This is a genomic window from Globicatella sulfidifaciens DSM 15739, from assembly GCF_900167405.1.
GTDB classification, from domain to species: Bacteria; Bacillota; Bacilli; order Lactobacillales; family Aerococcaceae; genus Globicatella; species Globicatella sulfidifaciens.
The window spans coordinates 115,343-158,709 of the sequence record NZ_FUWO01000004.1 but is presented as its reverse complement, the minus strand read 5'-3'; the positions used below and the strand labels follow the sequence as shown (position 1 = coordinate 158,709).

Annotated in this window: 43 protein-coding genes (1 of these 43 cut by a window edge); 5 read left to right on the top strand and 38 right to left on the bottom strand. The window is 36.1% G+C overall.

Features of this window, described 5'->3' with window-relative positions; all coding sequences use genetic code 11:
* Positions 1-286 precede the first annotated feature (286 nt).
* The 5 genes from B5D12_RS03725 to B5D12_RS03705 form a co-directional block, all read right to left on the bottom strand.
* Entirely contained in the window at positions 287-1,120 is an 834-nt protein-coding gene (locus tag B5D12_RS03725) for an MBL fold metallo-hydrolase (RefSeq protein WP_078755543.1), read from the bottom strand.
* A 2-nt stretch (positions 1,121-1,122) separates the two neighbouring features.
* Positions 1,123-3,012 carry a DUF2207 domain-containing protein gene (locus B5D12_RS03720; RefSeq protein WP_159443851.1) on the bottom strand — a complete coding sequence of 630 codons (1,890 nt, stop codon included), beginning with the start codon at positions 3,010-3,012 and terminating at the stop codon, positions 1,123-1,125.
* 21 nt (positions 3,013-3,033) lie between these two features.
* Entirely contained in the window at positions 3,034-3,117 is an 84-nt protein-coding gene (locus tag B5D12_RS10610; RefSeq protein ID WP_407645206.1) for an ATP-binding protein, read from the bottom strand.
* 37 nt (positions 3,118-3,154) lie between these two features.
* Entirely contained in the window at positions 3,155-3,844 is a 690-nt protein-coding gene (locus tag B5D12_RS03710) for a GHKL domain-containing protein (protein WP_159443850.1), read from the bottom strand.
* A gap of 221 nt (positions 3,845-4,065) precedes the next feature.
* Positions 4,066-4,275: a hypothetical protein gene (locus B5D12_RS03705; RefSeq protein ID WP_078755540.1), complete on the bottom strand. Its 210-nt coding sequence runs from the start codon at positions 4,273-4,275 to the stop codon at positions 4,066-4,068.
* Positions 4,276-4,612: 337 nt separating this feature from the next.
* On the opposite strand from B5D12_RS03705, the gene B5D12_RS03700 reads away from it, so the two are divergent.
* Positions 4,613-5,041: a PPC domain-containing DNA-binding protein gene (locus tag B5D12_RS03700; protein WP_078755539.1), complete on the top strand. Its 429-nt coding sequence runs from the start codon at positions 4,613-4,615 to the stop codon at positions 5,039-5,041.
* 507 nt (positions 5,042-5,548) lie between these two features.
* Here B5D12_RS03700 and B5D12_RS03695 read toward each other — a convergent pair.
* Together B5D12_RS03695 and manA are read right to left on the bottom strand one after the other, a co-directional pair.
* On the bottom strand, positions 5,549-6,157 hold the full coding sequence (locus B5D12_RS03695; protein ID WP_078755538.1) for a class I SAM-dependent methyltransferase: 609 nt from the start codon (positions 6,155-6,157) through the stop codon (positions 5,549-5,551).
* A gap of 12 nt (positions 6,158-6,169) precedes the next feature.
* Positions 6,170-7,123 (bottom strand): mannose-6-phosphate isomerase, class I, encoded by a 954-nt coding sequence (gene manA / locus B5D12_RS03690; protein WP_078755537.1) that lies wholly within the window; start codon positions 7,121-7,123, stop codon positions 6,170-6,172.
* A gap of 119 nt (positions 7,124-7,242) precedes the next feature.
* Between manA and B5D12_RS03685 the strand changes: the two genes are divergently transcribed.
* Together B5D12_RS03685 and B5D12_RS03680 are read left to right on the top strand one after the other, a co-directional pair.
* On the top strand, positions 7,243-8,091 hold the full coding sequence (locus B5D12_RS03685; RefSeq protein WP_159443849.1) for a Cof-type HAD-IIB family hydrolase: 849 nt from the start codon (positions 7,243-7,245) through the stop codon (positions 8,089-8,091).
* Positions 8,092-8,273: 182 nt separating this feature from the next.
* Positions 8,274-8,849: a helix-turn-helix transcriptional regulator gene (locus tag B5D12_RS03680; RefSeq protein WP_078755535.1), complete on the top strand. Its 576-nt coding sequence runs from the start codon at positions 8,274-8,276 to the stop codon at positions 8,847-8,849.
* 248 nt (positions 8,850-9,097) lie between these two features.
* On the opposite strand, the gene B5D12_RS03675 is transcribed toward B5D12_RS03680, so the two are convergent.
* Entirely contained in the window at positions 9,098-10,144 is a 1,047-nt protein-coding gene (locus B5D12_RS03675) for an aldose epimerase family protein (RefSeq protein WP_159443848.1), read from the bottom strand.
* Between the two features lie 36 nt (positions 10,145-10,180).
* Positions 10,181-11,344: a galactokinase gene (locus B5D12_RS03670; RefSeq protein ID WP_078755533.1), complete on the bottom strand. Its 1,164-nt coding sequence runs from the start codon at positions 11,342-11,344 to the stop codon at positions 10,181-10,183.
* A gap of 196 nt (positions 11,345-11,540) precedes the next feature.
* Between B5D12_RS03670 and B5D12_RS03665 the strand changes: the two genes are divergently transcribed.
* Both B5D12_RS03665 and cbpA read left to right on the top strand, forming a co-directional pair.
* A complete protein-coding gene (locus B5D12_RS03665; RefSeq protein ID WP_078755532.1) occupies positions 11,541-12,002 on the top strand; it encodes a low molecular weight protein-tyrosine-phosphatase in 462 nt (153 codons plus the stop codon).
* A gap of 199 nt (positions 12,003-12,201) precedes the next feature.
* Entirely contained in the window at positions 12,202-12,837 is a 636-nt protein-coding gene (cbpA, locus tag B5D12_RS03660) for a cyclic di-AMP binding protein CbpA (protein WP_078755531.1), read from the top strand.
* A gap of 49 nt (positions 12,838-12,886) precedes the next feature.
* Here cbpA and B5D12_RS03655 read toward each other — a convergent pair whose 3' ends face one another.
* The 29 genes from B5D12_RS03655 to B5D12_RS03515 all read right to left on the bottom strand — a co-directional run.
* Positions 12,887-13,522, bottom strand: coding sequence for an MBL fold metallo-hydrolase (locus B5D12_RS03655; protein WP_078755530.1), 636 nt, complete (start codon positions 13,520-13,522; stop codon positions 12,887-12,889).
* Between the two features lie 9 nt (positions 13,523-13,531).
* Positions 13,532-14,692 (bottom strand): alanine racemase, encoded by a 1,161-nt coding sequence (alr, locus tag B5D12_RS03650; RefSeq protein ID WP_078755529.1) that lies wholly within the window; start codon positions 14,690-14,692, stop codon positions 13,532-13,534.
* Between the two features lie 358 nt (positions 14,693-15,050).
* A complete protein-coding gene (gene acpS, locus B5D12_RS03645; protein ID WP_078755528.1) occupies positions 15,051-15,437 on the bottom strand; it encodes a holo-ACP synthase in 387 nt (128 codons plus the stop codon).
* 16 nt (positions 15,438-15,453) lie between these two features.
* Positions 15,454-17,070, bottom strand: coding sequence for a degradosome RNA helicase CshA (locus B5D12_RS03640; RefSeq protein WP_078755527.1), 1,617 nt, complete (start codon positions 17,068-17,070; stop codon positions 15,454-15,456).
* A 572-nt stretch (positions 17,071-17,642) separates the two neighbouring features.
* Positions 17,643-19,058 (bottom strand): UDP-N-acetylmuramoyl-tripeptide--D-alanyl-D-alanine ligase, encoded by a 1,416-nt coding sequence (locus B5D12_RS03635; protein WP_078755526.1) that lies wholly within the window; start codon positions 19,056-19,058, stop codon positions 17,643-17,645.
* A 12-nt stretch (positions 19,059-19,070) separates the two neighbouring features.
* Positions 19,071-20,159 (bottom strand): D-alanine--D-alanine ligase family protein, encoded by a 1,089-nt coding sequence (locus tag B5D12_RS03630; protein WP_078755525.1) that lies wholly within the window; start codon positions 20,157-20,159, stop codon positions 19,071-19,073.
* A 20-nt stretch (positions 20,160-20,179) separates the two neighbouring features.
* Positions 20,180-20,929, bottom strand: coding sequence for a hypothetical protein (locus B5D12_RS03625; RefSeq protein WP_078755524.1), 750 nt, complete (start codon positions 20,927-20,929; stop codon positions 20,180-20,182).
* A 245-nt stretch (positions 20,930-21,174) separates the two neighbouring features.
* Complete coding sequence (locus B5D12_RS03620; protein WP_071408057.1) at positions 21,175-21,729, bottom strand: LemA family protein; 555 nt, start codon at positions 21,727-21,729, stop codon at positions 21,175-21,177.
* Between the two features lie 95 nt (positions 21,730-21,824).
* Complete coding sequence (locus tag B5D12_RS03615; protein WP_078755523.1) at positions 21,825-22,736, bottom strand: ABC transporter ATP-binding protein; 912 nt, start codon at positions 22,734-22,736, stop codon at positions 21,825-21,827.
* Positions 22,729-23,787, bottom strand: a complete 1,059-nt coding sequence (locus B5D12_RS03610; RefSeq protein WP_078755522.1) for an ABC transporter ATP-binding protein — start codon at positions 23,785-23,787, stop codon at positions 22,729-22,731. Before B5D12_RS03610 ends, B5D12_RS03615 begins: the two co-directional genes overlap by 8 nt.
* Before the next feature lie 11 nt (positions 23,788-23,798).
* Entirely contained in the window at positions 23,799-24,722 is a 924-nt protein-coding gene (locus tag B5D12_RS03605; protein ID WP_078755521.1) for an ABC transporter permease, read from the bottom strand.
* A 2-nt stretch (positions 24,723-24,724) separates the two neighbouring features.
* Positions 24,725-25,651: an ABC transporter permease gene (locus B5D12_RS03600; protein ID WP_078755520.1), complete on the bottom strand. Its 927-nt coding sequence runs from the start codon at positions 25,649-25,651 to the stop codon at positions 24,725-24,727.
* Between the two features lie 254 nt (positions 25,652-25,905).
* The gene (locus tag B5D12_RS03595; RefSeq protein ID WP_078755519.1) at positions 25,906-27,519 is read right to left on the bottom strand and encodes a peptide ABC transporter substrate-binding protein; all 1,614 of its coding nucleotides are present in this window, start codon (positions 27,517-27,519) and stop codon (positions 25,906-25,908) included.
* A gap of 166 nt (positions 27,520-27,685) precedes the next feature.
* On the bottom strand, positions 27,686-28,696 hold the full coding sequence (tsaD, locus tag B5D12_RS03590; protein ID WP_078755518.1) for a tRNA (adenosine(37)-N6)-threonylcarbamoyltransferase complex transferase subunit TsaD: 1,011 nt from the start codon (positions 28,694-28,696) through the stop codon (positions 27,686-27,688).
* Positions 28,680-29,159: a ribosomal protein S18-alanine N-acetyltransferase gene (rimI, locus tag B5D12_RS03585; RefSeq protein ID WP_143412031.1), complete on the bottom strand. Its 480-nt coding sequence runs from the start codon at positions 29,157-29,159 to the stop codon at positions 28,680-28,682. The genes tsaD and rimI (B5D12_RS03585) overlap by 17 nt, the downstream gene beginning before the upstream one ends.
* Before the next feature lie 3 nt (positions 29,160-29,162).
* Positions 29,163-29,741: a ribosomal protein S18-alanine N-acetyltransferase gene (gene rimI, locus B5D12_RS03580; RefSeq protein WP_078755516.1), complete on the bottom strand. Its 579-nt coding sequence runs from the start codon at positions 29,739-29,741 to the stop codon at positions 29,163-29,165.
* The gene (gene tsaB, locus B5D12_RS03575; protein WP_078755515.1) at positions 29,710-30,459 is read right to left on the bottom strand and encodes a tRNA (adenosine(37)-N6)-threonylcarbamoyltransferase complex dimerization subunit type 1 TsaB; all 750 of its coding nucleotides are present in this window, start codon (positions 30,457-30,459) and stop codon (positions 29,710-29,712) included. The genes rimI (B5D12_RS03580) and tsaB overlap by 32 nt, the downstream gene beginning before the upstream one ends.
* Before the next feature lie 197 nt (positions 30,460-30,656).
* Positions 30,657-31,496, bottom strand: a complete 840-nt coding sequence (gene yycI / locus B5D12_RS03570) for a two-component system regulatory protein YycI (RefSeq protein ID WP_078755514.1) — start codon at positions 31,494-31,496, stop codon at positions 30,657-30,659.
* 10 nt (positions 31,497-31,506) lie between these two features.
* Positions 31,507-32,919, bottom strand: coding sequence for a hypothetical protein (locus B5D12_RS03565; RefSeq protein ID WP_078755513.1), 1,413 nt, complete (start codon positions 32,917-32,919; stop codon positions 31,507-31,509).
* Positions 32,916-34,772, bottom strand: a complete 1,857-nt coding sequence (gene walK / locus B5D12_RS03560) for a cell wall metabolism sensor histidine kinase WalK (protein WP_078755512.1) — start codon at positions 34,770-34,772, stop codon at positions 32,916-32,918. The genes B5D12_RS03565 and walK overlap by 4 nt, the downstream gene beginning before the upstream one ends.
* A 4-nt stretch (positions 34,773-34,776) precedes the next feature.
* The gene (yycF, locus tag B5D12_RS03555; protein ID WP_200802990.1) at positions 34,777-35,490 is read right to left on the bottom strand and encodes a response regulator YycF; all 714 of its coding nucleotides are present in this window, start codon (positions 35,488-35,490) and stop codon (positions 34,777-34,779) included.
* Between the two features lie 260 nt (positions 35,491-35,750).
* Entirely contained in the window at positions 35,751-37,133 is a 1,383-nt protein-coding gene (locus tag B5D12_RS03550; protein WP_078755510.1) for a L,D-transpeptidase family protein, read from the bottom strand.
* A 92-nt stretch (positions 37,134-37,225) separates the two neighbouring features.
* The gene (locus B5D12_RS03545; RefSeq protein ID WP_078755509.1) at positions 37,226-38,047 is read right to left on the bottom strand and encodes a Cof-type HAD-IIB family hydrolase; all 822 of its coding nucleotides are present in this window, start codon (positions 38,045-38,047) and stop codon (positions 37,226-37,228) included.
* Entirely contained in the window at positions 38,047-38,721 is a 675-nt protein-coding gene (locus B5D12_RS03540; RefSeq protein WP_078755508.1) for an O-methyltransferase, read from the bottom strand. The genes B5D12_RS03545 and B5D12_RS03540 overlap by 1 nt, the downstream gene beginning before the upstream one ends.
* Before the next feature lie 237 nt (positions 38,722-38,958).
* Positions 38,959-39,417, bottom strand: coding sequence for an aminoacyl-tRNA deacylase (locus B5D12_RS03535; RefSeq protein ID WP_078755507.1), 459 nt, complete (start codon positions 39,415-39,417; stop codon positions 38,959-38,961).
* 2 nt (positions 39,418-39,419) lie between these two features.
* Complete coding sequence (gene rho, locus B5D12_RS03530; RefSeq protein WP_078755552.1) at positions 39,420-40,688, bottom strand: transcription termination factor Rho; 1,269 nt, start codon at positions 40,686-40,688, stop codon at positions 39,420-39,422.
* Positions 40,689-40,734: 46 nt separating this feature from the next.
* Positions 40,735-41,991, bottom strand: a complete 1,257-nt coding sequence (locus tag B5D12_RS03525; protein WP_078755506.1) for a UDP-N-acetylglucosamine 1-carboxyvinyltransferase — start codon at positions 41,989-41,991, stop codon at positions 40,735-40,737.
* A gap of 16 nt (positions 41,992-42,007) precedes the next feature.
* The gene (locus B5D12_RS03520; protein ID WP_078755505.1) at positions 42,008-42,841 is read right to left on the bottom strand and encodes a hypothetical protein; all 834 of its coding nucleotides are present in this window, start codon (positions 42,839-42,841) and stop codon (positions 42,008-42,010) included.
* Between the two features lie 164 nt (positions 42,842-43,005).
* On the bottom strand, positions 43,006-43,367 hold the 3' portion of the coding sequence (locus tag B5D12_RS03515) for a metal ABC transporter permease (RefSeq protein ID WP_078755504.1). Its footprint extends 463 nt past the window's final position; the window shows 362 of its 825 coding nt (coding positions 464-825); its start codon lies beyond the right edge, outside the window; its stop codon occupies positions 43,006-43,008.

Genomic DNA, 43,367 nt, shown 5'->3' with positions numbered 1-43,367 from the left:
GCTTATTGATGGGGTGCCAGTCAACCATCCCTTAGTGTCTTTAAACGGTTGGAGATATGACATCGTTTGTACAACCACCATGTTTAGGACAAACTCTCTGTTTTAACAGAGAGTAGTTGATAATCTTACTAATATTATTAAAATAAGGCTGAGCTTAAACGATAATCGTTATTTACTCAACCTTTTAAACTTTAGCTTTTTGACTTACTTAAAAAATATGTTTTTAGCCACCTTCAAGGATAACACAAGTAAATCATTAGGTTTCCTAATCCTTAGTAGAGCTTTTTTATAAATACATTAATTTTGTTGATTGGACTGGATCGGTCATATGGAGAGTAAAATCTTCATTCACTCGCATATCTTTAGCTGACATCGAATTGAACATTGTGGACATCGCTAGTTCTTTAGTATTATTGTCACGGCTCAAATGACCCAAATAGATTTCTTTAGTTTGATCGCCAATCATTTCAATCATGGCATTAGTGCCCGCTTCATTACTTAAATGGCCTTTATCACTTAATATTCGTTGCTTTAATGACCAAGGGTATTGTCCATAGCGGAGCATCTCGATTTCATGATTACTTTCTATTAAATAAGCACTTGCATTGCGCAATTGACTTTTAAGTCGATTACTTACATACCCCGTATCCGTCAACATGACAAATTGTTTATCACCTTTTTGAAAGGCATAAAATTGCGGCTGAGCAGCATCGTGGCTGACATTGTAACTTAATACATCAATATCACCCATTGACATCATTTGTTCGGGTTCAATATATTTTCTATTCTCTAGTGCAATTGCACCAATTTGTTTTTCCATCGCCAACCATGTTTGACGGTTAGCATAAATAGGAATATTGTATTTTCGTGATAAAACGCCGACTCCATGGATATGGTCTTTGTGCTCATGGGTTACTAAAATAGCATCCACCTTGGATAAATCGCGATCAATTTGCTTAATTAACTCATGAATTTTCTTCCCACTGAGTCCTGCATCGATCAGAATTCTTTGGTTATCTGTTTCGACATATGTACAATTACCACTACTCCCACTCGCTAAAATAGCAAAGCGCAATCTTTCATCTTTTGTTTCTAACACTCTATCATCACTTTCTAACATCTTTAGAAGCCTCCAGCTCCTGATCCACCACCAGATCCACCAGAACTTCCACCACTAAATCCACCACCAAATCCACCGGTATTGGTGCCACTATATTTGGTTGTTCGTGGTTGAGCACTTCCTATTGTATTACTAATGGATTGATTCATCCCACGTGTTAAGATATATGGATTAGAATAGAATCCTCCTCCTACACGCATTTGTTCTAATTCAACTGGTTTAAACTCCATCTTCATGGCTTCAACTACTTTATCAGCGACACCTAAAGAAATAGCATAAACCAAAAACTCTTCCCAAAGCTCAAGCGAACCAATTTCTCGCATATTAAAATTACCAATATCATTCAACATATTTTTAAATCCAGTCCACTCTTTGATACGACGATCCTGGTCAGCTGTCCGGATTGGTTTAAACAATACAATTAACAATATAATTAATGTCGCAATCCAACTAGCTCCTCCAATGATCGCAATCCAAGGGATAAAATGTTGATACGCTGTATGATTAATCAGACTAATGGCAATTACCACAAAAATTGGGATAAAAACCAACCCCATGACGCCATTTGCCGACGCTATCTTCTGCTCTTTGTTATTGCCTTTTAGTTGCATCCCTCTTACTTGGGTGAAATTGATAAATCGGGTCCAAAGATTATAGTTTTTCTTAGCTAAGCTACGATCCTTTGAGGCAGATTCTTCTAACTCTTGTAGCGTCACCGGTTGCTTCGTTGGCATTACATACTTTAAAGCGTACTTTTCATGTTTTTGCAATTGGCTATCATCGCCATATTTTTCACCTGGTTCAATTAAAACGGTTGATTGGTCGCCTCTTGAAAACAGACCACGTCTTTCTTTGGTAACTTCAGTAAGAACTAAATATCCTTTTCTAGCTAAATCCACAATTGTAGCTGTAAAGTCTTCTGTGCCTGGTGTTCCTTTAAAGACGGATGTCGTCATTAATGCTGGTGTTATATCTTCAGGTAAAGTATAGATATGATCCGGCAGCTTTATCGGATTGGGATTGAGAGTTTTCTTTTTATTCAAATAATAAATTAACAACCCTATTGGTAAAGCCGGCATCAGAATCGATATTAACATTCCAAAAAGTCGAATCCAACCTAATTGAGTCGCATAAGATTCACGATCTCGTTCGACTTGATCGTTCTCTCGCTCGATAATTTCATCTTTTTTCGCGACTTCTCGTTTGTTTTGATTATTTGGTGTTAACGCAATCGGGAAAATAGAATTCACTTCCACAAATTGTTTCGGTGGGTTGTTTGGCACCGTCACTTTAATGGCACTTTTTCCTTCATATTCGACCAACTCTACCTCTCCTTGAGGTGCACCATGGCCCCAAGCTCTAAAATCTTCTTGGTTCGCTACCTTTCCAGGTAAAACAATCAAAGCTTCAACATCTAAATAATCATCAATGCCTCGACCCACAATTTTACGGTTAAATTCTGCCGTATCACTGAAATTGGTCACCAAATCGGTTAAAGTATATTCTAAAACAAAGGTTACTTTTTCATTTTGGGCAGGATAGTAAACTTTAAATTCATAAATATCACTGGCTTGTGATACTTGATAAGTTTCACTAGCACCGGTCGGTGTCTCTTCAAATATTTCATCCTCTTGTGTTTGATTATCTTTGACACCCACTTGATAATCTTTTAACTCATATCCTGTACGATCAATTTGAAACAACGCACCATTCATATAATCAACATCATAAACATACTCTTCTCTAAAACGCACACTGCCGTCTGAGCTAATCTGGGCATGTATTTTTTCGCTAATAATGTTAAAGTCTACCTCTTGCGCACTGACTAAACTAGGAAATATTACCAATAGCGCTAACCATAAAGTAATCCAAACTTTTGTTAAACGTTTCAAACAACTCACTCCTTTTGATTCCTAAACAATTGGGAACATTACACACAAACTAAACCAGTTGTCTTCTAACTCTAGCGTCATACTACCACCATATTTTTTAGCGATAAAATCAATATTCTTAAGACCATAACCATGATTTTCCTTATCCTTTTTTTGAGGTCTCGGGTATAACCATTAAGTTCAATTGGTCATCGATACAATAATTGTTTACTCTTAATATTACCATTTTTCCGCGATTTTGTAACTTAAGAGTCACTAATCTTTTCTCTGTTTCAGGAATTTTCTCCACGTGCTCAATCGCATTATCTAATGCATTTCCAAATAGTCTACAGATATCCATAATTTCCATATTATGAGGTAAAGCACCATTAGCAATACAAGTAAGACTAATATCGTGTTCTTGACAATACATATTTTTTCGTGTCAAAATCGTATCCAAAACACCATTACCCGTTTCAATTTTATGATTCAAACTTTGAATCACATCGTTCAAATCTGATAAATAACGACGGCGAACTTCAACATCATTTTCCGCTAAAATCACTTGTATTTGATGCTTTAAATCATGGGCTTTCCGGTTTATATAATTCGTATTCTCTGCATAAGCTTTATATTGATGATATTGCGATTGAAACAAATTCTGAATCGCATCCAATTCACGTCGACGATTTTGATCGATTAATTGATATTGTTGCATGTATAATAGGCAAATACCAGAGATATTAACAACCGTTCTGACAAAAAAGACGGAATAAGAATTTCCTAAGCGATAAGCAGTTTTAGTGAGTAAAAAACCGATATTGCTAGCTAAAAATATTAAAATACCGGTCATAATAAACATAATAACAATTTTGCGGTTAACGGCATTTTTTAAACTTACATAATTAATCTTATGGTCCTAAAAAAATATTATAGCTAAAATAAGTGCAACAATACCAATAAAATTGAGACACTCAACGAATAGATTGTTAGCCAATCTTGTTTCTAAAATAAAGGTTACATATATTTGCCATACGATCGATGCTAAAAATTCAGAAAGTATAAAGGCTTTGACTAGAAACATGAACAACATACCATAAATTCCATTTCAACATCTAAATAAATAATGTCAAAACTCGATAGAAAACGATCAACCAATTCAATCCCATCTGCAAAACAAGTAATATCCACTGGTATTTCTAAGTTAGCGGCATTATCTTCGATATATCTCACTAACCTTTCTCTAAATTCCTTATGGTCGTCTACAATTGCGATTCTCACCAATCATCACCTCATACTCTTTATTTTATTATACACTAATTCTGTAACAGACAATACTGGTTTACCTCTATTTGTATTTAAAACTGTTAAGACCTGCTCACAATAACCACATTTTTCAAACGTCGCAAAACTAGAATATGTTCCACTTAGATTTAGCTTTTTCAATCAAACTCAAAAAATATTGTTGATTCGACTTTTAGTTCATTGATAACTACATTATTCAAAACAGGTACATTATCGGTATCATTTATACGAATTAAATTCTAGTCTACAACGACATTAATAGTACATTAGTTTATCTTTTGTTATAATAGAGTTATCAATTGAAGGAGGCTAAAATATGGAATACCAACGTTTTGACTCAAAAATTATTGTCCGCCTTGACCGAGGCGATTATGTGATGGATAGCTTGAAAGAAGTGGCGAAAAAAGAAGCGATTCAAACTGGATTCGTTAGTGCCATTGGAGCAGTTGATTTGGCACAACTTAATTATTTTTTTTTAAATTTACAAAACTATAAAACCGTTGATTTTGAAGAAGCATTTGAAGTTTTATCGATGAATGGAAACATTACTCAAAATAATGGAGAGCCGCATCTTCACTTGCATACGGTTCTTGGTAGAAGTGATTATTCTACAATCGGAGGACATTTACTTGATGCCAGAGTGAGTATCACTTTAGAAGTTATTATCAATATCATTGATACCAAGATGACTCGTGAGGATGACAAAGAAATTAACAATTTTAAATATATGAAATTTGACGCTTAATCACGGACTTTTTGTACATAAAAACGGGAGTGGGCAAGAAGTAGAAAATCGTATGGTTTTCGCTTCGTCTGCCCACCCCCGCACAGTTGGGAGTGAACCAGAAGTAGAAAATGAATGATTTTCGCTTCGTCTGTTCACCCCCGCACAGTTGAGTAGGCCTCAAACAAGTCGAAAGACGCAGTTTGAGGCCACTCAACTACTGCGCTTTTAATTTAATAACAATAACTTGATTGAGTTTACCAAATTTATTTTTAACCTCGTTAAGACGCAGGTTGAGGCCACTCAACCACTGCGCTTTGAATTAAATAGATATACCTGAACAGAATTTAAAAAAGCTTTTGCCCAACCTCTAAAATTTATAGAACCATTAAAAACATCAAAAAGGAACTGATCACTCGGATTTCCTCACTTAGCTACACTTTCAGTTAAGTGAGGAGAAGCACCCTGTGGTTCAGTCCCTTTTTTATCATCGGGGATAGTATCATCCTGTAATACACGTTCCTGTTTCTATTTTACGCTCTTTAAAATCCAATACCCTTTATCATGGGTAATTTTTTCAACATTGTTAAACAATGTTTCCATATATTTAGCCATCGAAGGGGCACCTTGTTTCTTCTGAATCACGACATAAAGGGTTCCGTTTGCTTGTAATATTTGGTGTGCTTGCTTAACAAACGCTTGAATAACCGCTTTTCCTGCTCTAATTGGCGGATTTGTTACAACAACCTGAGCTGATTTTTCTAATGTGACAGTTGTCGCATCATGATGAATAAAACTACAATTCAACACACGATTAAGTTCAGCGTTTTCCTGTGAAAGTAATTGCGCTCGTTGATTAATTTCAACCCCAATCACCTCAATAGTAGGATAACTTTTAGCTAAACTGATAGCAATCGGCCCATACCCACTCCCTAATTCAACTATCGGCCCCATTAACGGCGAAGATAAATCTTCCACAACCGCTTCTAATAACACTTTAGATCCATAATCGACTTGATTTTTAGAGAAAACGCCACTATCGGTTTTAAAGGTTAAAGGGAAATTTAACCATTGAAATTGAATCGTTCTGACATTGTGATCCAAATGCTCATTATTTTCAAAATATTGATTAGACATTGCTTGCTTCCTTTATTCTGGATTGGCTACCATTATTTCTAAATCACCACGTAGAGTCACTGATTGAATATCTGTTGGTAAAATAAATGAATCGGCTAATTTAAGTGGATACACAGTTCCATCGACTTCCATTTCACCTTCACCGGTAATGACTGTTGCCAAATAATAGTTCTTAGGTAAATCAACCACTAGCTCTTTTTTCAAGTCCCACTTGTAAACACTAAAATACTCATTGGTTAAATAGTGCACCACTTGCCCCTCTTGATTGCCATCGATAGTAATTTCTAATTCTGGCGTTTGATGCGGAATCATCGTCACATCGAAAGACTGTTGTAAATGTAATTCACGCTCGTGACCGTTTGCATCCGTACGATGATAATCATAGACACGATAAGTAGTATCTGAGCTTTGTTGAATTTCTAAAATAACAATACCAGCACCAATCGCATGAATGGTACCATGTGGCACATAGAAAAAATCACCATCTTTAACCGGCACTTCGGTCAATAGTTCATCCCAATTATCTTTTTCAACTTGTTCGATAAATTCCTCTTTCGTTTGAGCAGTATGACCATACACTATTTTAGCTCCAGGGGCCGCCGAAATAATATACCAGCATTCCGTTTTACCTAACTCGCCAGCTCCTTCATGTGCCGCAGCATATTGGTCATCTGGATGAACTTGTACCGATAAGGCTTGCGAAGCATCAATGATTTTAGTTAATAAAGGAAATACTTCTTCTTTAGGATTGCCAAACAATGCGGGGTGTTCTTTATACAAACGGTCTAAAGGTAGCCCTTTTAACTCAGCTGGCGACGTTACTTCTGTAACACCGTTTGGATGACCACTAATCATCCATCCTTCCCCAGTTTGATTACTAGGAATCGGTAAATCAAAATAAATTCCTAATTTATTACCACCCCATATTTTCTCTTGCAATACCGGTTTTAAAAATATTGGTTTCATAAAACAGCTTTCCTTCCTTTCACAACTTTTCAATAAACTTACATCTTTTCATTCGATATTATAACACTTTTTCCTAGTTCATGGTAAACTAATAGCAGATTAATTTTGGGGGTTTGATGATGATCAAATTATTTGCTTCCGATATGGACGGAACTTTATTAGACGAAACACATACTATCAATGACCGCACCGCTAAAGCTATCCACGATTTGCAAGCTGCCGGGGTAGAATTTATGATAGCAACTGGACGTGACTACCAATCTGCCAGTCGCTTAACAAAAGCTCAAAATATATCTTGCGCGATGATTAATTTAAACGGTGCATTAGTGCACGACAAAGACGGAAACGTCATCTATGATTGTCCCCTAGAACAAGAGACAATCGAAAGCGTCATCGCTTATTTAAATGACCATGACTTATTGTATACTATATATACCGAAGCTTATACCTATTTTTATAACCGTGATGAATATATCCAAAACACCTTTAAAAATTTACAAAAACGCTTTGACTTTGACGATTTAACTGCGGCTCAGATTAAAGATAATTTAATGGAAAACAAAGATGCTTCAGAATTTACTTTTTCGAAAGAAAACCCAGTTTTAAAAATGATGATTATGAATGAAAATGATGACAAATTGCATCAAACTCGTCTTTACCTTGAAAAATTCCCTGAACTCGATGTCACTTCATCAGGACCAGGAAATCTTGAAATTACGCATAAAGATGCTCAAAAAGGTCTTGCCATTATTAAATATATTGAAAAACAAGGTTATACGATGGATAATGTCGTCACGATTGGTGATTCTTTAAATGACCGTTCCATGTTACAACTTTGTCCTAATAGTTATGCCATGGCGAATGCGAGTGAAGAAATCAAAGAAATGGCTGCGCATACGACCTTTAGTAATGATCAATATGGCGTAGCGGTTGTCATCGAAGAATTATTAGAAAACATGAAAAAATAGGCCTCATTAAAAGGGTGAATTGCCCGTGAGCATTGGAAGCTATCACGAGTAATTCACTCCTTTTTAGTATTTTGTGAATTCTAATTGGTTGGATTGCTCTAGGTGGCAAAAATATTGATCATTATTTAAAAGATACTATTATTACACACCGTGACACCTTTCATTTTAAAGAAGACAGTGCTGTGTATTATCAAATAATCGAGCTAATCACTTTTCTCGAAACGATTAATCCACAAATGACTTCGAATAAATTAAAAATAATCGGACTACTTTACAACTTATTAGCAGAAATCAATCTTGAATTAATCGCCCCGTCAACATTTATAAGATTTACCTTACCTGAAGTACCACAACTCGCTCAAAATATCAGGCACTATTTAAAAACGAATTATCATCTTCCTATCACAATCGAAGAAGTTGGTTTACAATTTGGTATCAGTCGTAATTATCTCTTTCAAATTTGTAAGAAATATTTTAATTTATCACCGAAACAAATTTTTCTTGAAAGTCGTATGGCGCAAGCAGGTCGTTTACTACGTTCTAGCCAATTAAAAATTAGTGAAATTTCTGAACAAGTAGGTTATCGAGATACGTTTCAGTTTTCCAAGATGTTCAAAAATTATTTTGGGCATAGTCCGTCACAGTACCGTATTTTAAGTGATGAAACCATTGATGATTCTGTATTAATATTACCCATTCCATATCACGAAAAGTCTTTATTAAATACTAAAAAACCTAATGTTGAAATTTGGTTATAAAACCTTGAGCAAAATAATCGTTCGCTCCTTTCACTATTTGAAGATGGCTTGCGATAAGGGTGAGACAAAACGCTTAATTTACATAAAAATTCAGTTCCTATCATAAAACTACAAAAGCTAATTTTTACCCAGATATTTATTTATATGACATATTAAAAAACCGACTCAACAGGGAGTGGGAAAGAAGTAGAAAATTAAATAATTTTCGCTTCGTCTGCCCAACCTCGTTAAGTCAGTTTATTTTAATATTACGCTGTAACTAAACGATAAACCGTTCGACTAGTGAAAGTATCTTCTGGTCTTAAGACGGTATCACCATGAAGTGGATTATTAATAGCATTTGGTAAGTTTTGTGTTTCCAAAGTGACCCCTGCAAATGGTAACAACGGCTGACCCCAAATTTCCTTAATATTGGTTAAGTTGCCATGAGTATAAATAACCACTGCATTTTCTGTTGTCGTCATCTCAATACGACGATTCTTTGCTGGTAATTGAATGATAGCTTGTGGGCCTTCGACAGTTTTATCGATTAACCATGGATGATCGAAGCCTTTCGTATAATCAAACTGAGGTTCTGGTTGATGAACTCGGTCACCAATCAAGACCGCTTCACGTAAGTCAAAGACCGTATCACCAACAGGCTCTAATCGTCCTAAAGGTATCGTGTCATTTTTTAATGGCATATATTTATCACTATGAACTTGTAATAAGTGATTTTCTATACTTTGAGTATTATTCCCGTTTAAATTAAAATACACATGATTTGTCGGATTAAAGATAGTCGGTGCATCTGTTGTTGCTTGGTAATCAATAGTCCATTCATTTTGTTCATTATAAGTATACGTTACTTTTAACGTTAAGTTACCTGGATACTGATTATGTCCAGCTTTATCATACAGTGAAAACTCAACACGAACTTTATCTGCTGCTTCAATAATATCAAAATTGAACTTTTGTAAATCAAAGCCATCATAACCACCATGTAAATGGTTCGCCTTGTCGTTAGTTTCTAGTTGATATAACTGACCATCAATAACCGCCTGACCTAATTCTACCCGACCGGCGACACGACCAATTGTTGCCCCATAATAACTACCTGAATCAAACACTTCTTGAGCATTTTGATGCCCTAAAATAATTTGCTCATACTCTCCCTTATCATTTTGGAGGCCCCAACGATTGATACGTGCCCCTAGATCACAAAAGCTGATTTGCGTTCCTTGTTTATTGGTAATAAAAATCTCTGAATAGTCGATTCCTTCATATTGACCAAAAGGTTTAATTTCAACTTTCACAAAGATTAACTCCTTTCTTCTTACTCTTTTAATTGATTATAATGCTTTGGCACCATCGCCAACTTCAGCGACATAAAATTCAGCTGAATAACCAACCGTTTTTTCATATTCTGCCTGTACGGCTGCTTTAACAGCCTCTACTTGATTACGGTTCACTAAAGCAATCGCACAGCCGCCCATACCTGCTCCGGTCATCCGTGCACCTAATACTCCCGGTTGTTCCCAAGCAGTATGCACCAAGGTATCTAACTCCAGTCCCGTAACTTCATAATCGTCACGTAAACTGATATGAGATTGATTTAATAATTGTCCAAATGCTACTAAATCTCCTGAAGTTAAGGCTGCTTTAGCTAATTTTGTACGTTCGTTTTCATACACTGCGTGTTTAGCACGACGTTCCAATACTTCATCACCAATTAAATGACGATTGGCTTCAAAAGTTTCAATCGATAATTCTCCTAACGCTTTAATATCCAATTGGGTTTGGAGACGTCTTAGCGCTTCTTCACATTGGCTACGACGTTCGTTATAGTTGGATTCCACTAATTCACGTCGTTTTTTTGTGTTCATAATTAAAACAATATTTTCACCAAATTCTGCTGGTACTAATTCATATTCTAAAGTATTGGTATCTAAATAGATCGCGTGGTCTTTAGCGCCCATTCCAATTGCAAATTGATCCATAATTCCTGAATTAACACCAATAAATTGATTTTCAACTCTTTGGCCAATTTTTACTAATTCAACCCGGTCGATTTCAAATCCAAATAAATTTTGAATGGTTACCCCAATTAAAAGTTCTAATGAAGAAGAAGAAGACAAACCAGAACCATTAGGGATATTGCCATAAATGACAATGTCAAATCCTTTATCAATAGCATAGCCCGCCTCTGCCATATACTTAATCATCCCTTTGACAAAGTTAGTCCAACTATCTTCTTTTTTATTGACTAACTCATTAAGGTCAAAACTAATAATCCCTACTTCTTCAAAGTTTAATGAATAGCAATTAACGGTTGTATCTTCACGTTTTGCTGCCACAGCGTAAGTACCATTGGTAATTGCACAAGGAAAGACACGTCCTCCATTATAATCAGTATGCTCACCAATTAAGTTAATACGTCCCGGCGCAAAATAAGCTTTGCCACCTTCATGTTGAAATAGTTCATTAAATTTTTTATTTAATTGCTCAATAATCATCGGCTCATGCCTCCTACAAATTTTTATACAAACTCATTATAACGTTTTTATGGAATCGCTTCAATCATTCATCAAAAAATGTTGAATGTTGCACAAAGTCTTTTATTGCTTTCAACCAAATGATTCGTTAAACTGATGAAAAGAGAAGGGCGTTAAAGACCTTCTATATATATATATATTACAAGGAGGAATTGTTTTGATTAAAGTTATTTTTGTTTGTTTAGGCAATATTTGTCGTTCCCCGATGGCTGAAGCTGTTTTTACATCTTTAGTTAAAGAAAAAGGTTTATCTGACCGTATCATCATCGATTCTGCGGCGACTAGTTCATGGGAACATGGTAATCCTGTTCATTCTGGAACCCGTGAGCGTTTAGCAAAAGAAAATATTTCGGTTAACGGGATGTATTCACGTCCTTTAGCAGAAAATGACTTATCTGCCGATTATCTAATCGGAATGGACCAACAAAATATCGGTAACATTAAACGCTTTGCTGGCAATGATTTTACTGGTGAAATCAAATTACTATTACAATATGCTAATCGCGAAGACGAAATTGCGGACCCCTATTATACTGGCGACTTTGAAACGACCTATCAAGATGTTCTTCAAGGCTGTCAGGGTTTGCTTGATTATTTAATTGAAAACCATTCATTATAATCCTATGACACTATTCTACTTTTTAGCCTAAAGATTAATTTTTCATTAGAAACAATTGAGAAAATGAGCCGAGTTTGTTATAATCAATTTATTAGAATTATATCATTTTTCTCATTACACTTTACTTTTTTTAATATTTATTTTATTATAAAACAGTTGCGATGAATAAAACGTTAATCTTAATCAAGGAGGCTACAAAGTGATTGAATCATTAATTGTTCCAAAAAATCGATTACTATGTATTAATGAATCTTTAAATTGTCAAGAAGCGATTCAATTACTCGAGTCAAACGGTTTACGTTGTGCACCTGTATTGGATGCCACAAACACCATCTTTAGAGGCAATATTTATCGTTATCATATTTATCAACATAAATTTAGATATCCTCAAGCTGATTTAAGCAAGATACCTGTTACGCATTTTCTAAAAAATACAACCAAAGTCGTTAGAACTTCTGACAGTATCTTACGCTTATTATTTGTGATTAATGATTTACCACAAATCGCGGTTTTATCTGATCAAAATACTTTTGTAGGGATTATCGAACATACGGATATGATGACTTTTTTAGCAGAAGCATGGTTATCCGATAATGCGAAATATGTTTTAGAAGTGACTGCTAAAGGGCAAGTTGGGGAGTTAACTAAACTGATTCGCTTAATTAATCGCTATACGCATATTATCAGCTCTCTAACATTTGAGAACACAAAATACGGTAGCGAAAGTAAATTTTTATTTGTGTTACCGAGTGGTTTTGACGTCGTCGAATTCAATGATTTACAACGACTTTTGAACCGAAAACAATATAAAACCAAACATTATAAAATGAAATAATAAATAAGCAGTCTAAGTTTCATCATGAAAACTCAGACTGCTTATCTTTTTAATTGGTATAAGGATTAAATCTTTTCTCAAATTTTATCGTCGTACTTTGACCATGGCCTGGATAAATCGTCGTATCATCTGGTAATGAATATAAGTGGGTCTTAATTCCATTAATCAAGTGATGATAGTCTCCTAAATATAAATCGGTACGGCCAATACTACCTTGAAATAGAGTATCGCCAGCAATCACAAATTTTTGGTTTTCAAAAATATAGACAACGTGACCTGGACTATGGCCTGGAATATGAGCCACTCTAAAATGAAAGCTTCCTACTTGTTGCTCCTTCATATCCTCCGCTTGCCACACATGTTCAGCTGGACGTGCTGCTACAGGTTGCACTGGCATATTAGCTGATAAATTTAAATTCGGATCGGACAAGTAATCTGCTTCGATATGATGAACATAAGCTTCGATACCAAATGCATCGCGCAATTCATCTACTGATTCAATATGGTCAAAATGACAATGCGTCAATAAGATGGCTTGCGGTTGCCAATGATGACTTTTTATCCAATGAATTAACATTTGGGCACCCGCACCAGGATCGATAATTAGCGCTTCTTTCTTTTCATTTACAACGACATAAGTATTCTCACTTGCTATACCAACTGTTTGATAAAATACTTCTAACATCTCGTCCTCCTAATCTTTTAAATAAATTCTTGGCACTCGATTACTAATGCCACAGAATATTTCATAACTAATGGTGTCAACTTTTTGCGCTAATTCACTTGCATGGTTTTCTAAATGTCCATCTTTACCAATTAAGGTTACAGGTGTACCAATCGGTAATGCTTCCGGCAGACGAATCATCATTTGATCCATATTAATCGTCCCCACAATCGGACAAGCCACCCCTCCGACGAGCACCTCAATCACTGAATAGCGTCTTAGCCATCCATCAGCATAACCAATCGGAACCGTTGCAATCCATTCATCGGTGGTTGTTGTATAGGTTGCGCCATAACTAATAGAATGTCCTTTCGGAACTTTTTTAGTATAAATAATTTCTGAAATTAATTGTAAAGCCGGTTGTAACTGACGTTCAAACTCTGGTAATTCCGCTAATGGACGGTCTAATGGATCAATGCCATACATTCCAATCCCAAAACGAATAATATCCGATTTAGGTTCATAAGGATGCCACATACCCATCGCTGTGTTAGCGAAATGCTTAAGCGGCACAGTGTCTGGTACCACCGCAATTAATTGTTGCCATTGTTCAAACTGATACTCAATATAGTCTTGCGGTCCACCTCCTGCAGTAGCAAAATGAGTAAATGCGCCTTCCCATTCAACCCATTTGAATGCTGATACATCCTCGATAAATTGTTCAACCTCAGCGACGGTTCTTAACCCAATTCGTCCCATGCCCGTATCTAAAGCTAAATGGAACTTCAAATGATATAAGTCCAATAGCGATAATTGGTTGGTTGCTTCTAATTGTTGATAAGCAAGTCTAAAGAAATCACTATCGCTAACAGTAATCGTAATATTATAATGCAATAATTCAGCAATTCCAAGTGGGTCTGTTAAGCCGAGCACTAAAATCGGGACTTGACTCAGGCCATTCGTTCTTAATTCAATTGCTTCATCCACCGTTGCCACTAACAACCCCTTAGCTCCGGCTTCTAACGCCGCTTTTGCCACTGGGACGGCACCATGCCCATAGGCATTGGCTTTTACTGTTGCATATAGTTTTTGTTCCGGTGTTAATTGGTCTAACATTAATCGGACATTATGTTGGATTGCATTTAAATCGACAATCGCTTCCGTTGGTCGATGTTCACTTGGTTCAAACATAGATTTCACCTCTTCATAGTATGGTTATAATTGTAACATATTCAAGCTGGCTTAAAAAGTAGCTTCCGAACGATAGTTCATCCTCCTAAAAACGAATGGGCAATCAACACTTACTACGAAAATTATGATTAAAAAAAGTAACAATTGACGTTTCAGTGCGCCTTTAAAGTTTAGGCTTTAAAACCTATTCATTGCTAGCATGTCTTAGATTAGGATTAGCTCTTCCCCTCTCGCTTTGGTCCTAAACAACGATAGAACCAGAACATAAAATGACATCTACAAAGAAAAAACCGTACATTACTCTTACGATTGAGCATGTACGGTTTAATCACACTGTTATTACGGACACTAAATAAAATTAATTGAGAAAAGATGTTATTTGTGAATTAATAACAAAATCTGGTAAATCAATGACCACAGTCGCTGTCGCATAGGCTTTTGAATGGCTAATCGACACAATTACACTTTCTACTATCGGACCTTCCACCACTTTAGGCGCCCCTATTTCATTGGGGAGTACAACAATGTCGGTAAATTTTATTTTACCAATACCTGTACCTAATGCTTTTGCATAAGCCTCCTTCACACAGAAACGACCGGCCAAAAACTCATACTGACGATGCTCTTTCATATCCCGAAATAAAGCTAATTCTTTTTCTGATAATATTTTAGTTGGAAATTGTGCATTACGTTCAACCGCTGCTGCTATTCTTTCAATTTCCACAATATCCGTTCCTAGACGCATTTAAAATAACTCCATTTTAATCTTTTTTCATCATTTTAAAATCTTTATTGATATTCACTTTTTTTGAAGACTTGTTGCTTTTACCTTGGTCTTTACTACGTGTGTTTTTATCAAATTTTTGATTTTTCTTTTTATCTTTACGTTTAAAATCTTGGTCACGTTCTTGACGACGGTCACGATTGCGTCCGCCATCACGGCTTTCTCCACCATATTTACCTCCATCGCGACGACTACCACCGTCACGACGACGATTATCTCTTCTACCACCACGACCTTTATTACCCGATTTATAACCTTTTTTATGCTGAGCATTTGGTAATGGTCTTTGTGGTGAGATTTGCACTTCAATATTACTATTATCGTTAATAATCGACCCTAATAATGCAGCGACTAAGTCATTGGCCTGGTAATGTTCTAATAATAATTTTGCGGTGTTACGGTATTGTTGCGGAGTACCTTCTTCTAAAATTTCATTAACTTGATCAATTAACTGTTGAACTTGTCCCCATTGTGCCTCTTGGACGGTCGGTGGTTTCATTGGTGTCATTGATTTTCGAGTTAATGTTTCAATCGTTCTTAAATAAGGCATCTCATTTTGCGTTACAAAAGTAATCGAAGCACCTTCATTCCCTGCACGACCGGTACGACCGATACGATGAACATAACTTTCAGGGTCTTGGGTGATATCGTAGTTATAGACATGCGTTACTCCAGAAATATCTAAACCACGTGCCGCCACGTCCGTTGCTACTAATAGTTCGATTTCCCCATTACGGAACTGATTAATAACCATGGTACGTTTTTGTTGCGTAATATCACCATGAATTAATTCCGCATTAAATCCTCTTAAAGATAACCCCCGTCCCACTTCATCAACACGTTTTTTAGTACGACAGAAGACAATCGCTTGTTTTGGTGATTGTACATCTAATAAACGAGTTAGCACGTCAAACTTTTCATCATCACGACATTTAATAAAGAATTGTTCAATTAAGTCAGCGGTAATTTGTTTGGTTTCAATTTTAATATGTGCCGGATTTTTTAAGAATTGATCGGCTAAATGACGAATTTCTTTTGGCATGGTTGCAGAAAATAGTAATGTTTGTCGCGTTTCGGGGGTCGTCTCAATAATGGCACGAATGTCGTCAATAAAGCCCATATTCAACATTTCATCCGCTTCATCCAATACTAATGTTTGTAACTCATCTAATTTTAAAGCTTTACGACGGATCAAGTCTAAAATACGTCCTGGTGTCCCAACTACTATTTGAGGGGCATTTCGTTTTAAACGATTAATTTGATTCCCAATTGGGGCTCCGCCATAAACAACATAGACACGTGCTCTTTGCTCTTTGCCTAAACGGAATAATTCTTCTTGTACTTGAATCGCTAATTCACGCGTCGGTGCAATAACTAAACCTTGAACCGATTGGGTTTGACTATTTAATTTATTCAACATTGGTAAACCAAAAGCCGCTGTTTTACCAGTTCCGGTTTGAGCTTGACCAATTAAGTCTTTTCCTTCTAAAGCCACAGGCACTGCTTGTTGTTGAATCGGAGTCGGTTCTTCAAAACCTAACTCCTCAAGTGAGGTTACTAATAATGGTGATAAATTTAATTCTGAAAATTTCAATATCTTCTTCCTTTTCTTGTCTTTAAGACTTTTTATTTAACATAGCTTACCCGTGATACCTATCTTTTATTGTATCGAGCAAGAGATGTTATGGTGGGTAAGTTACAAATAAAAAAACCGCTTGGCGTAGAAATAGCAAAATGCGCTAGGTGCCATGCGGGTCAAACTTCCATAGAACGATTGACTTAATGATACATCGTTAACTTTCCATTGCTTAGATTAACACAAATACGATTGATAAACAAGCTATTTATGTTTTAGCTGCTGAAAATTTGAAAACAAACTAATTCAAATAGGTAATGATTCATTATTTAGAAGCCCGTAATGTCTTCTTCTTTTCAGAAAATTAGCTTTTAACAGAGTAAAAAATTGGAATTTTCATACGGAGGTAAGGCAATCCTTGATTCATTCAGTCAAACTATTGCTCGGTAATAGTAAGCGCATTGGTTAACTAGCATCAAGCAGTGTCTTAAAGACTAATGTGAGGATAATTACTCCACTGGGCAACGGGCTGATTAGACATATAGAAAGTCGTCTGATTATCAACTTCTAGCCCACTCCCATGTAATTCTTTATTTTCTTAACATATTATGTGTTTCGTGGCCAGTTAAAGCGGTGACGACTTTTAATAAATCCACCCCTAAACTCGATTTAACTAACACGACATCTTCCGGTTGAATATCACGTTGTAATAATGCAATTAACTCATCGTGATCCGATTCAACATAATATAATGACTCTTGACTATACTCCGTTACTAACTCATTATATAAAGCTTTCATTTCCGTTCCAAATAAGTAGACACGGGCAATCTTATCTGGATCAATCGCCTCTTTAATACTTCGATGCAAATTAGCACTTTCAGGACCTAACTCTCTAACATCCCCTAAAACCGCTATTTTACGGCCAGTATGTTCCACAGGAACCGTTGATAAAGTTTTCAAAATGGCTTTCATTGAAGTTGGACTTGCATTATAGGCGTCATTTAATAAATCTGCCCCATTTAAAGTCTTAATCCATTCTAAACGATGGGCCGTTAATTCAAATTGAGCCAATTGAAAAATGGCTTGTTCCATTGGGATTTCTAAATGTTTGGCAATGGTTAAAGCAATCAACGCATTCGATACATTATAAGCGCCAATAACAGGTATCGTACTCACAATATTAGAATCGACATTTGTTTTAAAGAACGTTTTATTTTGTTCCTCAACTAAATCGTAAGCATAAACATCATAAGAACTATCGAAACCAAAGCTACTGATTTGAATGGTTAGCCCTTTTTCATCTAATAATTCGCTTATTAATGGTTCATTGCCTGGATAGACGAATAATCCATCCGGTTTTAACCCGTTTAAAATTTCCATCTTAGCTTGGGCAATCCCTTTGCGTGATCCTAAAAATTCTAAGTGACTTTCGCCAATTAAAGTAATGGCCGCAATATTCGGTTCTGCTATTTTGCTTAACACTTCAATCTCGCCAAAGCCACTCATTCCCATTTCAGTTACACAGACTTGCGTATCCTCTGGCATTTTTAGCAAAGTATACGGAACACCGATTTCATTATTGTAATTTCCTTGCGTTTTATGAACTCGATATTTAGCTGATAATGTTGAAGCGGTCATATCTTTAGTGGTGGTCTTCCCGTTACTACCAGTAATACCAATCACGATGGGATTGATGACCTGACGATAATAATGAGATAAATCCTGTAATGCTTTTAATGTATCATCTACTAAAATAATCGCAATCCGATCACTTGGCGCAGCCGATTCCTCTTTAGACCAAAATGTTGCTACAGCACCCATTTCAATCGCTTTTTCTACATAATCATGACCATCGGTTGCTCCTTGCAATGGCACAAATAATGATCCCGGGGTAATTTTTCTAGAATCAAATTCGACATTAGAAATCGAAATTGTGCGATCTTTTGCTGTGTAATCAATCGCATGAACGTGTTTTACAACGTCCATTAATTTTATCGGTTTCATCTTGTACCTCCACTAAAATCTGTCAGCAGTCAACGCTTTTTTTGCTTCAAAATGACGTAACCCTAACTGAATCAACTCTTCAACTAGGTCACGAGTACCTAGTCCTGTTCCTTGCCATAGCACTGGATACATACTATATGGCGTAAAACCTGGCATGGTATTAATTTCATTGATATAAATATCGTTATTGGCCGTTACAAAAAAGTCGCAACGAGATAATCCACGCCCGTCAATTGCACGATACGCTAATAAAGCATACTCTTGAATTTTTTCGGCAACCGCTTCAGGTAATTCAGCTGGAATTTGCATTGAAACACTATTGTTTAAATATTTATTATCATAATCATAAAAACTTTGTTCTTTTACTAGTTTCCCGACCACACTCACATGAGCATCGGCATTACCTAAAATCGCTACTTCCACTTCATCGGCATTAATTCCTTGTTCAACTACAATTCTAAAATCGTATTTTAAAGCTAATTCAACCGCATTAGCTAATTCTTCAACATTTTCAACTTTACTAATTCCTACACTTGACCCCATATTGGCTGGTTTGACAAACATTGGATATAGCAAGCTACCTTCACATTTATTAATCAGCTCATCCTTTGAATTGAGCCATGCTTGACGGTCAAATGCTTCAAATGGTACTTGCGGAATACCTACTTGGCTAAAAATATACTTACTAATTGTTTTATCCATGCCAGCTGCACTAGCTGTGACGCCTGCGCCAACATAAGGCATGTTTAACACTTCTAAAAACCCTTGAATAGTACCATCTTCTCCATTTGGTCCATGAAGCGCCGGAAAGACAATGGTGTCTTCCTCATAAATTGAACCTGGCTGAATCACTATACCTGTTGAAGCCGTATCAGCTTTTTGCGACCATTGAGCTATTTCAGCGGCTTCTAAAATGAGTTCGCCTGAAGTGCTAGGCGCTTCAGTTAGGGGGGCTCCTTTAATCCAAACCCCATCACGTCGAATAAAAATAGGTTGGACGTCGTAATAGTTATACATAATTTGTTGGGCAATATTGTGTGCTGAAATGACTGAAATATCATGTTCAGCACTTTGACCTCCATATAGTAAAATTATTTTCATATTTTCCTCCAAATGCATGACTAGTTAGAATTAAGTTCTACTTGCCAAATTTTTTCTTGATAATTGTACACCAATTGACCGACTTGATCCGTCTGACTTTGATTAGAAGTTAAAAGTGTTAATTCATCTTCAATGATAAATAACGGTACAAACCACTGGCCAGCCGTATCATAGGCTTGAGCAAAGTCAATTTTCAATCCTTTCGTGAATAGTGGTGCTATTTGTTCTACAATGGCTTCCGGAACCGGCTTAGCGATTTCTTTCTTCTTAAAAAAGAAAGAGCGTCCTTCATTTAATAAAATTTGCATCTGCTCTTGTAACACTCTTTGAAATCGCAAATTAAAATGTTGGGAATAACGATAATAGGTTTTTATTAAGCCGTTCGGCAAAGTTAGAAACGCATAATTATTTTGTAATTTATAAAAAAAAGCTGATCTTAAGGTTTGATTTGCATGGAATAAATATAATATTTCTGCAATCTCATTAGGAGTTAATTGGTGCATCATACTGACACTTTCAAAATCCATCCAATTAGACACACGCACTTTTTCTTTGCGACAATAATTCAAGTATTCTAAAACTTCTGGTTTCCCTCTTAATATCTTAAAGTTGGTTCTCACATCATATTTTCCAAAATTAGAAGGCGCTTCTGCCAATATCATATTATTGGGTACGTATTTTGCATCAAAATCCGTCGGCATCAAATTAATTCCCCGTGTCATGATATGACTCGTTACCGAATCATAATGTACATACAAATTAATTCTCATTTTTTGCCCCCCTTCTGGTTTTTTACCATAATATACAATCACCCTATATTCTACTCTCTTTTTTTATAAAGTTAAAGTATAATTCAATAATAAATCACTAAATTAACACAAAAAAGGAGAGGAAAGATGGCAAACTTCATTTTGAAATTTGTTCTCTTTTCACCTCTCCTATTTTAGGGGTCCAAATCGACACACTAAAATAAAACATCATGGTATCCATCCATTATTGGAATTGAAGATTTGCTTTAAAACTCTACTTTTGGTGCTACACGAGCTTCTTCTGGTGTTTCTAAGAACACTTTCTTAGTAAAGCCATGAACACCCGCAACGATATTGTTAGGAATCGTTTCAATCTTAGTATTATATTGATTAATGCTAGAGTTATATAACATTCTAGCTTTAGCAATTTTATCTTCTGTATCGGTTAAGCTACGTTGCAATTCAACGAAATTAGTATTTGCCTTTAAATCCGGATAAGATTCGGCTACTGCTAATAAACGAGACAAAGCACCTGTTAAAGCATTTGAGGCCGCATTAATTTGTTCGGGTGACGCATTCGCGACATCGATTAATTGTTGACGGGCTTTGATTACGGAGTCTAAAGTTTCTTTTTCATGAGCCGCATATCCTTTGACTGTTTCGACTAAATTAGGGATTAAGTCATTGCGTCGTTGTAACTGCACATCGACTTGACTAAAACTTTCTTCAGCCCAGTTTCTTGTTTTAATTAAATTATTATAAATTCCAACCCAAGCTAAGGCAATTAAAACTAAAATTCCTAGTATGATTAAAAATGGCATGGTACATCAACCTTTCTTTTTTCGTATATCTTAATTATACTTAATCTCTTTGAAAAAGTCGATTGAAAACACTAAACAGAAGATGTTAACAACCTTTATTTAGTCCACGCTTGCAATTGTTCTGCGTCTGCATAGACAAAATGTTCTGGGGATATTTCATATTTTCTTACATCTCCAGTCGGTTCTTGATGCTGATAAGGAACCCGTTGACGAACACTTTCACTAATCGGATCTGGTTGAGGAACTGCTGATAATAAGGATTTCGTATAAGGATGAATAGGATTTTGATAAATTTCAGTAGCTGGCCCTACTTCAAGTATTTTTCCTGCATACATCACCGCAATTCGGTCGCTAATATATTTTACCATTGATAAATCATGGGCAATAAATAAATAGGTTAATTGACGTTCTTTTTGTAATTTTTTCAATAAGTTAACGACTTGCGCTTGAATCGAAACATCTAGTGCTGAAATAGGTTCATCCGCGATAATGAATTTGGGTTGCAACGCTAAAGCTCGCGCAATACCAATACGTTGTCTTTGACCTCCTGAAAATTCATGAGCATAACGATTTTGATGTTCTTTATTTAACCCTACCGCTTCTAATAATTCGCCAATTCGATTACGACGTTCAGCTTTGTTTTTATAAAGTCCATGAATATCAAAACCTTCACTAATAATTTCGCCAGCGGTCATACGCGGATTTAAGGAAGCATAAGGATCTTGGAAAATCATTTGTAGTTGACGGGCCAAATCTTTTTTATCTTTAGCACTTTGCTTACCACTGACGACTTTCCCGTCGAAAGTAATCGTGCCCCCCGTAATATCATACAGTCCAATTATCGAGCGTCCCGTTGTAGATTTACCACAACCAGACTCTCCTACAAGGCCTAGTGTTTCGCCTTCATAAACTTCGAATGAAATACCATCAACGGCCTTAATCGGTTGTTGACTGTTTCCAAAATATTGTTTGAAATCTTTTACTTCTAAAAGTACTTTCTTACTCATTTGTAACGCCTCCTTCTTTTAAGTATCGTTGAATTCTTTTCTGAATCATTTCTGGTACTTCGATTTTAGGTGCCCCTTCAGCCATTAACCAAGATTTAACGAAATGGTTCTCATTGACTTTAAACATTGGGGGCTCTTTTTCATAATCAATCCTCATTGCATAGCGATTACGTGGAGCAAAAGCATCCCCTTTAGGAGGATTTATTAAATTCGGTGGCGAACCTGGGATAGTATAAAGTTCTTGGGCATCATCATTTTCCAAATCAGGCATTGAACCTAGTAGTCCCCAAGTATAGGGATGTTTAGGATTATAAAAAATTTCATTGACGGTACCGTACTCTATAATTTGGCCCGCATACATCACCGCTACCTTATCGGCAACATTCGCCACTACACCTAAGTCATGCGTAATAAAGATAATCGAATTGCCATTTTTTTGTTGAATCTCTTTCATTAATTCTAATATTTGTGCTTGAATCGTTACATCTAATGCCGTAGTAGGTTCATCAGCAATTAACAATTTAGGTTCAGCTGCTAAGGCGATCGCGATGACTACCCGTTGTCTCATTCCACCTGAAAATTCATGAGGGTATTGTTCATAACGACGCTCTGGAAATGGAATTCCGACTTCTTTTAATAACTCAATCGAACGCGCTTTGGCTTGTGCTTTAGAGATATTTTTTTTATGTCGTAAAATGACTTCAGCAATTTGTTTGCCAACTTTCATTGTTGGGTTTAAAGCGGTCATCGGATCTTGGAAAATCATCGCAATATCTTTCCCACGGATATCGCTCATTTGATTTTCAGTTAATTTCAATAAATCTTGTCCATCAAACAAAATTTCTCCTGCATCATAATGTCCAGGCGGCTGTGGAATCAAACGCATAATCGCATTACAAGCCACGGATTTTCCTGAACCTGATTCTCCTACAATGGCTAAAGTTTCTCCGTTTTCTAAAGAAAAATTAACTCCACGAACGGCTTGAACACGACCCGCAAAAGTTTTAAAACTAATACGCAAATCATTTACTTGTAATAATTTCTCCGTCATATTAGTCACCTCTACTTTCTAAGTTTTGGATCGAGTGCATCACGTAAACCGTCACCGACCGCATTAAATGCAAAAATTGTTAATGATATTAATAATGCTGGAAATATCAAACGCCAAGGTGCCGTCATAATGGCTTCATTTCCTTCTGAAGCCATCGTTCCCCAACTAGCCATTGGCGGCGTCACCCCAAGACCTAAATAACTAAGAAATGATTCCGTAAAGATTGCTGAAGGAATCGATAGTGTCATCGTGACAATAATCGCTCCCATCGCATTTGGAATCAAATGTTTTAGTATTAAATGAGTGGTATTCGCCCCTAATGTACGAGCTGCTAAAACATATTCCTGGTTCTTGATAGATAAAACTTCTCCACGAACAATGCGCGCCATTCGTACCCAACCAGTTATCGAAAGGGCCACTATCATCGGCATTAACCCCTTATCCATCACAACTAATAATAAAATAACAATCAATAAATAAGGAACAGCCGTTAAAATATCAGCAATACGCATCATAATATTATCGACACGTCCACCTACAATCCCGGCAATACAGCCCCATAATACTCCGATAATTAAGTCAATAGCAGCAGCTGCTAATCCAATAAATAAGGAAATACGTGCTCCAACCCAAATCCGGACAAAAATATCTCGCCCTAAGTTATCAGTACCAAACCAATGGGTCGCATTGGGTGGCATATTATAATTTTTGGTTTGTTGACTAAAACTAAATGATGACACCATTGGCACAAAAATCGCCATTAAGGCCACTACAATTAATAACCCAACCCCAAACATCGCTAGTTTATTACGACTAAAAGTATGAAAGACTTCGCCCCAAAACGATACCGTTTTATTACTTAAAATATCAGTTTGATCTTCAGAAATCCCTACTATTTCAAAATCTTTGGGATTTATTTTTTCTTCATGAGTCATTATTATTCAGCTCCTTCCAACTTAATTCGTGGATCAACCATTACATAAATGATATCCACAATTAAGACCGCGAATAATAATAGAATAGAATAGAAAACAGTGGTTCCCATAATCATCGTATAATCACGGTTATTAATACTAGTAACAAAGTGTTTACCGAGTCCAGGTATCGCAAAAATATTTTCAACAATAAAACTCCCCGTTACCACGCCGGCAGTTAAAGGGCCTAAGTATGTAATAACAGGTAATAATGCATTGCGCAGTGAATGCTTGAAGACCACATTCCATTTTCTTAATCCTTTTGCTCGAGCTAATTTTACATATTCAGATGTATTTTGTTCCAGCATACTAGATCGGACCATTTTGGCCACATTTCCCATGTAACTTAAAGCCATCGCAAATGAAGGCATGATGGTATAACTAAATCCTTTCCAACCACTTAAAGGGAACAATCCCAATTTCAATCCTAAAAAATATTGCATTAATCCTGCTAAAATAAATGAAGGAATTGAAATTCCTAAGACAGCAATTATAGTTGAAATATAATCACCTAATTTATTATGGTACATAGCAGAAATGACCCCTAATAAAACCCCAAAACCGACTGCTAAAAAGAGTGCCTGGGCCCCTAAGGCTAATGAGATAGGAAATGACTTAAAAATCATATCGTTAGTCGAACGACCTTTATACTTCATAGACTCACCAAAATCAAATTTTAAAATGTTTAATAAATAATCTTTGTATTGCACATACCATGGATTATCTAAGCCATAGGTTTCATTTAATTGTTTTTCAATCGCAGGCGTTAGTGCTCTTTCACTCGCAAAAGGACTACCGGGTGCAATTCTCATTAAGAAAAACGTTAGTGTTATAATGAAAAAAAGTGCAATCAGTATATAAACGATTCTCTTAAAGATATACTTTTTCATCTAATATTCCTCCTTATATTATCAAAAGTTTGCGCCACTGTTTAATAAAGCAACACGAAATGGGCGTGGGCAAGAAGTAGAAAACCGACTGATTTTCGCTTCGTATGCCCACCCCCGCACAGTATGGAGTAGGAATCAAACAAGACAGAAAAATACCGTTTCACGCCATTCACCCACTGCGCAATGATATAACGATATAAAACTGGACAGAAATTATAAAGTTTCTGCCCAGTCTCAAGTCATTCCGTTATATTTTATTCAACTACGACATTTTTCAAATCAATATTACCTAATGCATCAGGTTCCATATTTTTAATGTTGTCTTTCTTAACTGATAAGTTAGTGTAGTAATACAATGGGATAACTGGCATTTCTTCAATCATGACAGCTTCAGCTTGTTTTAATAGTTCTGTACGTTTATCAAGATCCGTTTCTAACTCAGCTTCTTTTAACAATTTAGTGTATTCTTCATTAGACCAACCAGTATCATTATTACCATTGTCTACTGAATCATACATACCTAAGAATGAAGAAGCGTCGTTGTAGTCTGCAATCCAACCTAAACGTCCAATTTGATAATCTAAAGCGGATAATTTATCTAAGTAAACTTGCCATTCAGAGTTATCAATTTCAGCGTTAATGCCTAAATTACTTGCCCAACCTTCTTGGATATATTGCGCAATTGTTGAATGCGCTTCTGATGTATTAATTGAAATTTTTACAGTTAATTCACTAGGATCTTGTAATCCTAATTCTTCTAATCCTTTTGCTAAATATTCTTTAGCTTGTTCAAAATCAGCATCTTTGAAGTAACCACGGTCTTCTTCAAAACCAGCAATAGTTTGTGGAACATAACCTAATGCTGGTTCTTGTTCACCTTTAGTAATATTGTCTACTAAACCTTGACGGTCAATTGCTAGAGCTAAAGCTTTACGAATATTCACATTAGACATTACTTCATCGGTTGTATTAATTTTGTACCAATAAATAGCAGCATAGTCAGAGATATCTAAGGATTCGTCTGCTTTATAAGTATCAATCGCATCTAATGAAACACTATTATAAGGTGATCCTAAGTAATCTAATTCCCCTGCTTGATACATAGCATTAGCAGTCGCTTCAGATTCCACCATTTGGACATTGACAGTTTCTAATGATACATTGGCTGCATCCCAGTAATTTTCATTCTTAGTTAATACATAGTCACTAGAGTGATTCCATTCAGATAAGACGAATGGTCCGTTAGTTACGTAATCTTCTCCCGCTTCCATTGCCCAATCAGGGTTCGCTTCTACTACTGCTTGATTAACTGGCATAAAGGTATAGTGCGCAATTAATTCAGGGAAATAGGCTACTGGAGCATTTAATTTAACTTCTAAAGTCGTATCATCTAGTGCTTTAACACCGACAGCATCCGCTTCGCCTTCTCCCGTATTATAAGCTTCCCCTCCTTCAATCACATAAAGTAAGTTCGCATATTCTGATAAAGTTTCCGGATTTAAAACACGTTTCCATGCAAATTCAAAATCACTTGCTTTCACTGGATCACCATTTGACCATGTTAAGCCTTCACGTAATTTGAACGTATAAGTTAAGCCGTCTTCGCTTACTTCCCAAGACTCAGCCGCTGCTGGTACTGGTTGATTGTCTTCGATAGCTGTTAAACCTTCAAAGACGTTTTTAACAATCGCACCTGACGTACTATCAGTTGCAATCCCAGGGTCAACAGTAGGTGGCTCAGATGTCGTTGATAAGATTAAGGTTTGTTCTGCTTGAGCGCCAACTTTGGCTACGAATAATGGAGACATTGCGTTAAATGATAATAGTGCCGTACCTAAAACGGCTGCTTTTTTAAAGAATTTTCTCATTAATGTTTCCTCCTATTTGGTGTTTATGATAGTTTCATTAAAGATTTCCTCTTTAAATGAGATAATACACTAAATAAAATTAAAAATCAACATTATTTTTAATTAATTTTTAATTCTTTAAAAATGAAACCCTGAAACAAATAAAATGTTTCAGGGTTTCATTAAATTACGATAAATCTAAACTAGGTTGAGCATTGAAATCTAAACTACCCATTTGTTGTTGTAGATACATTTGAAAAGCAGCAGCCCCAATCATAGCGGCATTGTCACCACACAAAGATAATGAAGGAATCAATACTTCGATTGGATCTAAGGTTGCCACTAATTCTTTTCTTAATCCGGAGTTAGCTGCCACCCCACCAGCTAAGATAAATTGCTTAACTGAAGGATATTTCGCCACTGCTTTCGCCGCTTTAGTCGTTAGAACTTCAATAACTGCTGTTTGGAAACTAGTCGCTAAATCTTCTTTCACAATTGTCTCACCACGTTGTTGAGCATTATGAACGAGATTCATAATAGCACTTTTCATGCCACTAAAACTAAAATCAAGATTATCTTCATGAATCATCGCTCTAGGAACTGGATAGGTTGCTTGTCCTGTTTGTGCTAATTGATCTAAGTATTTTCCAGCTGGATAAGGTAAGTCTAATATCCGCCCTACTTTATCATAAGCTTCTCCAACCGCATCATCTTGTGTCTCGCCAATAACTTCAAACTGGTTATGGTTTTCCATGTAAACGAGTTCAGTATGACCGCCACTTGCGATTAAGGCTAATAATGGGAATTGTAATTGATTTTCTAATTGACATGCATAAATATGCCCTGCCAAATGGTTAACTTCAATTAATGGTTTATCATGAACGAAGGCTAATGTTTTAGCAGCAGTAATGCCAATCAGTAAAGCCCCAACTAGTCCTGGACCTTTGGTGACGGCAATCGCATCAATCTCATCTATTGACACTTGTGCTTTTTTTAATGCCAGTTGATAAATTTGAGTGATTTGTTCAACATGATGACGACTGGCTACTTCTGGTACGACACCACCAAATCGCATATGTGATTTAATTTGCGAAGCCACAATATTGCTGCGTATAATCGAACCATTTTCAATGACGGCAACACTTGTTTCGTCACAACTTGACTCAAATGCTAAAATGAGATTATTCTTTTGACTCATCTTGATCTCCTTTCGTCAAATTTTTTTGGAAAATATAAGCATCCTCCATGGGATTTTGATAATAATTCTTGCGCTTAATTAATAAATCGAAGCCGGTTTTTTGATATAAATGAATTGCCGAATGATTACTCGCTCGTACTTCTAAAAAGATATTTTTTACTTGACGTTGACTTAATTGGTTTAATACAAAGACGAGTAATTCAGTTGCTAACCCTTGTTGTCGAAAGGTCTTATCAATGTAGACCATATTGATCGACGCTTCATCTAAAATATGATGCAAAGCGACATAACCTAATAATTTGTCTTGATTAACCAAACAATAATATTCACTATGTTCATTATTAAAATCCATTAACGTTTGGGCTTCATTCCACCCAAAATGTCGATTAGCTTCGATAATTTGTTCTTTTATTGGCGACATCATTAGTTTTCCTTTTATCGGTACAACATGGTACTCTATCAATCCTTATTCCTTCTCTCTACGACACATAATTAAAGCCGTTTCGTGATTATTGTAATAATAGTTTTCCCTTTGATTAATGACTTGAAAACCCATTTTTTGATATAATTTTTGAGCACGTTGATTACTTTCTCGTACTTCCAAAGTGATTTGCTTTGTCTTAAATTGTTTAGCGATAGATAGCCATTCACTCACTAGCCACTGACCTAACCCTTTTGATTGGTATCTTGGCAGCACCATCAACTGACTGATATGTGAATCTCGATACAGGACTCTACCAGTGATTACTCCTACTAACTTTCCTTGCAACTCAATCACTAAATACAAGGCATAAGGATTTTTTCGCCAATCATTTAAAAAATCAGCTTTACGCCAGGCCAAATAACCGTCGTAAGTTTGTTTTTCAATTTGTTCAAAAAACTCAAGATCCGATTGGTGACACAGTCGTAATATAAAGCCCTCAGGATGGGTTTTTGCTTGCCAATCCAGTTGTTCCATTATTTTGGGCATGGTAGGCGTTACTAAGTGCTTGCCTGATAGTCGTGTTTTGAATTTAGTTAATTGTTGTATCAACCAATGTATCATAACCGTCTACCTGCTCTTTTTTCTCTAACCATTCTCGCTCAGCTAAAGTCAACTGAGCATAATTTGGAGATAATAAATCAATATCTGCAATAGGCTCTTTTATTAAACCTATTGAACGTTCCATACGTGGTAAAGCTGACACATCGTCAACCCATTGATAAACTAAATCAGGCAACACCTCTTTGACTAGCTGCTCAAAATTTGCGATTTGATGCCCTACGAAAACAATCTCATCATACTGACTTAAGATAGACGCATTGTTTACTAACCACAATCGCCAATCACTATGACTATCTTCAAGAATAGTGTTAAGATTACCCGTCATATCAATTTGGTAAATAGCAGTATAGCAACTCTCTCGACGTGCATCCACGATTGGCACAATGGCTACTTTCTTGTCGGACGGGTCAACGCTTAAAGCCATTACGGCTAGACTCGAAACAGGATAAACGGGTATATTTTGACTAACAGCCCACATTTTTGCCGCTGTAACACCTATTCTTAAGCCCGTATAAGACCCCGGTCCCATTCCAATAATAATGCCATCAACCTCTTTTGCCGTCACTTGATTGCTTGCTAAAAGCTCTTTAATTTTGGGTAATAATAATACGCCATGTTGCATTTGTGATTGATTATTTTCAAATGCTATAATGTTTTGATTGTTAAACAAGGCTAAACTAAGTAAATTTGAAGATGTATCAATGGCTAATAAACGCATATGATCGCCCCTTTCATTTGTCTATCTTATCATAAGCACGGCCATATTTCACTTAATAATTTTTCGTTCATATCGATCATTTAATAAAAAAACATTGCCAATGCTTTGCACTTTTAACTGCATTTCCTGAAAATACCTGTGTATTCTAGGGTAACAGTCCGTTTGCTTACATTGACAATGCTACTAAACTTTATAAACTATCGTTCCATCACTTGACCTTTGATGGCATCCACTATCATTGAACCTGTTTGACCTTCAGAACGTTGATAAACGACATTCCAAACTGGAAGGTAAATATTTATCTCGTCCCATTCTTTATATTTAATATAAGATAAAGTCACATGAATAATGGTTGAATTAGAAGGCAAGTTCGTCTGAATACGGGTATCGAGTACTTCGATTGCTTCACGTGCTGTGATTAATTTATAAGGTTTATCCTCATCTAAAGTCACAAAATTATGCTGATACGTTTGAGTGTAGGACGCAATATTATAGTTTTCATCTAATTGTAATTTAATCTCAGCACTCCCATCTACAATGGGGGTATTATTAATAGCTGTCATCCAAAAAACAATGGTCCGATTGGTTGGTAAATACCAATATTGCGTATAAGCCCCACCTTCAATAAATAACTCATCATTCAATAAATATTGATCACGAATAAATTTTGCCACTTCGCTTGGTAAAGTGCTCGTTTCAGGCGTTATTTGCCCTTCCATATTTAACGGTTCATCAAAAGTAGCTGTTAATACATTTTCGTCTGATAAATTCACTTGCTGATGAGTTAATTGATTCAATCCATCACGTAATACGGTATTATCTTCAGTTTTAATTAGAATGCCTTCAACTTCTTCTTCGTTTAGTGGTGACAACAAAGTGATATCACGAGCTTGAAGTCTCTGTTCAATGCTTTGTTGCTGAAAATCACTTTGACGAATGGTAGTAGATTGAACTTGTTGATAGACTCTAAACCCTAAATAAATATCAAAGATTAAAAAAAACAAAGTTAACATTAACATAATTCGTTTAAAATCCATTGTTTGTCACCTACCTTCTTGTAAAATAGTGACGACTATCACTAATATTCCCCAGGGCTTCGAGCTCACCATCACGAATTTGATCAATGGAATAATAAACATTATTAATTTCAAAAAACCATTTAGGAACAAAGTTCACTTTTTGAAATTCAGACATATTATCTTGCCATTCATAGCCAATCACTACATTGGTAAAGTCACTAACAGAATATCCCACCATATTCAATTCATATGTCAATTCATCCACACTCATCAATTCATATTCTCTACTTTGATCGGCGACATGCGCTTCCAAGTAAACCATCGGTAATGCTGAGCGCGTAATAGAAGTAGTCAAATTACCTCCACGGAAATAAACACGACTACTAGCATAATGATTGACCGTCGAACTAGAAAAGGTAGGATAACCATCAAGATAACGTTGATAGACAATGGTTGTGCCATTTGTCTGGGTTCCAATACGTATCCCATTTTTCCAATATTCAAACTGTCGCATTTGACTATAACTTTGCTCAATTCGTTGTCTATATGTTTTAGCTTCAAACTGATTGGTATTTTTGTAATTAATTCCAAGCATTTGAGCAAAAGGGTTAATCTGAAGCTCCATATTTGAGTTGTAATACATAATGGTCCCACTGCTACTGTCTTCGTTGGTAGAAACAGATCGCCATGAACGGACATTTCCAAATAAAGAATCAATCACATTGGTTTCAGGGACTAAATTTAAAGTATAAAGTTGACTTGGCACCGTCATGGTTTTTAAAGGTAAATAAACATGATTGCCATTACTTAAATTATAGCGTTCAGCAACAATCCATTTCCCTTTTGAAACTCTCGCTATTTTAAAATAATCGTCCGTTGTGTTCCCTTCTGGCAATTTAGCCTTCATATATACTTGTTCAAAAGTATTTAATAAGTAGGCGGTATTCTTTTCATTTTTAGGAAAAATTATACGGTTAAATTCAAATTCCGTTTCTTCACTTTCATTTTTAATAAAATTATCCACTAGTTCAAATGGTAAGGCTGTTGAAAATTCAAACTCGACTCTTTCCTGTGATATTAATTCGATATATTTCTCTTCTGGAGGTACCACGATTTTCTCAACTAAGGAGATACGCTTTTGACTTAAACTCGACGCCAGTGAACGTAATCCCGAATAATCATTCAATAAATACGCATTATCGCCTTCAGAAATAATCACATTGGTCGGATAGATGATTTCTGCTAATTTTACATTAGCCAATTGATAGTAGTCAGAAACTTTATTATTACTATCAATTTGAATATTGACTTGTGCTGTTTCCTGATTAGAAGAGAAACGGGATAATAAAGCATTATTATCAAAAATCAAAATATAACTTAGTAACAAACTCACCACAATTGAGAGCGTTAAAAAAAACGTTTGAAAGGAAAATTTTCTCACGCTTCATCCCACCCTTCTTCATCTGAAAACTCTAGTACAAATGGCTCATATGGTAATTCTATAAAAAAAGTTGAACCATGATTTTCTTTACTTTCAACCCAAATTTTACCTCCATGCAACTCTATCACTTCTTTAGAGATGGCTAAACCTAGACCGGTTCCCCCTTGGTCTCTTGAACGAGCTTTATCCACTCGATAAAAACGTTCAAACAGATGTGGTAAATCTTTTTGTGGAATGCCTAATCCTTCATCGGTAATACTTAACACAACCGTATGAGGATTATCAACAATTTTAACAATTACTTCCCCACCATCAGGAGAATATTTAATCGCATTGCTCATAATATTATCAATGACCTGTGTCATGCGATCTTGATCAATTTCTAAATATATTTCTCTTGGCGTAAATTGACGTTTAATCGTATATTTTTTCTCCTGTGAATCCAAAGTAAATTCAAAACGATCAACAATATGGTTGACAATCCGTTTAAAGTCAATTAATTCCATTTGAGGCTTAATTTGACCTCCATCAATTTTCGATAAATCCAGTAAGTTGCCAATCATCCGAATCATCCGATTCGTCTCTGATTGAATCACTTCAATAAATTGCGGAGCAATATTTTCATCTTGCCAAGCGCCATCTGCTAAAGCTTCCGTATAACTTTTAACGCTAGTTAATGGTGTTCGTAATTCATGGGAAACATTCGAAACGAATTCTCTTCTTTCGCGATCTGTTTTCTCCTGCTCTGTCACATCAGTCAAAACACAAACGAGTCCGGTTACAAACCCTGTCTCACGACGTATGATTGAGATTTCTCCCTTAAGGATTGTGTCATCTTCGCGCTCGATCATTACTTCTTTTTCTCCAGCAAGCAATTCTTTAATGCGATGCGTTTGCTGAATACCTAACAACTCAATAATTGAAATGCCTAAAGCATCTTGTTGATGAATACTCAATAACTCTAATGCACGTTCATTAATTAGCAAAACATTACCACGACGGTCTGTTCCAATAACACCATCTGTCATATGTCTTAAAATCCCGTCTAAACGCTGACGTTCGGATTCAATGGATTCTTGTCCATCTTTAACTTTAATTGCTAATTCATTGACTGTATTAGCTAATTCACCTAGTTCATCTTTGCCATTGACGGTTGCTGGATAATTATATATCCCATCAGAAATACGCATCGCTTGTTGTCTAATTTGCTCAATAGGATTGGTAATCGCTTGGGAAAGGAATAACGCAATCACGAAAGCGACCCCAATTGCGACAATTGCGGATTGCACAAAAATAACCATAACAGAACGTGTTTGATTGTAAATATTATTCATACTCGCTTCTACCATTACGACACCTAATAGTTGATTATTATCTTGTGACATGACAGGACGTATTAATAAATAACTACGGTTATTACGTACATAATCATGATACTCTTGAGCATAAGCTTGTCTTGATGTTATAACAGCTAAAGCATTATCATTATCCACTCTTTGCCCCACCGTATTAGCCAGTCCACTTTGATTAATCGCCCTAACATAGCCCTCATTATCCAATATTTGAATTTTAGTTGCTTCGTCGGCCGTAAAAGTAGCTAAGGTCTGAGTTAGCTGTAACTCAATAGTAGTCGTCTGGTTAGGATCACCAGACGACTCTAAAATAGGTCTAACATTATTAATTAAAAAATTCGACTGTGTATTCCACGTTTCTTTAAAAGTTGTGACCGATTGTGATTGTAATTGGTCGATAAAAAAGACCCCAATAAACTGAAACGAAATCAGTAAAATAAAAATAAACAGCATCGGTATTTTAAAGTAAATGGATTGAAAAAAACTAAATCCTCGCTTCATACAACTAGTCCTGATCCGGATTCTTTAAGAAATATCCTACACCTCTTCGAGTCACGATATACACCGGATGGCTAGGAGCATCTTCAATTTTTTCTCTTAAACGACGAATGGTTACGTCCACCGTACGCACATCGCCAAAATAATCATATCCCCAAACAGTTTCTAAGAGGTGTTCACGCGTCATCACTTGACCAATATGTTTAGCTAAATAATGTAACAGTTCAAATTCACGATGGGTCAATTCAATTTCCTCACCACGTTTAGAAATAATATAGGCATCTTGATGAACAATTAAATCTCCGACTACGATTTCATTCGCATTAGCATCCGCATTATCACTTTGTTCACGAGCGCTATGACGTCGTAAGTTAGCTTTAACACGTGCTACTAATTCTCGATTAGAGAACGGCTTAGTTACATAATCATCCGCGCCTAATTCTAATCCTAGAACTTTATCAATTTCGGAGTCTTTGGCCGTTAGCATAATAATCGGTACACTACTCTCTTTTCTGATTTCACGACAAACTTCCAAACCATCAATTTTGGGTAACATCAAATCTAAGACAATCAAATCTGGAGATTCATCATGAAACTTCTGTAGTGCTTCTTCACCATCATAGGCAACTTTAATTTCAAAGCCTTCCTTCTCTAAATTAAAAACGATGATATCTGATATTGTCTTTTCATCGTCAACAACGAGAACTTTTTTCATTATCATATCCTCCTCGTGGGATTTAAATTTACTACAATTCCTTTAGTTGTTCTTTCATTAAAGGGTTTTATCTCTGTCTATTATAACAACAATTCTTTTTTTTATCTAGATGCATGAATATTTACCTTTTGACAAGTGTGTGCTATTTTTTAATTTTTCTTGATAAACTACTCACCACTGAGTTAAATACTACTTTAGTAAACTCTAAAATAAAGAAACACGCAACATAGTCGCATAGCTATGTCACGTGTTATTTACTTATTTAATTAGAATATAATGACCGGTGTTCCTACTTCCACAGTATTGAAAACTTGTGCCATCACATCAGGTGGCGTGTTAATACAACCTAAAGATCCGGCTGTTAAGTAAGCATCCCCACCAAAAGAAGCTTGCCAGTTTGCATCGTGAATTCCTTGACCGGTGTCATCAAATGGCATCCAATAAGAGACGGGTTGGACATAATCTCTTTGAGTATGAACATTATATCCCTTTAATTCAGAATCCTTTTCTTTATTCCAAACAGCATAAGCACCTGGCACAGTATCTGCTGTTCCGGTTCTACCCGTCACAACTGGTGTCGAAATAACTTGGGTGCCGTCTACGTAAATAAACATCATTTGATTGGCGATATCAATTTCAACATAGGTACTCCCAATATCATTTGTACCATCTGTTGAATATCCTGACCCTACGATTGCCGGGACTCTGGTTACTTCTTGACCTGCAGCTAAATCAGCAACTATTTGCGCAGCTTCTGATTCACTGTCAATCGACCAACCTAAAGTACCCGGTTGCACGGTGACGGTTCCACTTAATGTACTTGCAAACTCACGTGGCTTATTAAATGTCGCATATTTATCATTAAGTGTTGACACATATTCTTGAACTAATGCTTGGTCTACAACAATTTGGTTACTTTGATCGAAATAGATCCATTTAATAATTTCTTCTTTCGGGATCGTAACGGTATCTCCCGCAATTTCCAAATTGATTTTTGTCTCAATATAAGAATTGATTTGATCCATAAAAGTAGTGATTTTTTCACTCTCACTGGTTATCTCCGGTTGTAAATAAGCCGTATTCAGTTCAACCGTCGTTTGTCCAGACTGTAATCCCTCAACGACCATTTGTTTTACTAAATCTAAATCTAGTTGATTACCTACCGTTTCAGGCTCAACATAATATCCTCTCGCATCCGTGTATTCAATATAAGCATCCGTTGAAGCCGTCCGTTCACTATTGTTTAAACCAATTGTAGCCAAAGCTTCGGTTAAAGCAGCGTCATCAATTTTTACATTATTCATTAATAAATTATCATACTCCACTGATGAGAAATATCCTGCCAACCATTGTGATGGATCTTGAGCTTGATAAGCGGCCGTTAACACTTCATCGGTATTAATTTGCCCATTTAATTGCGCTAAGGTAAATTTTCCTAATTCTTGCCCATTTTCAGTTAATGTAATTTCCTTTTGACTTAAATCATCAGAAATTTTTTGCTTGGCTTCTTCTAATGTTAAGTTACTAATATCAACCGAGCCAAATGTGGTATTCGCTTGGAACTTCTCAGCATAATAGCCAATCCCAGCCCCATAACCAATTCCCAACAATAAGACTAAAGCGATACTCGTAAAAAGTAGCTTTTTCATATCGTTGCCTCTTTTCTTTCTTTTTTCATTTTAAATAATAGCATAGAAATGTGAAAAAATTTTGAATTTTTTCGTAAGTATTCAAATGTATATTAGAATAACTTGCGAAGAGCAGCGGCTACTCCCCCCTCATTATTACTCACGGTTTCATATAAACAAAGTTCTTTTATCGCTGGCGAAGCATTGCCCATCGCAACCGAATGTTTAACCCATTTTAACATTTCAACATCGTTTTGTTCATCGCCTATGGCCATTATTTCAGTTCGAGCGATACCAAGGTCTTCACTCAATGCTTTTAACGCTGTCGCTTTATTCGTATCATTCGATAAAAATTCAATAATGATGGGTTGACTACGAACCACATCGAAATCTTCCTTTATTTCTTGGGTAAGTAACTCATTCCATGCATCAAGAACTGCTTTCGGACCTAAGACCATCATTTTAAAGATGCCTTCAACTTGATCAAAATCCGCTTGAGAAATAAATGTAATAGGAGTTGCCAATGTTTCAGCATCTTTTTGCACAAATTCACTTGGATTTTGGTCATCAATTAGAAAAAGATTCTCTTGATCAAATGCTACTAATTGCAATGTATCGATACGACTTTCAAAGAAAAATCGCACTAATTTTTTGCGATTCTCTAACGGTTGATAAGTAGCAGCCACGACATCGTATTCTGGTAAACGATGTGTCGCCGCACCATTTTGAATGATTGCATACTCATTCTCATGTCCAAAATCAATTTGATCGATAAAGCGTCGGGTTCCTGGTAACGTGCGTCCAGTACAAATGACCACTTTAATCCCCTTATCCATAATGCGATGAACCGCTTCGATATTAGCCTTAGGAATTTCTTTAGTATCTGTTAAAAAAGTGCCATCTAAATCAATTGCCACTAACTTAATATTATCCATTATACTTCCGCTTCCTTTCTGACCATCAATAAGCCATCACCTAAAGGAACTAAACATGAACGATGTGTTTGATCGGATAAAACGGTATCCAGTAATTCATTTAATTTACGATGAATTTTACGAACACGTTTTGGTATGTCAGCTTCGTCATCTAAAATAGTGCCACCTTGGAAGACATCATCGATAATTAATACGCCGCCCATTTTTAATAAGCGCATGCATTCAGGATAAAATTCAATATATTTCGCTTTAGCACTGTCCATAAAAATTAAATCATAAGAACCTTCTAAAGTTGGTAACACATCATTCGCATCGCCTTCGATTAAAGTAATGCGGTCACTCAATCCAATTTTTTTGAAATTTTCCTTGGCTCTTTCATACATTAATTCATAGCGATCGATGGTTGTTAAGTGCCCATCTGCTTGTAAGTGTCTAGCCATTAGACTGGCTGAAAAACCAATCGCTGTTCCGATTTCTAAAATATCTTTTGGTTGAATGGTTGCACAAAAAAAGTCGATAAATTTCGCTGTTTCATGAGGAATCACCGGGATACCTCTTTCGTTTGCATATTTTTCAATTTCATCTAACTTACCTTCAAATGGTAATTGAGCACTTCGCATATAATCAACCAGTTCTTTCATGACTACTGGTCGATGCATCATTTCGTTTAACATTCGTTGCCTCTTTCTTTATTCATTCATCTATATTGTACACTCCCTAGAATAAGATGTAAAATAAGGTTCCGTTTTCAAGACAAAAGAAATGGGGAGCGGATTAGAAGTAGAACATCGGTGCATTCTGACTTCATGTAACCACTCCCGTAATGAGTTTCATTTAATATTAATAAAGGATAGATGATTGATGCTACAGTGTTAGGATCTAATGCTCCCATACTGCCAGTTACTATCTCATCACTTTTCTTTGGCTACTTCAGCCTTTTGCATGTCAATCATTTGATTTAATTGCTCTAAATCTGATACTGCTATTTCAACGGAAAACCCTACTTTACCTGCACTAAATAAAATCGACGTATGATTATCTATCGATTGATCAAAAGTCGTATAAAAAGACTTCTTCATGCCAATCGGTGAACAACCGCCATGAACATATCCCGTTAAAGGCAAGAGCTCTTTTTCTTTAATCATTTCGATTGATTTCTCATTGACTGCTTTAGCTGCCTTTTTTAAATCTAGTTCATGCGTTACGGGTACGACAAACACATAGTGTGCTTTTGATTTCGCAACCGTCACCAGTGTTTTATAAATTGGTAATTCACTGCTTGCTTTTTTATTAGTAAATTCATGAGGTTGATAAGCTATTTGATGTTGCTCTAACAATCTCATCACATTGGTTTTATGTTGTTTTGACAAATTTAACCCTTCTTACTACTTTTCTTATTGGGCGACATCGCGTTTAAAAAAGCTGTCAATTGTCGAAAGGCTACTTCATTATTATCTGTTCTTTCAAGCAATTCAATTACTTGTTGTGTATATTGTAAAACATCTTCACCCATTAAATTACGTAATTTCCAAATATGTTGTAATTTTTCTTCAGACATTAAGAGTTCTTCTTTACGTGTACCAGAACGTAATATATCCACCGCAGGAAAAATTCTTCTTTCTGCCCATTGACGCGATAGATGTAATTCCATATTACCGGTCCCTTTAAACTCTTCATAAATAACATCGTCCATTCGGCTACCAGTATCAACTAATGCGGTTGCTAAAATCGTTAACGAGCCGCCATTTTCAACATTACGCGCAGCACCAAAGAAGCGTTTAGGTAGATAAAATGCCGCAGGATCTACCCCACCACTCAAAGTACGACCACTTGGTTTGACCACTAAATTATAGGCACGTGCCAAGCGAGTAATACTATCCATCAGGATCACGACATCACGTCCATCTTCAACTAAACGCATGGCTCTTTCTAACACGAGTTCACTAATCCGAACATGATTTTCTGGTAATTGATCAAAGGTTGAAGATACTACTTCCCCTTCAACACTACGTTCAATATCCGTTACTTCTTCAGGTCGTTCATCAATTAAAAGAACAATTAATTCTGTATCTGGATAATTGCTTGTAATCCCATTAGCAATTTCCTTCAAAACAGTTGTTTTACCCGCTTTTGGTGGCGAAACAATAATACCACGTTGCCCAAAACCAATAGGCGCTAAAATATCAATCATTCGATTAGCAATCCGTTTAGAACCACTCTCTAATTTTATTTGTTGATCCGGGTAGATAGCCGTTAAACTTGGGAAATGATCGCGATTTTTAGCCTCTTCAGGATTTTTACCATTCACTGAACTTACTTGCATTAAGCCGGGATAACGTTCATTAGATTTTGGTGGCCGTGCTGGTCCTGCTACTTTATCTCCATTTCTTAAATCAAAACGTCTAATTTGAGAACTAGAGATATAAATATCTTCTTGACTTGGAGAAAAATTGATAGGTCTAATAAAGCCAAACCCATCGCCGCCTACAATATCCAAGACACCTTCAACTTGATAAAAACCTTGTTTTTCTTCTTGTGTACGCATGACAGCGAGTGCAAGTTCTTTCTTACTTAGTTGACTGTAGTTGGGAATCTCTAATTCTTTCGCATAAACATATAACTGCTTTACTTCCGCAGCCATTAATGTTTTTAGTGAAAATGCATCTGACACTATTTTTCCTACTTTCTTAATCTTCAATCATTTGAATATCTGCGCCTAATGCTTGTAGCTTACCAACAATGTTCGTATAACCTCTTAAGATATTATCCACTCCTGTGATAATAGTTTCACCTTCTGCTATTAAGCCCGCAATGACTAAACTTGCTCCCGCTCTTAAGTCACTGGCTTTCACTTGAGCGCCAGTTAATTTACTTGGTCCTTCAAGGCGAATCATATCCCCATCAACACGAATATTTGCTCCCATACGGTTTAATTCAGGAATATGTTTGACTCGCGCTGGATAAATAGTATCCATAATCGTACCATGACCATTGGTAATCGCCATTAACGGCGTAATTGGTTGCTGTAAGTCCGTAGCAAAGCCGGGATAGGGTAATGTCTTTAAACTCACCATTTTTAAATCTTTTGAAGGATAAACGTAAATGCTATCTTCAAAAATATCTAATTTTACGCCCATCTCAATTAACTTAGCAATAAAACTTTCTAAATGTTCATAAATAACATTGTTTATTTTAATTCCTTCGCCCATTGCGACGGCCGCCGCCATATAGGTGCCTGCTTCAATTCGGTCAGGAATGATGGTGTGAGTCACACCATTTAACTCTTCTACGCCATCAATTCGGATTTCACTCGTACCTGCTCCACGAATTTTAGCACCCATTTTATTTAATAAAGTAACCACATCAATAATTTCTGGTTCTCTGGCTGCATTTTCAATAATGGTGCGTCCTTGTGCTCTAACCGAAGCCAAAATAGCATTGATAGTCGCGCCCACTGATACAACATCCATATAAATCCGAGCGCCGTTTAAGCCCTCTGGTGTCGATAAGGTTACAACACCATATTCATCATTAACATTTGCTCCTAAAGAACGAAATGCTTTAATATGTTGATCAATCGGACGTGGCCCTAAAAAACATCCTCCTGGTAATCCGATGACGCCTTCACCGAAACGTGATAAAGTAGCACCCATAAAATAGTAGGATGCACGTAAACTTTGAATTTTTCCAGTAGGCATTGGAATTGAAATAATATCAGTCGGGTCTATTTTTAAAACATTATTTTCAAAATGAGTTTTAACGTTAAAATCATTTAAAATTTCAATTAATGAGTGTACATCTTGGATATCTGGAACGCCTTCTAATGTCACTTCAGAATTGGCCATAATTGCAGCCGGAATTAAAGCTACTACACTATTTTTTGCTCCATTGATTGTAATTTCACCTTTTAAAGGTTTTCCTCCATGAATGACTAGCTTTTTCATTGATTGTGCTCCTCTTTTAGTTCTTTTCCTTTGTTTGTTGTAACAGTAAAGTAATTTTTTGTTTTATTTGTTCAATAATAGTTCTTTGTAACGGATGAGTTAATCCTACTTCATCATATAAATCTAATAACACTTGATGAACTTGCAGTGGTGTTCTTTGTATACGATCCACAAAGAATTGTTGATTAACGGTTAATACTTCATGGGCAACTAGATTTCTTAAATATTTTTCAATTTTACGCATCGTGGAGGTCAATTCAATTAATTGGTCATTTGATGAATTAGCCTCGATTAATTTCATTAAATGACTAGAACTAACATAGTGGTCATAATTGAAATAGTTTCCGTAATACTTTTTCCAAGTATCAGCAATAATATTGGAATGACTTTCAATTTTATTTTGTGACCATTGAAGCCCTCGATACAGATGGGCACCATTAGTCGTCTCTTTTTTAATTGGTTGAATATATTCGGAAAGGTTTGGTAAAAAATCACGTTCAATTGCAATCCGAAAAACATCGACCAATAATGGAGTCAGTCCTCTTAAGTAATCACCATACTCCCGTCGCTTCAATTGCAAAGTCAGTGTTTGTAAGTAATAATAGGCTTTACGTTCTAATTGGGATGCATCTAAAACACCTTGAAACGGAGTGTTTTGTGCAAGTTTTTTTACATTTTCATTGTCCACTTGTAAAATAGCATTGGCTAACTGGACTAATAATAAAATCTCTTCTTTACCATCAAAAGCCAACCGCTTTAATTCAAGTTCTAACGCTTGAAAATGATCATAATTTAAGAGGACCAACAATACATCGTGATGATGTCTTTGTGTTTGTGTTATTTCATCCATTTGGATGCCTCCTAATTCGTATTTATTTTAGTTTATCATAAGTCTAAAAACATTCATACTTTTTGATTTTATCAAAAATAATCTTGCTTGTATAGGCTAAAGACAGGCAAAAAGGGGTTAGCAAAAAAGTCTAACCCCTTTTTAATCATTTACACATTAATCATTTAAGAACGCCCTTTTTTGAAATAAATCCAAATACGATTAAATAACGAAACAATGACAAATGCTGCTACAAACATCAAGGTAATCGAGGCACCCGGAGGTGTATCCCACTGATAAGATAAGGTAATACCAGAGAAAACACCGATAACATTGATAACAATCGCAATGATAATCGTTTTTAAAAATGAATTGGATACTTTAATCGCTGTCGCAGATGGAATCACAATTAAAGCAGATACTAACAAACTACCTACAATCGGCATCATGATACTAATTGCTACCCCTGTAATCACAGAAAATAGAATTGAAATTAATTTAACAGGCAAACCGGATGTTTGTGCAGTCGCTTCATCAAATGTTAAAA

What these genes read in the sequence shown, in the direction of transcription:
- B5D12_RS03630 (WP_078755525.1), bottom strand. Translation starts at nt 20,159, where the DNA reads ATGAAAATAATTTTACTATATGGAGGTCAAAGTGCTGAACATGATATT.
- B5D12_RS03685 (WP_159443849.1), top strand. Translation starts at nt 7,243, where the DNA reads ATGATCAAATTATTTGCTTCCGATATGGACGGAACTTTATTAGACGAA.
- alr (WP_078755529.1), bottom strand. Translation starts at nt 14,692, where the DNA reads ATGTTTGAACCAAGTGAACATCGACCAACGGAAGCGATTGTCGATTTA.
- B5D12_RS03600 (WP_078755520.1), bottom strand. Translation starts at nt 25,651, where the DNA reads ATGAAAAAGTATATCTTTAAGAGAATCGTTTATATACTGATTGCACTT.
- B5D12_RS03670 (WP_078755533.1), bottom strand. Translation starts at nt 11,344, where the DNA reads ATGATTATTGAGCAATTAAATAAAAAATTTAATGAACTATTTCAACAT.
- B5D12_RS03605 (WP_078755521.1), bottom strand. Translation starts at nt 24,722, where the DNA reads ATGACTCATGAAGAAAAAATAAATCCCAAAGATTTTGAAATAGTAGGG.
- B5D12_RS03635 (WP_078755526.1), bottom strand. Translation starts at nt 19,058, where the DNA reads ATGAAACCGATAAAATTAATGGACGTTGTAAAACACGTTCATGCGATT.
- B5D12_RS03620 (WP_071408057.1), bottom strand. Translation starts at nt 21,729, where the DNA reads ATGCCATTTTTAATCATACTAGGAATTTTAGTTTTAATTGCCTTAGCT.
- B5D12_RS03725 (WP_078755543.1), bottom strand. Translation starts at nt 1,120, where the DNA reads ATGTTAGAAAGTGATGATAGAGTGTTAGAAACAAAAGATGAAAGATTG.
- B5D12_RS03540 (WP_078755508.1), bottom strand. Translation starts at nt 38,721, where the DNA reads ATGTTAAACGAAATGATGCATCGACCAGTAGTCATGAAAGAACTGGTT.
- manA (WP_078755537.1), bottom strand. Translation starts at nt 7,123, where the DNA reads ATGAAACCAATATTTTTAAAACCGGTATTGCAAGAGAAAATATGGGGT.
- B5D12_RS03710 (WP_159443850.1), bottom strand. Translation starts at nt 3,844, where the DNA reads ATGACCGGTATTTTAATATTTTTAGCTAGCAATATCGGTTTTTTACTC.
- rimI (WP_078755516.1), bottom strand. Translation starts at nt 29,741, where the DNA reads ATGATACATTGGTTGATACAACAATTAACTAAATTCAAAACACGACTA.
- yycI (WP_078755514.1), bottom strand. Translation starts at nt 31,496, where the DNA reads ATGGATTTTAAACGAATTATGTTAATGTTAACTTTGTTTTTTTTAATC.
- walK (WP_078755512.1), bottom strand. Translation starts at nt 34,772, where the DNA reads ATGAAGCGAGGATTTAGTTTTTTTCAATCCATTTACTTTAAAATACCG.
- B5D12_RS03520 (WP_078755505.1), bottom strand. Translation starts at nt 42,841, where the DNA reads ATGGATGAAATAACACAAACACAAAGACATCATCACGATGTATTGTTG.
- B5D12_RS03525 (WP_078755506.1), bottom strand. Translation starts at nt 41,991, where the DNA reads ATGAAAAAGCTAGTCATTCATGGAGGAAAACCTTTAAAAGGTGAAATT.
- B5D12_RS03695 (WP_078755538.1), bottom strand. Translation starts at nt 6,157, where the DNA reads ATGTCTAATCAATATTTTGAAAATAATGAGCATTTGGATCACAATGTC.
- B5D12_RS03595 (WP_078755519.1), bottom strand. Translation starts at nt 27,519, where the DNA reads ATGAGAAAATTCTTTAAAAAAGCAGCCGTTTTAGGTACGGCACTATTA.
- B5D12_RS03550 (WP_078755510.1), bottom strand. Translation starts at nt 37,133, where the DNA reads ATGAAAAAGCTACTTTTTACGAGTATCGCTTTAGTCTTATTGTTGGGA.
- yycF (WP_200802990.1), bottom strand. Translation starts at nt 35,490, where the DNA reads ATGATAATGAAAAAAGTTCTCGTTGTTGACGATGAAAAGACAATATCA.
- B5D12_RS03625 (WP_078755524.1), bottom strand. Translation starts at nt 20,929, where the DNA reads ATGAGAATTAATTTGTATGTACATTATGATTCGGTAACGAGTCATATC.
- B5D12_RS03655 (WP_078755530.1), bottom strand. Translation starts at nt 13,522, where the DNA reads ATGTTAGAAGTATTTTATCAAACAGTTGGTATAGCAAGTGAGAATACT.
- tsaD (WP_078755518.1), bottom strand. Translation starts at nt 28,696, where the DNA reads ATGAGTCAAAAGAATAATCTCATTTTAGCATTTGAGTCAAGTTGTGAC.
- B5D12_RS03615 (WP_078755523.1), bottom strand. Translation starts at nt 22,736, where the DNA reads ATGAGTAAGAAAGTACTTTTAGAAGTAAAAGATTTCAAACAATATTTT.
- tsaB (WP_078755515.1), bottom strand. Translation starts at nt 30,459, where the DNA reads ATGCGTTTATTAGCCATTGATACATCTTCAAATTTACTTAGTTTAGCC.
- acpS (WP_078755528.1), bottom strand. Translation starts at nt 15,437, where the DNA reads ATGCGTCTAGGAACGGATATTGTGGAAATTGAAAGAATAGCAGCAGCG.
- B5D12_RS03545 (WP_078755509.1), bottom strand. Translation starts at nt 38,047, where the DNA reads ATGGATAATATTAAGTTAGTGGCAATTGATTTAGATGGCACTTTTTTA.
- B5D12_RS03700 (WP_078755539.1), top strand. Translation starts at nt 4,613, where the DNA reads ATGGAATACCAACGTTTTGACTCAAAAATTATTGTCCGCCTTGACCGA.
- rho (WP_078755552.1), bottom strand. Translation starts at nt 40,688, where the DNA reads ATGGCTGCGGAAGTAAAGCAGTTATATGTTTATGCGAAAGAATTAGAG.
- B5D12_RS03610 (WP_078755522.1), bottom strand. Translation starts at nt 23,787, where the DNA reads ATGACGGAGAAATTATTACAAGTAAATGATTTGCGTATTAGTTTTAAA.